The following is a 57671-nucleotide window of genomic DNA, read 5'->3' as shown; positions in this document are numbered from 1 at the left end:
TGTCCACCAACTCTTCGCTCCACGTAAGGCCCAATGCGGCAGTGACCCGGCCGACGGCGTCGCGCGCGTCCTCGCACAGGTGGCAGTTCGCTTTGGTGACCAGGACAACATGGGGTGTGGGCATGCTTTAACGGTAGCGCCGTTGAAGCATGCCCACACCACGCCCGGCATGCCGACCGCGGCCGACCGGTGGATTGACTAGACTCAAGTCCATGCCCGAGGAGAAATACGTCGCAGTTGTGACCCGGCCGGTCGCTGCGCCGCAGCCGGGCGAGGCGGCGTTTTTCGATGTGGACAACACCCTCATGCGCGGCGCCAGCCTGTTCCATGTTGCCCGGAAGATGCACCAGCGGGGGGCGTTCACGCTGGCCGAGGCAGCCGGCTTCGCCTGGAAGCAGTTCAAGTTCGTGGCCCGCGGCGAGAATATCGACGACGTCCACGCTGTCCGTGATTCCGCGCTCACCCTCGCTGCAGGCATCGCCGTGGACGACATCAAGGCGCTGGGCGAAGAGGTCTACGACGAGATGATCGCCTCGCGGATCTGGCCCGGGGCCAAGGCACTGGCCGAACAGCACCTTAGGGTGGGCCGCCGCGTCTGGCTGGTTACCGCCACCCCCATTGAAGTTGCCACCGTCATCTCAACACGGCTGGGCCTGACCGGCGCGCTGGGAACGGTGGGCGAGGTCTCTGACGGGATGTATACCGGCAGGCTGGTGGGAGATATCCTGCACGGCTCCGCCAAAGCGGTGGCGGTGCAGGGCATCGCCGACGCCGAGGACCTGGACCTCAAGCGCTGCTGGGCCTACAGCGACTCCTATAACGACATTCCGCTGCTGTCCCTGGTGGGCCATCCGGTGGCCATCAATCCGGACGCCAAGCTGCGCCGCCACGCGCGCGACAACAACTGGCCGGTGTACGACTTCCGCGCCGGCCGCCGGGCTGCAACGTTCGGCCTCAAGGCCGCAACCATGGGCGGCGCCGTGTACGGCCTCTGGAAGGGCTTCGCGAGGATCCGCGGCCCCCGGGCGTAAGGCAGGCACCTCTGTAGGCAAAAGAAATGCCCGCCACCTCGGAAGGCGGCGGGCATTTCCACGCTGTTCGAAGTATCTCTACTTCTTATTGCGGCGCTGGTGACGGGTCTTGCGAAGCAGCTTGCGGTGCTTCTTCTTGGCCATACGCTTGCGACGCTTCTTGATAACTGAACCCACGAAAGTTCCTTACAAACTAGATGCAGTACCTGTCTGATGGAAATGGTCCGCGGACAAAGCTACGAACTGAACAACTGACAGATTCTTACAATGACGTAAAACGTTCCTTAACAGGGTACCGCTTCCGGGAGGCCGCTTCTAACCGGCACGGCGTTCACCCGGCACGAATACCGGATTTGCGGCGGGACTGGCTCAGGCGGTGCCTGCGTGCCCGTCCACCACGGCGCCCCTGAGGTACTGGTCCACAGCAGTCTCGGGCACGCGGTAGGAGCGGCCAAAGCGGACTGCCGGCATTTCACCGGAGTGCACCAGGCGGTAGACGGTCATTTTGGAGACGCGCATGACCTCGGCAACTTCTGCCACGGTCAGGAACTTCGCGTTCGAGAAGTTCTGTTCTGCGGACATTTCCCTATTTTCCTTTGCTGACGGATGGACACAGTGGACCCCAGGTTCGTACCAAATGCGGTGTTCCGATGCTGAGCCATCCACCAACCACCTATCCAGATACTCTAGATGTTCCTGTGGCAGAAGTGAAAGTAGTAGGGTCCCCCTATTTGCCCGGCGTACCACCCTTCCCGTGGGCCTCGTCAGCCGCGGCGCTTGCGGGCCGAGGCGGCCAGCTGTTCCAGCACCGATGCCGAGACGTCCCACTCCATGCACGCATCCGTGACACTCTGCCCGTAGACCAGCTCATCCCGGCCCGCAGCGTGCTCCACGACATCCAGGTTCTGGGCGCCTCCCACCAGGAAGCTTTCGAGCATGACGCCGGCGATCGCGTGCGCGGCGGGGCCGCCCTCTTCGAGCTGCGCGCCGATTTCCAGTGCCACCTCCGCCTGGCGGTGGTGGCTCTTGCCGCTGTTGGCGTGGCTGGCGTCCACGATCAGGCGCGGATTCAGTCCCTTGCCGGCCAGGGTGGCGGAGGCGGCTTCGACGTCGGCCGTCGAGTAGTTGGGGCCCTTGCGTCCGCCGCGGAGGATGACGTGCGTGTCCGGGTTGCCGGCAGTGGCCACCAGCGCGGCCCGGCCGTCGCCGTCGATCCCCAGGAACGCCTGGGCTGCCGCAGCGGCACCGCAGGCGTCGATGGCAACCTGCAGGCCGCCGTCGGTCCCGTTCTTGAACCCGATGGGCATGGACAGGCCGGATGCGAGCTGGCGGTGGATCTGGCTCTCGGTGGTGCGGGCCCCGATGGCGCCCCAGGAGATGAGGTCGGCCATGTACTGCGGGCTGATCGGTTCCAGGAACTCGGTGGCGGTGGGCAGTCCAAGGGCGGTGACCTGCTGCAGGAAGTGGCGTGCGGTGCGCAGGCCGGTGACCATGTCGTGGCTGCCGTCCAGCCGTGGATCGTTGATCAGGCCCTTCCAGCCCACCGTGGTGCGCGGCTTCTCGAAGTAGGTCCGCATGACGATCAGCAGGTCTTCCTTGTGCTTCTCAGCCTGGCTGACCAGCCGGCGGGCGTATTCCAGCCCGGCCTTGGGGTCGTGGATGGAGCACGGGCCCACGATCACCAGCAGGCGGTCGTCCACGCCGTCCATGACGGCGCGGACTTCATCGCGGCCGCGTTCGACGACGGCGGCCACCTGCGCGTCGAGGGGCAGGTCCGCGATCAGTTCGGAAGGGGTGGGCAGCGGGGTGAATTCGCTGACGCGCAGGTTCGAGGTGGATGGTGCTGCTGCGGCTGTTGCGGTGCTCATGTTCGGGTCCTGTTCCAGATGGGAAGCGGGCCCGGATTTCAGAACCCGCCGGAGAAACGGCGAAGGGCAGAGAATGATCTCTGCCCTGTTGGCTCTGAAGGAAAGTTGGATGCGTGTCAGTTAGACGCGGGCCCCTCCAGAGCCAACGAAAAATACGCATACCAACGGTTAGTCATGGGAAGACCATAGCCCCGGAATTGCTCCGGCCGCAAAACGTTACGCAGGATCACGCGCCAGTTCGGCCACCAGCTCGGCATGCCGGCGGTCCGTAAGGCGGTACCAGGACATGGTGACGACGGCGGCCAGCACCAGGATGGCCGGCAGCAGTCCCGCCGAAGCACGGATGGCCAGGAGGGCACCCTCCGCCTGTTCCCGGAGGCCGCCGTCGTAGGCTCCCCAGGCAAGGGCGTACGCCACCAGTCCCCCGCCGAAGCCCATGCCCAGCTTTCTGGTGGCCGCGAGGAGGGCATAGTTGATGCCCTGGACCCGCACGCCGGTCTTCCACTCGCCATACTCCACGGTGTCCGCGATGAGTGCCCAGGTGAGGATTCCCACGGTGGCGGAGGAGAGCTGGGCCAGGACGATGCCGCCCACCGCCAATGCCGGCAGGCTGGCAGGAGCCAGGAAGACCACCACCCCACCCACCACACCCAGGACGCACCCTGCCGTGAACACTGCCTTCTTGCCCCACCGTGCCACGGGCCTGGGGATCATGACCGCCAGGGTCAGGGTGATGACCACCTGGGTGGCGGCCATGACCGGAAACAGGTCCACGCGGGCCAGCACATCGCGCAGGTAGAAGAATTGGGCGGCGCCGGTGGCGGAGTTTCCGGTCACGAAGAGCACGGAACTGACGCAGAGCACCAGCAGCGGCGAATTGGACTTCAGGGCGTCGATACTTTGGCGCAGCGTGATCCGGGGAATGCTTGCCCCCGACTGTTCGCGGCAGGCACTGCCGGTGAATACGTAGAGAACCGAGCCGACCCCCACGAACACGAGGGTGAGGATGGTGAAGATCTGCTGCATGTCCCCGCCGGCGCCGAGCAGGGGTGCGATGACGAATCCCAGGACCGCCCCGGTGGAGAGGCCGCCGATGGTCCGGGCACCGGCCAGCCGTGCACGTTGCCGCGGGTCACGGGTCATGGCCCCCACCAGGCAGCCATACGGAACGTTGACCAGGCTGTACGCCAGGCACACCAGCCCGTAGGTGCAGTAGGCGTAGAGGAGTTTCAGGCCGGGATCCACGTCCGGGACGTGGAACACCGCTGCGCTGAGCACCAGTGGCACGAAGCCGAACATGAGGAAGGGCCGGAACTTGCCCCACCGTTTCCCCTGCACACGGTCCACGAGGCGGCCCGCGGCGATATCCGTGACGGCGTTGAACACGCGGGCCACCACCAGCAGGGTGCCCGCGGCGGCGGCAGCGATGCCGGCAACGTCGGTGTAGTACACCAGCAGGAACATGTTTGCGGTGCTGATGATCATGCTGTTGGCGGCATCGCCGGCGCCGTACGCGACGATGCTGCGCCTGGTGAGCTTCTTCATTTCTCCCTCGCTGCAGGCTTAGAAACCGCTTTCTCAGCCTGCAGGAAGGAAGTTACCCCAAAATCTTGCGCAGAAACAACAGCTGCCTGATCCACTGGTGTTCCTGGCCGCCTTCGTGGTTGTTGAACCGGTAGACCTCGATCTCCTTGGCCGCCCCGGTTCCGGAAGAACCGGCGTCACCCGCGCCGTAGGCGTTGAAGCTGGCGAAGACCGTGGACGGTGGGCAGATGTCATCCATTTGCGCCACCGAGTAGAGCGCCGGCACGGTTGCCCAGCGGGCCAGGTTCACGCCGTCGAAATACCGCAGGACTTCGAGGATGGAGTCGTAGCGGTCGCGGTGGCGGCCAAGGAACTGGGCGATTTCCGGGTAGGGGCCGCGGGGTGTGATGTCGATGGCGCGCGGGAAGTCCTGCAGGAAGGGGACGTCGGGCAGCGCGGCGATGACGCCGTCGAGCCTTCCGGCCGCAAGGCCTGCCGTGGCCACCACAATGCCGCCGCCCTGGCTGACGCCGGCCAGCACCACCTTGCGGGGGTCGACGCCGGGATGGGACTGCGCGGCCTCCACGGCCCGGAAGGCGTCCACGTAGACGCGCCGGTAGTAGTAGTCCTCCCTGCTTCCGGCACCCCGGGTCATGAGGCCCGCGTGGGCTACGTCCCCCGCGGAGGGGTGCGGGTCCGGCGTATCGCCGATGAGGCCGCCGTAACCCTGTCCGCGGGTGTCCATGATGAAGTGCGCGTAGCCTGCCTGGGCCCAGCGGGTGTCCTGGTTGACCAGGCCGCGGCCACCGGAGTATCCGGCATACTGGACCACCACGGGCAGGCGTGCACCCGGTTCGCGGTTGGCCGGCAGGTGCAGCCAGCCTTTGATGGGCGCCCCGCCGTACCCGGCAAATGTGGCGTCGAACGTGTCGATGAGGGTGAGGTAGTTCTCGACAGGTTCGAAGGTGGCTTCCAGCGGAAAGGCCCGCGCCTCTTCGATGGTCGTGTCCCAAAACGCTGCAAGGTCGTTGGGCGGTGTCACGTCGGAGGTATAGCCGCGGAGCTGGGCCAGGGGAAGGTCAAAGAGGGGCATGGCTAGATCCTATGACGCGGGAAGGTTCCCGGACTGCTTGATGATGATGACGTCCAGCCGGCGTGGCCCGTGGACGCCTTCGACGCGTTCGAGTTCGATGTCCGAGGTGGCGCTGGGGCCGCTGATCATGGTGAGCGGGCGGGTGCCGTCCAGGCGGCGGAGGGCTTCGGGGAGGATCTGGGTGATGTCGCGGCTGTGGACCACGCAGATGTGGTGGTCCGGGATCAGCGAGATGGCGCGGCGGCCCTGGTCGGGGCTGCCGTCCAGGATGATGGTCCCGGATTCGGCGACGGTCACCGCGCTGGAGGTCACGACGGCGTCGGTTGCGTCGAGTTCGGTGACGGACCGCGCGCCGTGCCCGCCGCCGTCGTACTTCACCCTGGAAGGTTCGGTTTCCCACGCGAGCCAGGCCGGGTCCAGCCCGGCGGGCACCACGTAGGAGCCCGCGCCGGCGAGGAGGCCCTGGATGGTGGCCGGAACGGCGGATCCGTCCACCACCGTCACACCCGCTTTATAGTCCTCCAGCCGGTCCACCAGCACGTCGATGCGTTCCTGCGCGTTGAGGTCCCCCTCCAGCCGGTAGTCCCGCGGGATGTCCGGGACGGCGGGAGCGTCCTGCAGCGCGGTGCGGACGGCGGCGAGGATGTGTTCGCGGGTGCTCATGATTCCTTGTGCTCCTTGGCCCACCAGTCGCGGAAGGACCGGGACGGGGGCGCGGGGATGTCGCGGCTCTGGGTCCAGCCGGCGGCGATCCCCGGCAGTTTCTTGATCTTCTTGTCCTTGCCGGCGGCGGCGCGGCCCAGGGGCAGGAGCTTTTCAACGGCGCCCAGCCGGCGTCCGTCGGACAGCGCCCAGGAGGCTGCCTTGAGCCCGACGTCCATTTGGGACGGGAGTCCGCCGCGGTGGGCGTCCACGTCCTTTCCGCGGAGGTGGACCAGGATGTCAGGGATGTTGATCTTGACCGGGCAGGCGTCGTAGCAGGCCCCGCAGAGTGAGGACGCGTACGGCAGTGAACCGTTCTCCTCGGCTTCGACGCCGGTCATCAGCGGCGACAGGATGGCGCCGATGGGGCCCGGGTACGTTGAGCCGTAGGCGTGGCCACCGGTGCGTTCGTAGACGGGGCAGACGTTGATGCAGGCGCTGCAGCGGATGCAGTGGAGGGCCGAGCGGCCCATCTCATCGGCCAGGGCGTTGGTCCGTCCGTTGTCCAGCAGGATGACGTGGAAGGTGGAAGGCCCGTCCCCTTCGGTGACCCCGGTCCAGAGGGAGGTGTAGGGGTTCATCCGCTCGCCGGTGGAGGAGCGCGGAAGGAGCTGCAGGAACACCTCAAGGTCGGAAAAGGTGGGCAGCAGTTTCTCGATGCCCATGACCGTGATGAGGGTATCGGGGAGTGTGAGGCACATGCGGCCGTTGCCTTCGGACTCCACGACGCTGAGGGTCCCGGAGTCTGCGATGCCGAAGTTCGCGCCGGAGATCGCCACTTTGGCGGTGAGGAACTTGGCGCGCAGGTGGGCGCGGGCGGCCATGGCGAGGCGGCGCGGTTCGTCCGTGAGATCCGGATCGACGCCGGGCATTTCCTTCAGGAAGATGTCGCGGACTTCGGTGCGGTTCTTGTGGATCGCCGGGACCAGGATGTGGCTGGGCTTGTCGTGGTCCAGCTGGACGATGAGTTCGGCCAGGTCCGTCTCGTAGGCGGCGATGCCGTGGTCTTCGAGGTATTCGTTCATGCCGATTTCCTGGGTGGCCATCGACTTGACCTTGACAACCTCGTCCACGCCCTCGGCTTTCACCAGGTCGTGGATGATGCGGTTGGCCTCGCCGGCGTCCTGGGCCCAGTGCACCGTGCCGCCGCGGGCGGTGACGTTGGCCTCGAAGGCTTCCAGCAGCTCCGGGAGTCGTGCCATGACGGAGGTCTTCAGGGCGCTGCCGGCCTCGCGCAGCTCCTCCCAGTCCGGCAGTTCCCCTGTGACGTTGAGGCGTTTGGTGCGGATGGTGGAGGTGGCGTGCTTCAGGTTGCGGCGGAGCTGGCTGTTTCCCAGCTCCCGCCGGGCCGCCGAGGGGAACTTTTCCTCAGCGAAGAGGTTCCCTGAGCCGGGCCGCAGGCCGGGCATTCCAAGTGCGGTGCGGGACATTATTTGACCACTACTTTCACGGTTTGCCCGGCGGGTCCTGGAACGGTGACGGGTTCGGCTTCGGTGCTGGCGAGGATCTCGGCCAGGTGGAGGGTAGCCACACCTGAGTCCTCCCGGGAGAGGCCGCCGCCGATGTGCATCAGGCAGGAGTAGTCCCCGCCCGCGCACACGGACGCCCCGGTGCTGCGGATGTTCGCCGTCTTGTCCGCCAGCATCGCCGAGGAAACGTCGGCGTTCTTCACGGAGAACGTGCCGCCGAACCCGCAGCACTGGTCCGCCTCGGGCAGGTCCAGCAGCTCCAGGCCCTTCACGCCGCGGAGCAGGCCGGCCTGCCGGTCACCGAGCTTGAGCAGGCGCATGCCGTGGCAGGAGGGGTGGTAGGTCACCGTGTGCGGGAAGTAGGAGCCCAGCTGTCCGGCGGGATCGGTGACGCCCAGGACGTCCACCAGCAGTTCGGACAGCTCGTAGGTTTTCTTCCCGACGGCGGTTGCCCGCTCCTCGAGCCCGGCATCACCTGCGCGGCGGGCCACCATGGGGTGCTGGTGCTTCACCGACGCCACACAGGACCCTGACGGCGCCACGGCGACGTCGTAGTCCTCCGATTCGAAGGCCCGGACGTGGTTGGCCACCACGGGCACGGCTTCCTTGAAGTAGCCGCTGTTGACGTGCATCTGCCCGCAGCAGGCCTGGCCCTTGGGGAAGACCACCTGGTGGCCCAGCCGTTCCAGGACCGCCACCGTTGCCTGGGCGGCACGCGGATACATGCCGTCCACGATGCAGGTGGCGAAGAGTGCGATTTTCATGGGTTCAATTCCGGGAGGCGGTAACGGGGAGGTCGAGGGGCTCGTAGCGGTGCAGGCTGGCTCCGGCGGCAATGATCCTGCGGAGTTCGGGCAAACCGCCTGCCACGGCGCCTGCCGCCCGGGCCTGCACGAGCACGTTGCCCAGGGCTGTCGCTTCCACGGGCCCGGCGATGACCGGGCGCCGGGTGGCATCGGCCGTGAGCTGGCAGAGGAGCGCATTCTGTGATCCGCCGCCCACCACGTGCACCACGCCCGCCGAGCGGTCCGCCAGGCGTTCGGCGTCCGCCAGTGTCCGGGCGTATCCGGCAGCGAGGCTGTCCATGATGCACCGGGTGATGGCTGCGGGATCGTTTGGCAGCAGTTCGCCGGTGCGCCGGACTGCCGCACGGATGCGTTCGGGCATGTTGTCCGGGGCGATGAAGTATGGATCATCAGCGTTGATCTGCGGTCCGCCGGCGGGTAGTGCTGCGGCCGCGGCCAGCAGGGCAGTCAGGTCCGGTTGGAAGCCTTCCGATGCCCAGGTGCGCTGGCATTCGCTGAGCAGCCAGAGCCCGCCGATGTTGCGCAGGTAGCGGATGGTGCCGTCCACGCCGCGTTCGTTGGTGAAGTTCGCCTCCCGGCTGGCTTCGGTGAGGACCGGGTGCGGCAGTTCCAGGCCCACCAGGGACCAGGTGCCGGAGGAGACGTAGGCGAAGTCCCCGCCGTCGGCGTCCGTATCAGCGGGAACGGCGGCAACGGCGGACGCGGTGTCGTGCGAGCCCACGGCCACCACGGGGGTGCTGGAGGGCAGGCCCACCTCCTCGGCAATGGCCGGGAGGAGGGTGCCGAACGTTTCGCCGGGCTGGACCAGCGGCGGGAACAGGTCCTTCCGCAGTCCCAGGGCCGCCAGGAACTCGGTGGCCCACTCCCCTGCCACGGCGTCGAACAGGCCGGTGGTGGAGGCGTTGGTGGCTTCGGTACGGCGGGCGCCCGTGAGCAGGAATGCGATGAGGTCCGGGATCAGGAGGGCCTGCAGCCCGTCGAGGTCCTTCTCGGTGGCCAGCTGGTAGATCGTGTTGAACTGCAGGAACTGCAGGCCGGTGGTGGCGTAGAGCCGCTCGGGGTCCAGTTTCCGGTGGACGGGCTCCACGGCGGCCCGGCTGCGGTCATCGCGGTAGCTGAACGGCTGGGCCACGAGGTTCCCGCCGGCGTCCACCAGGCCGTAGTCCACGGCCCAGGTGTCGATGCCAATGCTGGCGATCCGTTCGCCCTGCCCGGCGGCCACAGTGGCGGCCGTGCGGAGGCCTGCAAGCACCTCCGCGAAGAGGGCGTCGAAGTTCCAGCGGAGGCCGCCGTCGATCTCCACCACGCCGTTGGGGAAGCGGTGCACGGTTTCCAGCGACACCCCGGACTCCGGTGAAACACGGCCGAGCATGACGCGGCCGGACGAGGCCCCGATATCGACGGCGGCGAACACACTGCCGGCGAACAGGCCAAGGGCGGTGTCCGCGCCGTCGATATCGTGTGACAACGTGCTCACCGGAGGAATGCTGCGGCTACTCCGGCGTCCACGGGGATGTGCAGGCCGGTGGTGTGGGACAGCTCGTTGCTGGTGAGGACGGCGGCAGCGTTGGCCACGTGCTCGGGGAGGACTTCGCGCTTGAGCAGGGTGCGCTGGGCGTAGTACTCGCCCAGTTTCTCTTCGTCCACGCCGTAGACCGCGGCGCGCTTGGCGCCCCAGCCGCCGGCGAAGATCCCGGAGCCGCGGACCACGCCGTCGGGGTTGATGCCGTTGACGCGGATGCCGTGCTCGCCCAATTCGGCGGCGAGCAGGCGCACCTGGTGGGCCTGGTCGGCCTTGGTGGCGGAGTAGGCGATGTTGTTGGGGCCGGCGAACACGGAGTTCTTGGAGGAGATGTAGATGATGTCTCCGCCCAGGCCCTGGGCGATCATGACCTTCGCAGCGGCCTTGGCCACCAGGAAGGAGCCCTTGGCCATCACGTTGTGCTGCAGGTCCCAGTCCTTTTCGGTGGTTTCCAGCAGCGGCTTGGAGATGGACAGGCCGGCGTTGTTGACCACCAGGTCCACGCCGCCGAACGCGAGCACCGCGGCGTCAATCGCTGCTGCGACCTGCGCTTCGTCCGTCACGTCGGCCTGGACGCCGACGGCGACATCCGCGCCGCCGAGTTCCTCGGCCACCTTCTGCGCGTTCTCGAGGTTCAGGTCGGCAATGACCACGCAGGCGCCTTCCGCGGCGAGGCGGGTGGCGATGGCCTTGCCGATGCCGGACGCCGCACCGGTCACCAGGGCGATGCGGGTGGCGTGCGACTTCGGCTTGGGCATCCGGGCCAGTTTGGCTTCCTCCAGGGCCCAGTATTCGATGCGGAACTTCTCGGATTCCTCGATGGGGGCGTAGGTGGAGATCGCTTCGGCGCCGCGCATCACGTTGATGGCGTTGATGTAGAACTCACCGGCCACCCGGGCGGTCTGCTTGTTCGCCCCGAAGGAGAACATGCCCACGCCGGGAACCAGCACGATGGCCGGGTCCGCGCCGCGCAGCGCCGGGCTGTCCGCGTCCTTGTGCCGGTCGTAGTAGGCCTGGTAGTCCTCGCGGTAGTCGGCGTGCAGCTCATGCAACCGGGCGATCGAGTCTTCGATGGAGGCGTCGGCGGGCAGGTCCAGGATCAGCGGCTTGACCTTGGTGCGCAGGAAGTGGTCAGGGCAGGAGGTGCCCAGCGCGCCCAGCCGCGGGTGCTCGGCGGCTTCGAGGAAGTCGAGGACCACGGCGTCATCGCTGAAGTGCCCCAGCTGCGGTTTATCCGTTGAGGCAAGGCCGCGGATCACCGGTGCCAGGGCGGCGGCCTTCGCACGCCGCTCCGCCTCGGGCAGGGCTGCGTAGCCCGGCAGCTTGGCACCGAAAGGTTCGGCCGCGCCGTTCTCGGCGATGTACTGCTCGGCCTGGTCGATGATCCACAGCGAGTTGGCCTCGGCCTCGTCGCTGGTGGCGCCCCAGGCGGTGATGCCGTGGCCGCCCAGGATGGTGCCGATGGCCTGCGGGTTGGCTTCCTTGATCGCGGCGATGTCCAGGCCCAGCTGGAAACCGGGGCGGCGCCACGGAACCCAGACCACCTTGTCGCCGAAGACCTTTGACGTCAGCGCTTCGCCGTCCACCGCCGTCGCGATAGCGATGCCGGAGTCCGGGTGCAAGTGGTCCACGTGCGCGGCGTCCACCAGTCCGTGCATGGCGGTGTCGATCGACGGCGCTGCGCCGCCCTTGCCGTGCAGGCAGTAATCGAAGGCGGCCACCATTTCGTCTTCACGGTCGACGCCCGGGTAGACGTTCTTCAGCGCGTTCAGCCGGTCCAGCCGCAGCACGGCAAGGTTCTGGGCCTTCAGCGTGCCCAGGTCACCGCCGGAACCCTTCACCCACAGGAGTTCAACGTCCTCACCGGTGACCGGGTCCTTCTCGGTGCCCTTGGCGGAGGTGTTGCCGCCGGCGAAGTTGGTGTTCCGCTTGTCCGCGCCGAGGCGGTTGGAACGCGAAATCAGGTCTTCAACAGTCTTGTTGCTCATAGGAATTAAGCGCCCCATCCGGCTTGCTGGCCGCCTGCGCGGTCCTCGTTGATCTGTTTCTGGTAGCCGCTGGCCTTGTAGGCGGCCATCGGGTCCGCGGGCAGGCCGCGGGATTCACGCCACTCGGCCAGGGCGGGACGGACGTCCGTGTAGAAGGCGTCGTTGAAGATGCCGTTGGCGGCCAGGACGTCCCCGGCGCGCTGGGCCTCGGTCAGGGCAGCGGTGTCGATCAGCAGGGCGCGGGCCGTCATTTCCTGGACGTTCAGCACGGACCGGATCTGGCCCGGGATCTTCTCTTCCAGGTTGTGGCACTGGTCCAGCATCAGCGCGACGCCGGAGTCCTTGCCGAAGCCTCCGCCGCGGATAACCTCGTGCATGATGCGGAAGAGCTGGAACGGATCGGCGGCACCCACAATGAGGTCGTCGTCGGCGTAGAAGCGCGAGTTGAAGTCGAACGACCCCAGCTTGCCCAGGCGCAGCAGCTGCATCACGATGAATTCGATGTTGGTGCCCGGGGCGTGGTGGCCGGTGTCCAGGCAGACGAACGCCTTCTCGCCCAGCGCCAGGGTCTGGGCATAGGACGTGCCCCAGTCCGGAACATCGGTGTGATAGAACGCCGGCTCGAAGAACTTGTACTCCAGGACCAGGCGCTGCTCGTCCCCCAGGGCCGCGTAGATCTCCTGCAGGGACTCGGCCAGGCGGTCCTGGCGGCCGCGGAGATCATCCTGGCCCGGGTAGTTGGTGCCGTCCGCCAGCCAGATCTTCAGGTCGCGGGAGCCCGTGGCGTGCATGATGTCGATGCAGTCCAGGTGGTGTTCGATGGCGCGGCGGCGCACGCCCTCGTTGGAGGACGTCAGGGAGCCGAACTTGTACTCGTCGTCCTGGAAGGTGTTGGAGTTGATGGTGCCCAGGCCAACACCCAGGCCCGCGGCGTACTCCTTCAGGGCGGAGTAGTCGTCCACCTTGTCCCACGGAATATGCAGGGCGACCGTGGGCGCGAGGCCGGTCAGCTCATGGACCTTGGCGGCGTCGGCCAGCTTCTCCTGGACCGTCCGCGGCGTGCCGGGCGTGCCGAACACCTTGAACCGCGTGCCTGAATTTCCATAGGCCCACGAAGGGACCTCGATGGCAAGCTCTCCGAGCCTGCCCAGCGCCTTTGCTACGTCATTCATGATGGTTCTTTCCGGTGTCTCGTGCTGCTGTGGTCTGTTGGGTAATGCCCCGCTGCAGGAGCTGGGCTTGGCTTTAGTTACTGGGGCATGGAACTACTGGGTTGTGGAGCCTGCGCCCGCAAGCTGGCCGTCAAGGTTGAACACCTCTTCCAGGACCTGGAACCCCTCGTCGGGCGCCTGGCCGGTGTCCTCAAAAAGCGTGGCCATCTCGGCCTGCCAGCGCGCGTTGACGTCGGTCAGGGCCATGCGGGCACGAACGGCGTCGAAGTCGTCGCATTCGACGTAGCCCACCAGGAGCCCGTCCTCCGCCAGGAACAGGGAGTAGTTGTTCCAGCCCGCTTCCTTCAGGGCAAGAAGCATCTCCGGCCACACCGCGGCGTGGCGCCGCTTGTACTCGTCGATCAGCGCCGGCTGGATCGAGGACCGGAAGCACACCCTCATCTGGAACTCTCCTGAACTCGCGGATATTTGAATCGTTTCATTGGTACGATTCAAAGTACTCTTGAACCTGAGTAGGTGTCAAGCATTTCCACCCGGCCCCAGCAAATGGCCCGTGGAAGTCAGGGCATCCGGACCAGCAGCTCGGAGAATCATGAACCGCACCGCCAGTATCAAGGACGTTGCCAACCACGCCAGCGTTGCCGTGGGCACCGTCTCCAACGTGCTGAATTACCCGGACAGGGTGTCCCAGCGCACCAAGGAACGCGTCCTGAAGGCCATCGACGAACTGGGGTTTGTCCGCAACGACGCCGCCCGGCAGCTCCGCGCCGGCCACAGCCGCACCGTGGGACTGATTGTCCTGGACGTGGGCAACCCGTTCTTCACCTCGGTGGTGCGGGCAGCTGAGGATGCCGCCAGCGTCCACGGCAGCGCCGTCCTGCTGGGCGACAGCGGCCACGACGCCGGCCGCGAAGCCAATTACATCGATCTCTTCCAGGAGCAGCGGGTCCAGGGCCTCCTCATTTCCCCCGTTGGCGACGTCACCGAGCGGCTGGACCTCCTCCGCGAGCGCGGCGTACCCACGGTCCTGGTGGACCGCCTGGCGGACGAGTCCAGGTTCAGTTCGGTTTCCGTGGACGACGACGCCGGCGGGTACCTGGCCGCGCGGCACCTGCTGGACACCGGCCGCCGCCGGCTCGCGTTCGTGGGCGGCCCCACGTCCATCCGGCAGGTATCGGACCGCCTGCAGGGTGCACAGCGCGCCGTCAAGGAGGAGCCCGACGCAACACTGGAAGTGCTGGCGTCGGAGGGGATGACCGTCCTGGCCGGCCGCAGCGTGGGAAACATGCTGGTGGAACGCAGCCCGGAGGAGTTGCCCGATGGCGTTTTCTGCGCCAACGACCTCCTGGCCCTCGGCGTCATGCAGTCCCTCACCATGACCCATACCTTCCGCATCCCAGAAGATGTGGCACTGATCGGCTACGACGACATCGACTTTGCCGTCTCGGCAGTGGTTCCGCTGTCCTCCATCCGACAGCCCACAGAGGCGCTGGGCCGCACCGCCATCGAGCTCCTCACCGAGGAAGTGGAGTCCCAGAACGCCACGCACCGCGCGGTGGTGTTCACGCCGGAGCTCGTGGTCCGGCAGAGCACCGGCAAGGCGTAGGACGCGTCAGCGCAGCTTCTCCACCACCAGGTTCCGGTAGGCGGCCCGCAGCGGGGCCATCTGCCGGAACCCGATGTGGCCGCCGCCGAGGACCTTGCCCGAGGAGTCTGTCCACTCGAACAGGGTCAACCCGTTGATGGCAAAGGACACCAGCGGGCCGTCCTTCACCACTTCCAGGCGGTAGAAGTCCACCGCGTCTTCAGTGGGCGGCAGCGGGTCAGCGCCCTGCGCCACCAGTTCGAAGCCTGCACTCTTGCGGAGGTTGCACGTCCGGAAGGCCCGCTCTGATTCGTACTTGTGCCGGAAATACGAGACGTGCAGGGCATCGATGTCCCCCGAATGGTACTGCGGATAGAACCCGGTCCGCGGGGCCAGGTCCGGGCTGAAGAGGTCCAGGCCGCCCTGGCCGGCGGCTGCGAAGAACAGCATGGCCAGGCCCGGCTCTTCGAGCGGCCGGAACTCCCAGCTGATGCGGATTCCGTCCGGAAACTCCTCCGGGCACCAGAACGTCCAGTGCGCGTGGTCGCCGAATTCGGCGTCGTCCAGTGCACCGGACAGCTCCAGCGCCCCGGAGTGGGTGCCAAGGTTCAGCGGCCCTTCGGCCACCCAGTCCGCGACGTCCGCCGGACCGCCCAGCGCATTGCTGTACAGCACCCCGGCACCCCCTGTGGCGGTGCCCACTCAGGCGCGTCCCGCCGTCGTACCCGCAAAAGCCGGGGCGGCGAGCCCCAGCTCCGCAAGCCCGGCTGCCACGTGCTCCGCAACCACTGCGGCACCTTCCTGGGAGAAATGCGTGTTGTCCGCCAGCCCGTCCGGCCAGTAGGCGTGCTCCCCCGGCGCGAAATGGCAGAACAGCGCCACGGATCCCTCCCGGCCCAGACGGACGTAAAGCTCCCGGGTCCAGGCATTGAGGTCGATCACGGGGACGCCGAGCTCCAGCCCCAGTTCGCGCACCACCTCGGGGTAGTCCTCCAGGCTTTCCTCCAGTACGTCGCCCATGCCGGCGGACGACGACGGCGCGTCCCGGAAGTGCCGCCGTTCCACGGAGGTGCAGAGCACCGGAGCCGCGCCCAGGGCACGCACCTCCCCCACCATGGTGCGCAGGTTGGCCGCGTAGCCGGTGCGGGCTGCCAGGTGCTGCTTCTTCTGGTCGTTGTGGCCGAACTGGATGAGGACAAGGTCGCCTTCGCCGGCCTCTGCCAGCAGTGCCGTCCACAGCCCTTCGCCGCGGTAGGACTCGGTACTGGCCCCGCCCTTGGCGAAGTTGTGGACCGCTGCCCGCCGGTAAACGTGCGGGGCCAGCTGCGCGCCCCACCCGCTCATGGGGTACTCGTGCGTGAGACAGTTGGCGACGGTGGAATCACCGGCGAGCAGGATCTTCATGGTCTTCTTTCTGTGAGTGGGGGTTTCTAGCCCTTGACGGAGCCGATGAGCATGCCCTTGGCGAAGTGCTTCTGCAGGAAGGGGTAGAAGATCAGGATGGGCAGGGTGGCCACCACGATCACGGCGAACTTGATGCCCTGTTCCGGCGGAATGTAGTTGGGGTCCACGTTGCCGGTTCCCAGCAGGTCCGAGGCCGCAGTGACCTGGCGGAGGTACATCTGCAGGGTCCACTTGGAGTTGTCGCTGAGGTAGAGCAGGGGCGACATGAAGTCGTTCCAGATTCCCACGGCATAGAACAGGGCGAACGTGGCCAGGACCGGCTTGGACAGCGGCAGCAGGATCCGCCAAAGGATGCCGATCTCCGTGGCGCCGTCCATCTTGGCCGATTCCTCCAGCTCCGCCGGGAGCTCCTGGAAGAAGTTCTTGATGATGATCAGGCTGAACGGGTTGATCGCCGCAGGCAGGATCAGGGCCCAGTAGGAGTTGAGCAGGCCGAGGTCCTTGACCAGGAGGAAGGTGGGGATCATGCCGCCGGAGAAGACCATGGCGAAGACCACCAGGGACAGGATGAGCTTGCGTCCCCGGAGGGTCTTCTTGGCCAGCGGGTAGGCCATGGTCACCGTGAACGCCAGCTGGACCACCGTGCCGACGGCGGTGACCAGGATGGTGGTGATGAGCGCCCTGGTGAAAGCCGGCGTCGAGAAGATGTACTCGTAGGAGCCCAGGCTGAACTGCTCGGGCCAGACGAAGAACGCCCGCCGGGTGATTTCCGCTTCGGTGGCGAACGAGCCCGCGAAGACGTAGACGAACGGCAGCAGGGTAAGGATGCCCACCAGGGACAGGAAGAGGTAGTTGGCGGCGTCGAACACCCGGCCGCCGGTGGTGTTGTGGATCTTCATTAGAACAGTCCGCTCTGGTTGAACCGCTTGGCCAGCCAGTTGGTGCCGAAGATCAGCACCAGGCCCACCAGGGATTTGAACAGGCCCACCGCGGTGGAGTAGGAGTAGGCGCCCTGGGTGATGCCCACGAAGTACACGTAGGTGTCAAAGACATCCGCGACGTCCCGGTTCAGGGCGTTGGTCATCAGGTAGATCTGTTCGAATCCGGTGTTGAGCATCTGCCCGATCGCCAGGATCAGCATCACGATGATGGTGGACCGGATCCCGGGCAGGGTGATGTGCCAGACACGCCGGAACCGTCCGGCGCCGTCGATGATCGCGGCCTCGTACTGGTCCTGGTCCACCGTGGACAGGGCGGCGAGGAAGATGATGGTTCCCCAGCCGGTGTTCTTCCAGATCTCCTGCAGCACGATCAGCGGCCTGAACCAGGCGGGATCGGACAGGAAGTCGATGTTGGTGCCCATCACGTTGTTCAGGAACTGGAACATCGGGCCGATGTCCAGCGCGAACAGCAGGAAGCTCAGCGACGCCACGATGGTCCAGGACAGGAAGTGCGGGATGTACACCAAGGTCTGGACCGTGCGCTTGAGGACGGAGAGGCGGACCTCGTTCAGCAGCAGGGCCAGCACGATGGTCAGCGGGAATGCGATGCCCAGGTTCAGGAACGCCAGGATCAGCGTGTTGCCCAGCAGGCGCGGGAAATCCGGGTTGGAGAAAAAGTCCTCGAAGTGCTGGGTCCCCACCCACCGGCTGCCGTTGACGCCGAGGAACGGGACGTAGTCCTTGAAGGCGATGGACACGCCATACATGGGGCCGTAGCGGAACACCGCAAAATACAGCACGCCCGGCAACAGCAGCAGGTACAGCCACTTGTAATGCGCGAAGTGGACGGAGAACTTGGCGTTCTTCCGCTCCCGGGCGGGCGGCCGGCTGGCCGCCCGCCCTGAGGCCTCAGCCTCGACGACGGGGGCTGCCATTTACTTGTTGTCCTGCCAAAGCTTGTTGATCTCTTCTTTGACCTTGTTGCCGCCGCTGGTGTCCCAGAGCTTGATGGCGTCCTTCAGGCCCTGCTCATCGATCTGTCCGGCGAGGTACTTGATCCGGGCGTCCGCCACGATGTTGTCCAGCTGTGCGCCCTTGGCCACGTAGGTGGCGGAGACGTACGGGGCGGCGGGGTTGTACACGGCGCTCTTGAGGTCCTCGGCCATGACTTCGGTGCGCTTGTCGAAGACCTGCTGCTCGTAGTCGCTGGCCTGCTTGACCGGGTAGAAGTTGTTGCCGGCCACGTTCATGCCCAGCTGTGCGTAGCTCTTGATGTCGGTGCTGACGGCCTTGCCCTCGGGGGTTTCGGGCTTGATGGTGGCGGCCTTACCGTCCTCCACGGTGAAGTTGACGCCTTCGATGCCGTTGTTCAGGAGGGTGGCCACTTCCTTGCCGTTCAGGGTGTTCAGGACCTCAAGGACCTTGTCCAGCTCGGCCTCGGTGCGGACGCTGGACTTGGGGACGGCCAGGAAGCCGGAGTAGCCGTCGGTGGGGTGGGCGTGGAGTTCGCCGTCGGGGCCTTCGAGGTTGCCCACGAAGCCCACCTTGTTCTGGAAGTTGTTGGGATCGGCCTGCTTGAAGAGGTTGACCAGGACGCTGACGCGGGAATCGACGTCCACAATGATGCCGCCCTTGCCGTTGAAGAACGGCTCGTTCCACTTGGTGCCGTCGAACGTGGCAAAGTCCGGGTTGATGAGCTTCCCGTCCACCATCTTCTTCACGAACCGGTTGGCCTCAAGGAACTCGTCGGTCTCGAAGCTGGGGATCAGTTTCCCGTCCTTCTCGGTCCACCGGTTGCCGGCGCCGTACCATTCCTCGATCAGGTCGTAGGGGCTGTTGGTGCCCAGGGCTCCCCACTTGGGGATGGTGATGCCCCACGTGTCATTCTGGCCGTTGCCGTCCGGGTCCTGCTCGGTGAACGCCTTGGCCACCTTGTAGAGGTCCTCGGTGGTCTTGGGCGGCTGGAGGCCCAGCTTGTCCAACCAGTCCTGGCGGAACATCACCGCAGCACGCATGGGCGCACGGCCACGGTAGACGCCGTAGACCTTGCCGTTGATGCTGGCGTTCTCCTGGATATCGGGGAACGTGGTCTTGAGGTTCGGATACTTGTCGAGCTTATCCGTCAGGTCCCAGAAGGCGCCCGCTTCGGCGTTCTTGACGAAGCCGGGGGTCTTGCCCTGGATGACCATGATCTGCGGGATGTCGGAGCCTGCCAGCGTGATGTTGGTCTTGTCCTCGTACGAGGAGTTGGGCGTCCAGTTGATGTTGATGTCCTTGCCGGTGAGTTCTTCCAGCTTCTTCTGGACGGCGCCGTCCGCGCTGGGCGGCTGGGCCTCGAGGAACGGGGCCATGATGGACACGCTGGTGAGGTCCGCGGCGGGTTCATTGCCGCCGCCGCTGCAGGCGGTGAGAGATATGGCGGAGATGGTGACGACGGCGGCCGCCAGGGTGAGTTTCCTACGGATCATGGCTTTTCCTTTTCCACTTCTTCGGGGTTTCGTTGGTCATTCAGACGGGGTTGATACGTTTCATTTGTGGACGTGCGGGCAGGACGAGGGTGCGGGGTGGTGCTGGTCAATGGGACGGGCGCTCCGGGGGGCCCACCGACGTGGGGCTGGGCCGGGAGACGCGCCGCCGGTCAGGCGGTCAGCCGGTCAAGCCGTGGATACGGCGGCGGGCACGGGTGCGGCGCCGGCAGTTGCCGGTTCGGCATCGGCGGCAACCGACTCGTCATTGGCGGTGAAGAACCGGTCGCAGAGCCAGCCCGTGGTGTAGAGCCACGCGCCGATGCTGAAGAACGGAATGAGTCCGGGGACGGTGGTGCTGGCATACACCACGGCCGCCGAGACGAACAGGAGGATGACCGTCCCAGCCAGGTGCCGCATGGCAAAGCGGGACGAGAGCATCAGGTACTGCCCCAGGGGCAGTTCGTAGCGGGCATACATCGGGAACACGTAGCAGGCCGCCCCCGCCAGGAAGATGGCCGCCACAAAAATTCCGGCCGCCATCAGCTGCGGGAAGAGGTCCCGCCCGCCGGAGAAGAAGTTCCAGTTCATTGCCAGCGCCACTGCCACTGCCAGCAGCGGCAGGGCAAGGACGTTGGCGCGGCCGAAGTTCCGGAAATACTCCGCCGCGAACCCGCGCAGCAGTGGCGCCGCTTCCCCCCGGGCCCGCTTGCGCACCAGGATCTGCGCCGCCGCAGTGGCAGGTCCGATCCCGCCTACGCCCAGCCCGAGGAGGGTGAACACCAGCCACAACAGGTTGAGGCATGCGATCCACAGAAGGGTGTCAAAGAACGAATAGGCCCGAGCGGCGAAGGTTCCGGACAGCATGGCACTTCCCTTCCGTTTCTCCATCGTTGCAGAGGCGAGGGCGCGAGTGGTCCGCGTCACGCCGGTAATCGGTTTCTCGAAAATCTAGACCCAACCCGAGTGTGGGGTCAAGCCATTTTTTGAATCGTTACATAACTGGACTCTGCTGCCAGGGGTGGCGCACACTAATGGTTGGAAAGCGCTTGCTGCTAAGCCAGCGCGCCTGTAAGCGTGCCCTCGAGGGCAGAATGGAGAACCCATGGGAACGCCCGCTGGCACCCACCTTCCCAACGTTTCCGCCGGTAACGCTTTTACCGGTGAGGCGGCCGAACCGGCAGGTGTCCGGACCATCCCGCTGGGCTCCGGCCCGGCAGCCCGGATCGCGCTGGTAGGCGTGCACGGCTTCGGCACCCACCATCTCCGGAACCTTGCGCGCCTGCAGGCAGCCGGCGCCGTCGAACTGGCGGCCGTCGCGGATCCGCAGCCACCGGCACCCGGCTCCGTGCCGCCGTCGGCCGCGGTGTACCAGGGACTCGAGGACCTGCTGGCCGCAACGGAGAACCTGGACGTCGTCATTGTGGCAACCCCCATCCAGACGCACGCTCCCCTGGCGCTGGCCGCCCTGGCCACGGATGCCGAGCTCTACCTGGAGAAGCCGCCCGTGGCCTCGTTGGCGGACTACAACCGGCTGTGCGACGCCGCGGCAGCGTCCGGGCACGGCGTCCAAATTGGTTTCCAAAGCCTGGGCTCGCATGCGCTGACGGCCATCGCGGAACTCCTGGGCGCCGGCACCATCGGCAACCTGGAAGGCATCTCCGCCACTGGACGCTGGGTCCGTGACCGGGCGTATTACGAACGGTCGCGCTGGGCAGGCAAGCGCAACATCAACGGCGTGGACGTGGTGGACGGCGTGGCCACCAACCCGCTCGCGCACGCCGTGGCAACGGCGCTGCGGATCGCCGGCGCCCGCACCGTTGCCGATGTCGCGTCCGTGGAAACCGAGCTGTACCGGGCCAATGACATCGAGTCTGACGACACCTCGGTGATCCGCATCCGCACCACGGCCGGACTGCCCATCACCTGCGCCCTGACCATCTGCGCCACCGAATCCGTTGAGCCGTACGTGACCCTCCACGGCTCCGCCGGCACTGCAGTCTTCCACTACACCGAGGACCGGCTGGTGGTGGAAACAGCCTCCGGCACCACCGAGCAGACCTACGGCCGGGACGACCTCACCGAGAACCTGCTCAAGCACCGCAGCGCCGGCACCCCGTTGCTGAGCTCCCTCCTGGACAGCGGGGCGTTCATGCTGGTGCTCGAGGCAGTCCGGACCGCGCCGCTGCCAGCGCCGATCGATCCCACCTACGTGCAGTGGGAGGGTGAAGGCGAATCCGCCCACGCCGTGGTGGCCAACATCGAGGACGCGCTGGAGCGTGCCGGGCGCGAACATTCAACATTCAGCGAGCTGGGGCTCCCCTGGGCCACGTCCACGCCGGTCTCCTTCCCGGTGCCGTCCGCCTGATGTCCCCTTCAGGCGGCGCAGCGCCCACCACAGCGGACACACCACAGGAAGCTGCCGGGGCTCTGCTCGCCACGGGTCTACTGACCGACGGCCTGGCCGAGTGCCTCACGGCGTCCGGGCAGCCCACGTTCAGCTGGCAACTGGCCCAGCCGGACGGCGCCGACCCCTCCCGGGCCAGCCAGGCGGCGTACGAAGTCTCCGTGCAGGACGCCGGCGGCCACCAGGTGTGGAGCTCCGGGGGCGTGCCCTCAGCTTCGCAGCGCGGTACCTATGGCGGGCCCGTGCTCGACGACGACGCGGACTATTCCTGGCGGGTGCGCCTTCGCGACGCAGCCGGCGTCCAGGGCAGGTGGTCTGCCTGGCGCACCTTCGGCACCGGGCTTTCCGACTCCGCCTGGGAGGCCGACTGGATCAGGCGCGCCCCGGGCGGCCGCGCTCCGCTGGAGATCCTGGACAACGCCCTCCGGGTGGCGGGATCCCCCGGGCTGCCACTGCCGTGCCCTCCGGTCCGCGACTTCCGGCTGGAGGCGCGGGTGCGGCCCGTGATGGGCTGGGCCGGCCTGATCCTCCGCAGCACCGGCCCCGGAACGGGGCTGCTGCTCGAACTCAACACGGCCGGCGAACTACTGCTGCGGCAGGTGCCGCAGTGGGACATTCCCGCCGCCTCCACGCCGGACACCCCCGTCCTGGCCAAGGCCAGCGCAGACCGCACCCACACAGTCCGGCAGGAACGGCTCCCGGGCAAGGACCTGGTTCCGGGGACGTGGCAGGACCTCACCGTCACCGATGACGGGCACACCATCCGCGCCTCCCTGGACGGCGACGAACTGCTGGTGTTCGAGGAGCCGCTCCCGGCAGGCACTTCGGGCAGGCTGGCCCTCCACCAGGGTCCCCGGAGCCAGGCCGAGTACGCGCGCCTCCGGGTTTCGGAGGCGGGCACCGACGAAGAGACCGGCGCCGTCCTGTTGGACCACCGGTTCGATGCCGGCGAACACCACGCACACGCTGCCCTGGCGCACTGGCCACGCACCACAGCACACCGCCAGCCAGACGAATGGACCCTGTTCCGCACCTCGATCCGGCTCAGCGGCACCGTCCGGCGGGCACGGCTCTACGCCGCCGCCCGGCACCATGCCCAGCTGTCCCTCGCAGGCACACCCTGCCTCACCACCACGTCCTTCGGCTACCCCGGCGAGGGCTACTACGATGCCGCGGACGTGACGGAACTGCTGGCATCCCGGCAGTCAGGCGGGGACGCACCAAACGGCACGGACATTCCGCTGGTGGCCCTGCTGCACTGGTACGGCCCGGGACAGGGACGGGCCGCGGGCCTTCCCGGCCTGCTGGTCCGGCTCAGCGTGGACTATGCGGACGGCCGCCGCGACGTGTTCGGTTCGGGTCCGGGCTGGCACGCCGCCGAGGGCCCGTACGGCCAGGCCGGGTACCGGAACGACGAAGGCGACCCCGTTGAACACCTGGACGGACACGCTGCCGCGGCACTGGCCGCCACCCCCCTGCAGGACCTGCCGCCCGCCGTCGGTTGCGGGAGCCACCCCACCCCCGAAAGCCCCGCGCTTCATCCGCGCCGGACGTCCATGTCGGAGGAATTCGTTGCGCCCCGCGCCTTCCTGACGGCCGACGACGGCACGCTGGTGGCGGACTTCGGCCAGGTGCTTCCCGGCCGGCCCGAGGTGGATTTCCTCGACGGCGTGGCCGGCCGCACGGTGATGATCCGGGCCGGCTACAACCTCCGGGGCAACGGCCGGGTGGACACCGGCAAGACACCCACCCAGAACACCGATATGTCCTTCCCGTACACCCAGGCCGCCGGGCCGCAGCAGTACCGGGCCACCGTGCACCTTGGCTTCCGCTACCTGGAGCTTCCCGGTGTGGACGCCGCGGACGTGTCCCGGCTCGGCGCCGTCGTGGTTCACGGCAGGCACCCCGCCGAAGGCAGCTTCAGCAGCTCGGACCCCACACTGGACGCCGTCTTCGGCCTCCTGCGCGACTCGGCGCTGTACGGCGTGCAGGAGCAGTTCGTGGACACCCCCACCCGGGAAAAGGGCCAGTTCCTGGCGGACGCCGTGAACATCTCCTACGCCACCATGTCGCTTTTCGGCGAGCACGCCTACACGGCCCAGGCGCTGCGGGAGTTCGGCTGGTCGGCGGGCAGGTACTGGACCGCGGGCGGGGACAGGGGCCGCTACAACGCGGTCTATCCCAACGGTGACGGCAAACGCGACATCCCGGATTTTTCGCTGATGCTGCCGGAGTGGGCCGAGGAATACCACCACCGCACCGGCGATCTCGCCCTGGTTCGGGAGCTGCTGCCGCACCTCTGCGATACGGCCGACTACGCGCTGCGGTACATTCCGGCGGAAGGCCCGACGGCGGGGCTGGTCACCAGGCTGGGCGGCGGGTCCGGCCCCTACCTGCACGGCATCGTGGACTGGCCGGCACCGGGGCGATTCGGTTACGACATGGAGTGCGCCGCCAAGACCACCGTCAACGTCCAGGCCTACTCCGCACTGTTGTCCACCGCCCGGCTCTGCGGCGTTGCGGGCCAGCACGAAACCGCCGCCCGCTACGCCGAGGCTGCCCGCACGCTGGCGGCGGCCATCCGTACCCGGCTCCGGGTGGACGGCATGATGGTGGACGGACTCCACGGCGACGGCTCCCCCAGCGCCCATGCTTCACAGCATGCGGCATCGTTCCCCCTGTCCCTGGGCATCACGGACGCCAGGTTCGCTGAGGCCGACTCCCGGCGGATAGCGGACATGGGGATGCGGCAGGGGCCACTGACGGTCCACCGCCTGGTCCGGGCGCTGCTGGCACAGGGCCTGACTGACGCGGTCCTGGACCTTCTGACCTCACGCGACCAGCCCGGCTGGGCGCGGCTCCTGGAACGGGGCGCCACCTTCACCTGGGAGGCCTGGGACCTGGAGCCCGGCACCGACTACAGCCAATCCCACGCCTGGTCCGCCTCGGTGGTCAAGGAAATCCTCGAGCACCTGCTGGGCATCCGCTTCCAGTCCCCCGGTGGCAGTGAACTGCTCATCCAGCCGCCATTGTGCCGGTTGGAGCACGCCCGCGGAAGCATCCCGGTGGCCAACGGCTACGCGGAGACCAGCTGGCGGCGCAGGGGCGGCCTGGTGGAGCTGGAATGCACCGTCCCCGCCGGCGTCACAGCGGTTGTCCGTTTGCCCGCCGGCACTTACGGAATTAAGGGACCGACGCCGGATGCCGCCGTCGTGCGTTCCCTCCCGGACGGCGCGAACACCGCCGCGACGCGCGACTTCCGCGTGCACACCGGCACCTGGAGGTTCGAACCGCAGGCCTAGCCGAAACCGGTCAGAGCAGCGCGCTCTTCGCTTCGTCCAGGGCCTTCTTCGCTGCCTCCTGCGGGGAGAGCCTGTTGAAGTGCACTTCCAGGGAGTAGCGGGTCAGTGCCTCCACCGCGGCGCTTCCTCCGGCCGGCGGAACCGGAACGGCGCCGCCCAGTTCGCTGGAGATCTCGTCGATGAACTTCGCCGTCTTGGCATCGGCCGGGGTCAGCTTGGACACCACCGCCGCACGGATATCCGAGTTTGCGGGAATGCCGCGGTCTGCCAGGCCGATCTCGCCCGCCTTGGCGTTGTTGGTCACGAAGTCAATGAACTTCTGCGCCTCAGCGGGGTGCTTGGTCCGTGAGCTGGCAGACCAGAACATGGACGACTTATAGAACTGCTGGGCATCCGCCGCCTTGCCGTCCACGCTCGGCGGCCGGCGGATTTCCAGGTCCTGCCCGGAGGCCTTGCTGAGGGCGCCCAGCTGGTTGGACCAGTACATGTTCATGGCGAACTTGCCCGTGGACAGACCCTGCTGGTCAATCGAGGCGGTGGCGTCTTCGGTGATGACCGAGGCCGGCGGGACGGCCTTGGAATCACGCATCTTGGCCTGGTATTCGTACCATTCGGCCAGGTCCGACTCATCGAACCCGAGCTTGCCGTCGCCGGTGAAGAGTGATTTGCCGTGCTGCCGGAACCACAGGTTGGCCGCGGCGTCGGAATTGACCTGGCCCGTGCCGTACACCTTCCCGCCACTGGCCTGGGTGATCGCCGCAGCCGTGCTGTCCAGCTGGTCCCAGGTCCAGGTCTTGTCATCGGGAAGTGCCACGCCGCTGGCAGACACCAGGGCCGGGTTCGCCATCACCACCATGGCGTTGACGCCGCTGGTCACGGCGTACTGCTTGCCCTCCACCTTGCCGGAATCGGCCACAGGCTGGTCAAACTTGGAAAGGTCAACGTCCTTAAGCTCCAGCAGTGCGCCCCGCCCGGAGTACTCGCCGAGGTACGCGGCGTCCATCTGGATGATGTCCGGGGCATCCTGCGATGCCACCTGGGTGGCCAGCTTGTCCCAATAGCCGCTCCAGTCGCCGTATTCCCCCTTGACCTTGATGTTGGGGTTCTCGGCCTCGAACGCCTCGATCAGCTTTTCGGTCATCTTGTGCCGGGTATCCGAGCCCCACCAGCTGAAGCGCAGGGTCACCGGGCCGTCCGAAGCCTGCGGCGAGCCTCCGCAGCCCGTCAGCGTCAGCGCGAGGACGGCCGCTGCGGCAGCAGCTTTGGGCAGCAGGGGCTTTCGGGCGCGAAACATCATCGTCTGTCCTTTGGCGTCGGGATGCTGGTACCAGATAGAAACCGGTTTCCCACAGCGTAGGTGTGATCCAGCGCACGCGTCAAGGACTGCTCAGGACTCCGTCAACCCGGCTTCCCGGGCCTTCGCAGCCCTGCCGTGCCGCCATAGCAGGAAGCCGATGGCAGCTGCGGACAGCATGCACAGGCCGCCCGTAACCACCAGTCCGGTGCGGACGCCAAACTGTTCGGTGAGCCACCCGGCCAGAAGGCCGCCCAGGGCGTGCCCTCCCAGCAACAGCGGCAGGTACAGGGCCATCACCCGGCCGCGGATGGCGGGGCCGGCTTCGAGCTGGACGGCTGTGGCGGCGCTCGTCAGGAACAGGAGCGTCATGAGTCCCACCACCACCAGCATGGCGATGAACAGCGGGAGCGTGGGCATGAGGGCTGCCACCAGTTGGGACAGTCCGAACAGGCCGGCCGCGGCCACAATCCCGCGCCTGCCCATGTTCCGGAGCCGGGCCGCGAGCAGGGCACCGGCAAGCGCGCCTACGGCACTGACGGTGTTGAAAAGGCCGAAGCCTTCCACGCCGTTGTGCCACACCCGTTCCGCGAAGGCTGCCAGGACTACCGGCCCGTTCATGCCGAAGGCACCCAGCAGGCCCGCGAGCAGGATGAGGAGCAACAGCCGGGGCCGCTCCCGCACATACGCGAAGCCGGCCAGCAGCTGTCCGCGGCCCCTGGCAGCGGGAATGCCGGGAAACAGCTCAGCGGTACGGATGGCGGCGATCAGGCCGAGGACCAGCACACCAATGGCAGCGTTCGCGGCGAAGGCCGCGGCGGGGCCGGCCTGGGCGATCAGCACCCCGCTGAGGGCGGGACCTGCCATGGCACCGAGCTGGCTGAGGGCATTGTTGAGGCCGATGGCTGGCCGCAGGGCGGCGTCACCCACCACTTCGTTGACGAACACCTGGCGGGCGGGGCCATCGATGGCTGACGTAACGCCCAAGGCGACGCAGCTCGCGTACACGGCCCAGACGGTGATGGTTCCGCTGGCCACCCACGCGGCAAGGCCCAGGGCAAGGACCACGATCACGGACTGGCACACCATCATGATCCGGCGCTTGGGAAACAGGTCCACCACCAGCCCGGACAACGGCCCCACAATCAGCATGGGGAGGAACTGGAGGGCGACCGCGACGCCCACGGCCGCGGGACTGCCTGTGAGCTGCAGGACCATCCAGTCCTGGGCGAGGCGCTGCATCCAGACGCCTACGCTGCCCGCTACCTGCATGCCCAGAAAGAGCCTGTAGTTGTGCCTGGTCAGCGGCTGGTACCACCGCGGCTGGCTGTCGTGGGAAAGATGGACGGACTGCTCGGAATTCGGGCGGTCGGAAGGCACGTCTGACTCAACTCGGTTATGGGGCGGAAGGTGTGGTGGTGCGGTTGCGCCGGGGGCGGGTCAGGTGTGGCGGGCGGAGCGGATCTTGACGGCCGCCGAGGCGAGGATCAGGGTGCCCGGAACCACCACGAAGAGCGCCACGAGCATCCAGACGAACACTGCGGCGCCGAACACTGCGGCGGCGAGCAGGGCCGAGCCGGACCAGTCCCTGAGGAACAACGCGCGGCCCGTTTCCAGCGCGGACGTCCACCGCTCCTTCGCCTGCGAGCGGTCACCCGGGAAATCGGACCACGCCGCGGCAGTACGCAGCAGCAGGATGGCGCCGCCGGCCGCCAGGACCAGGGTGGCAGGGAGCACCACTTCGCGGCCGGGCAGCTGGCCCACCCATGCCAGCAGCAGGTTCATGACGATGACGACGGCGGCTCCGGCCGTCAGCCCGCCAAGTTTCCAGCTGCCGGGCAGGGCAGCCTTGAAAGTCCCCCACAGGCTGCGGACGGAATCGTCGCGGCCGTCGAGGTGCCGCTCCAGGTGGGCGATCCCCGCCGCGTAGGCCGCGGGGATCGTCACCAGGGGCACGGACAGCACCAGCACCAGTACCCCTGCCAGGAGGGTTTCGGAGAACAGGGCGAACCGGTTCACCGGAATGGGTTCGTGGTGGTTCGATGCGGGTGTGGTGCGGTCCATGATGCTCATTTCCTTCGTGCTCCCTTGTCCCGTTAGCCCTTGAGGCCCTGGGTGGAGACGCCTTCAACAATGTAGCGCTGGAAGATCAGGAAGAAGATCAGCACGGGGAGCAGGGCCAGGACTGACATGGCGATCATGGCGCCGTAGTCAGAGGACTGGGTCTGGTCCTGGAAGAGCCGCAGCGCGAGGGGCAGCGGGTATTTTTCCGGAGTGTTGAGGTAGAGCAGCGGGCCGAGGAAGTCGTTCCAGCTCCAGATGAAGGAGAAGATCGAGGTGGAGATCAGGGCCGGTTTCATCAGTGGCAGCATGATGGAGCCAAAGATCCGCACGTGTCCGGCGCCGTCGATCCGTGCCGCTTCGTCAAGCTCTGCGGGCAGGCCGCGCATGAACTGGACCATGAGGAACACAAAGAACGCGTCGGCGGCGAGGAACTTGCCGATCAGCAGCGGGATGTACGTATCCACCAGGCCCAGCTGCTGGAAGATGATGTACTGCGGAATGATGACCACATGGAAGGGCAGCAGGAGCGTGGCGATCATCATGCCGAAGAACACGCTCCGGCCCGGGAACTTGATCCGGGCGAACGCGTAGGCCGAGACGGACGCGGAGAGGATGGTGCCCACCACCGCACCGAGGGCCAGGATCAGCGAGTTGGTGAAGAACTGCATCGTGGACACCCCGCCGATGCCGTCCAGAGCGGTGACGAAGTTATCGAAGCTGAAGTTCTCTGACCACAGCGAGGTGTTTCCGCCGCCGATTTCGGAGTTCGGCTTGAACGCCGAGGCGATCATCCACAACCCCGGGTACAGCACGATGCCGGTCAGGATGAGGGCAACGATGTGGAAGACGGTGCTCTTGGCCCGCTTGGCGCCGACGGACTCGGATTTCGGGTTGTACACCGGCGTGCCGGCGTCCGGTGCGGACTTGGTAGGCGTTGCCATGGTTGTCATTTCGAATCACCGCTGTAGTGGACCCAGGACTTGGACGTTTTGAAGAAGATCAGGGTAATGATGCCCACCACGATCACCAGCAGCCAGGCCATTGCCGAGGCATAGCCCATCCGGAAATCGCTGAAGCCGCGCAGGTACAGGTAGAGGGTGTAGAAGAGGGTGGAACCGGCCGGGCCGCCTTCACCGTTGGAGATGATGAACGCCGAAGCGAAGATCTGGAAGGCGTGGATGGTTTCCATCAGCAGGTTGAAGAAGATCACCGGGGAGAGCATGGGCCAGGTGATGTTGAAGAACTTCCGTACCGGCCCGGCACCATCCATCGACGCTGCCTCGTAGAGTTCGTTCGGGATCTGCTTGAGCCCGGCGAGGAAGATGACCATGGGTGCACCGAACTGCCACACCGTGAGCAGGATAAACATCGGCATGGTCATGGTGGGGTTGCCCACCCAGCCGCCGAGGTTGATCCCGAAGAAGGACAGGCCCTGGTCCACCGGGCCCGAATCGCCGAACATCGCTTTCCACACGATCGCGATCGATACCGAAGCGCCGATCAGCGAGGGGGCGTAGAACGCGGAGCGGTAGAAGCCCTGGCCACGGCGCTTGCTGTTGAGCAGCATCGCTACCGCCAGCGCGGCGGCGAGCTTGAGCGGAGTACCGAAGACCACGTAGCCCACGGTCACGCCGACGGACTGCAGAAACCGTTCGTCCTGGAACAGGGTGATGTAGTTATCCAGCCCGATCCACTTGGGCGGTTCGAAGAGGTTGTAGTTGGTGAAGGACAGGTAGAGCGAGGAAATCATCGGCCCAACAGTGAGCGCGATGAATCCCAGCAGCCAGGGCAGCAGGAAAGTGTAGCCGGCGCGGGCATCCACCCCGCCCCGCCTCGACTTGCGAAGCGGGGCAGGACCGGATGGCGTCGAACGCCTGCTCAGGGTTGGGCTTTGAGTCACGAGTTCAGTCCGTCAGTTGTGAAGCCTGTATCAGGCGTTCTGCTTGATAAGGTCTTCGGCTTCCTTGAACCAGGCATCGGTGGCACCGTTGATGTCCAGCTTGCCGTAGTTCAGGTCCGAGGCGATGCGCTTGAAGGAAGTCTCCAGCGTGCCAAAGCCGACGATGGGCGGCTCGGGAGCGTCCTTGAGGTACTGCGAGATGGACGTTTCGTAGTCGACGACGACCTTGTCCGTACCTTCGAAGGTGGTGCCGTCACGCTGCGTCTTGGATGCAGGCACGCCGCGGGAGGTCTTGAAGATCTGGCCCACCTCGGGGTCATTGACCATGAAGTCGATGAAGCGGGCGGCGGCGTCCTTGAACTTGGTCTTGGCGCTGGCCACCATCAGCATGGAGGGCTTCAGGAACAGGCCCAGGTTGTCCGCATCGTCCGACGGGACGGGAACAAGCTTGAGTTCCTTCGCACCGCTGTCGCCGAGGTAGCCGGCCATGAAGTTGTCCCAGGTGACTTCGGTGGCGGTGACATTGGAGCCGAACGGCGACTTCGGGGCCAGCTGCGTGACGCGCTCTTCGGAGACGATCGCCGGGGTGCCGCGAAGATCAGCGGTGAGGTTCCACCACTTCTTCAGGTCGTCCTTGCTGAAGCCGAGCTTGCCGTCGGCGGTGAAGGCCTCGATGTTGTTCTGCCGCAGCCAGACGTTGAACATCCACCAGACGCCCGTGTAGTCGGTGCCGCCGAAGAGGGCGCCCTTGCTCTTGCTGCCCACCTCGGTGAGGAAGGTGTTGAATTCCTTGTAGGTCCAGCTTCCGTCCGGTTCAGCGATGCCCAGGGAGGCCAGCTTGGCGGGATCGTAGTAGACGGCGAAGGCATTGGTGCTGGTGGGGATGCCGTAGGTCTTGCCCTTGATCTGGCCGGAAGGCAGCAGGGACTTTTCGAAGGCATCGGTGTTGATCTTGACCGTGCCCAGGTCCAGCAGCTGGTTGCGCTGGCCGTAGTCGCGCAGGTAGGAAAGGTCCCACTGCATGACGTCGGGCAGGCCGCCGCCGGCAGCTTCCGTGGCACGCTTCTGCCAGTAGCCGGCGAAGTCGGTGAAGTTGCCGTTGACCTTGATGTCCGGGTTCTTCGATTCGAACAGGGCAATGGCCTTGCGGGTGCGCTCGGCACGGTCGTCGTTGCCCCACCAGGTGTAGTTGATGGTAACGGGGTTGTCCGCCGAACCGGTCTGTCCTGAGGTGCTGGATCCGGTTCCGCACGCCGCCAGTACGCCGGCAGATGCGGTGCCGACGGCTACGGTTGTAAGGAAATGCCTTCTGTTGATCACGGGAGCCTCCTTGCTCAATGTGTGCAATCCCTGATCTCATCTACAACGTAAGTAGTGAGCTGGCTTACACGGCTTCTGAAACGATACAATATCGGCATTCCGGGAATTGGGCAAGCGTTTTCCAATCCACAGGTTTTCCCATCCCGTTCCACTGGTTCAGCAGACATAGGAGTCCCATGGCAACGCAGGAAATTAACGGTCCGGCAAGTGTTTGGAGCAACGTCGAAGGCCTTGGATTCGGCGGCGACTACAACCCCGAGCAGTGGCCCGTGAGCGTCCGGCTGGAGGACCTCGAGCTGATACAGGAAGCCGGAGTGAACTTCCTGAGCGTGGGGATCTTCTCCTGGGCGCTGCTGGAACCGGTTGAGGGCCAGTACGACTTCGGCTGGCTTGATGAGGTGCTGGACAACCTTGCGGGCATCGGCGTCAAGGTTGCCCTCGCCACCGCAACCGCCGCTCCCCCGGCGTGGCTGGTCCGCAAGCATCCGGAAATCCTGCCCGTCACGGCTGACGGAACCGTGCTGGGACCGGGCTCACGGCGGCACTACACGCCGTCGTCGGCCGCCTACCGGCGCTACGCCACGGGCATCACGCGGGTCCTCGCCGAACGCTACAAGGACCATCCGGCGCTGGCTCTCTGGCATGTGGACAACGAGCTGGGTTGCCATATTTCCGAATTCTACGGCGCAGAGGACGCAGCCGCGTTCCGAAGCTGGTTGGAACGGCGCTACGGCACCATCGGCGCGCTCAACGCGTCCTGGGGCACCGCATTCTGGAGCCAGAACTACGCGTCGTTCGAAGAGATCCGGCCGCCATCGGTTGCCCCCAGCACGCTGAACCCCGGGCAGCAGCTGGACTTCCAGCGTTTCAATTCCTGGGCGCTGATGGACTACTACCGCGAGCTCGTGGCCGTGCTCCGCGAGGTGACCCCGGGCGTTCCCTGCACCACCAACCTCATGGCCTCCAGCGCCACGAAGTCCATGGACTACTTCAGCTGGGCCAAGGACCTGGACGTCATCGCCAACGACCACTACCTCGTGGCCGCCGACCCCGAACGGCACATTGAACTCGCGTTCAGCGCGGACCTGACCCGGGGAATTGCGGGCGGTGACCCGTGGATCCTGATGGAACACTCGACGTCAGCCGTCAACTGGCAGCCCCGCAACCAGCCGAAGATGCCCGGCGAAATGCTCCGGAACTCGCTGGCGCACGTGGGCCGCGGCGCGGACGCCGTGATGTTCTTCCAGTGGCGGCAGAGCTTCGCGGGGTCCGAAAAGTTCCACTCCGCGATGGTGCCGCACGGCGGCCGCGACACCCGTGTATGGCGCGAGGTGGTGGACCTGGGTGCGGCGCTGAAGCTGCTCGAACCGGTCCGCGGTTCCCGGGTGGAGTCCCGGGCTGCCATCGTGTTCGACTACGAGGCCTGGTGGGCCAGCGAGATCGATTCGAAGCCGAGCATCGACGTGAAGTACCTGGACCTGCTGCGGGCGTTCCACCGTTCGCTGTTCCTGAAGGGCGTCTCCGTGGACATCGTCCACCCGTCGGCGCCGCTGGAGGGCTACGACCTGGTGCTCGTCTGCACGCTTTACGCAGTGTCCGACGCCGATGCCGCCAACATCGCCGCGGCAGCTTCTGCGGGTGCCACCGTCCTGGTCAGCTACTTCAGCGGGATCGCGGATCCGCAGGACCACATCCGGCTGGGCGGGTATCCGGGAGCTTTCCGGGACCTCCTGGGCGTGCGGGTGGAGGAGTTCCATCCGCTGCTGGCCGGGTCGCAGCTGAAGCTCGACGACGGCACTGTCTCTTCGGTGTGGAGCGAACACGTGCACCTGGCCGGCGCCGAAGCGGTTCAGGCTTTCACGGAGTTTCCGCTGGAGGGCGTCCCGGCCCTGACCCGCCGGTCCGTGGGCAGCGGTGCCGCCTGGTACCTTGCCACGTTCCCCGACCGCGACGGCATCGATGCACTGGTGGACAGGCTGCTGGCCGAATCGGGCGTCTCCCCTCTTGCCTCAGCTGACGCCGGCGTTGAGCTGGTCCGTCGGCGCTCGGACGACGGGCAGGGCTTCCTGTTCGCCATCAACCACACCCGCTCCTCCGCCGCCGTTTTCGCCACCGGCACCGATTTGCTGACCGGGGAGCCCTTTGGCGGCTCCGTTCCGGCGGGCAGCATCGCGGTGATCAGGGAGGGCTAGGCGCGTTCGCTTTACATACGTACGACGGCGGCGCCTCCTTGGGCGCCGCCGTTTTGCTTTCGTGAGGGTCAGGGACGCAGCTCTGGACGCTACCGACTCTTGGCAGCGTTCTCTTCCAGCCGTACCGTGGCGGCATGTCGATGTTCCTGGATGCGGTCGGGGCTGTCATTCAAGCCCTCGCAGAAGCGGTCGCCGAGCTTCTCTGGCCGGGCGGCGAAGAAAGGCAGCAGGACGACGACGTCCCGGACCCTTAGCCACTCCGGTGCCGGTTTGTAGCACCTGCTGGACGGCCCTGTTGCCTCTACTTCGGGCTGCAAAGTCTTGTTTCGGGTTTTATCCACATAGGGCTTTGGGGGCGCCGGAAATGTCGGTGGGTGCTGGAAGACTTTGGTCATGGAGACGGTTGGCGTGGCAGCAGCGGAGGCGGGGCATGCAGCTGCCGCGCCTTCTGCTTTCCAGGCCACCTCCGCGCCTGACTCAGGTGTCCATGGTCCTTCTCTTGCCGGTCCCGCGGGTGTTGCTGCCCCGAGCGTGGTTGATGCGTTGAGGATTTTGGCGGTGGTGCCGGTTGCTGGTGATGGTGCGGGGATGATTGATCAGCTCCGGCTGCTGGAGGATGTGAAGGTTGTTGCGGCGGCGAGGCAGGCCGAGATCACTGTGGCTTTTGACCTGGCCCAGCGGCGGGAGCATGCTGCTGCCGGTGTCCCGGCCGACGAACAGGGCGCCGGGGTCGGGGCGCAGGTGGCGCTGGCGCGCCGGGAATCCCCGTCCCGGGGCGGCCGGCTGCTGGGGCTGGCCAGGGCCCTGACCGGGATGCCCCACACTTTCGCGGCGTTCCGTTCCGGGCGGTTGAGTGAGTGGCGCACCACCTTGGTCGTGAAGGAAACCATCTGCCTCTCACCCGAGGACCGGGCGAGGGTGGATGAGGAACTCGCCGCCGACACCGGAGCCTTTGATGGTGTCGGGGACCGGACCATCGTCTCCGCGGTCAAGGCCGCCGCGTACCGGCGGGATCCTGCTTCCGTGGCCAGGCGGGCCGCCAAAGCCGTGGGTGCAAGGACTGTGAGCCTTCGCCCGGCGCCGGACACGATGGCCCGCCTGACCGCGCTGCTGCCGGTCGCCGAGGGCGTAGCGGTCTTCGCGGCGCTCACCAGGGAAGCCGGCACCCTCCGTGCCTCCGGGGACGGCCGGTCCACGGGCCAGGCCATGGCCGACACCCTCGTCGAACGGATCACCGGGACCCCGGGCGGGATCAGCGGGGTCGAGGTCCAGCTCGTCATGACCGACCGCACCCTCCTCCAGGCCGACTCCGAACCTGCCCGACTCGCCGGTTACGGCATCGTCCCCGCCCAATGGGCCCGCGAACTGGCCACCGGACACCACCCCGACTCCGCGATGGCTGTGTGGGTCCGGCGGCTCTACACCGCCCCCGGCAGCGGTGACCTCATCGGGATGGACTCCAAAGCCCGGCTCTTCCCGGCCGGACTCAAACGCTTCCTCCAAACCCGCGACGACACCTGCCGCACCCCGTACTGTGACGCACCTATCCGCCACCACGACCACATCAACCCCTGGCACACGGAGGAGACACCACCGCCGCCAACGGCCAAGGACTCTGCGAGGCCTGCAACCACACCAAAGAAAGCCCCGGCTGGAGTTCAACACCCGTCCCAGTGCCCGAAACCGCGCAGCTTCCTTGCCCCGCACTTTTTCCCGACGGACCCCGAGATCAGGCAAGTCGCGCGCCACACCGTGAAGCTCCGGACCCCCACCGGCCACATCTATCACTCCACCGCACCGCCACTGCCCGGGACAGCCTTCACCCACGCCAGCAGCCCGGGCAAACATGCAGGGGCAGCCCGAGCCGCGGCGCGGGCAGCGGGCAGGGAGCCATCACCAAGACCATCCGTCCAAGTCCTGGGCCGCGTCATCCAAGCAGCCCCGGCTTAAACAGCTCCGTCCCGGGAGGAACCAAAGGATCCTCCCGGGACGGAGCTGCCACCCGCCGTCGGACGCCTGGCCGGAGGAGGCTTCCTGCCAGGCTGTCCAGAGCCGTGTTGGCGGCGTGAAATCTGGTTGCTGCGGGATTAGCTGCTGATGGCCGACTTCATTTCGTCGACGGCCTTCTTGCCTGCTTCATCCGTGGACAGCCGTTCGAAGAGCACCTCGGAGGTGTACCGCTTGATGATCTCCTGGATGGCACCTGCACCCTTCGGCGGCGGGGCCGGAGCCTCACCGAGTTCGTCCTTGATCTGGTCAATGAACTTGACCACCTTCACGTCCGCCGGGGTCAGCTTGGATTCGATCGCAGCACGGACTTCCGAGTTGGGGTAGACGCCACGGTCTGCCAGGAGGGTCTCGCCGGCCTTGACGTTGTTGGCCAGGAAGTTGATGAACTTGGCAGTTTCCTCAGGGTGCTTGGTCCGGGAAGATGCGGACCAGAACTGGGATGCCTTGTACCAAAGCCCGGCGTCGGCCGAGGATCCGGTCTTGGAGGGGAACCGCAGGATCTTCAGGTCCGCACCGGATGCCTTTTCAAGGGCGGGTGCCTGGTTGGACCACCAGAATGCCAGCCCGTTCTTGCCCGTGGCCAGGCCGCTCTGGTCCAGCGGTGCTGCCTCGGCCTCAACCACCTCGGATGCCGACGGCACTGCCTTGTTTTTGCTGAGGTCCTTCAGGAATGCCCACCATTCGCTGATGTCGCTTGGCTCGAAGCCGAGCTTGCCGTCGGAGGTGTACAGGGACTTGCCGTTCTGGCGGAGCCAAACACCCAGGGAAGCCTCGTCAGTGCCGTAGGCGGCAGCTCCGTAGGTGCCCTTGGGCGACTTCTCAGTCACCTCGGCGGCGATGCGGCCAAAGTCTTCCCAGGTCCACTTGGAGTCGTCCGGCAGCGGAACACCGGCAGCTTCGAACACCTTGGGGTTGGCCAGGATGGTGGCGGCGTTGATGCCGGCAGGAATGCCGGTCAGTCCGTCGTCGCCCTTACCGGCGTTGAGGGCGGCTTCGTCCAGCTTGGACGTGTCGATGTCGTACTTGGAGAGGTCCAGCAGCGCACCGCGGCTGGAGTATTCGGTGATGTACTTTTCGTCCATCTGGATGATGTCCGGTGCGTCGTTGGCGGCAACCTGGGTGGCCAGCTTGTCCCAGTATCCGCTCCAGTCGCCGAACTCCGGCTTGATCTTGATCTTGGGGTTCTCTGCTTCGAACTGCTTGATGGCTTCCTGAGTCAGCTGGGCGCGCTTGTCGCCGCCCCACCAGGAGAACCGGAGCTCGACCGTTCCGTCGGCACTCTGCGGGGCGGATCCCCCGCCGCAGGCGCTGAGGGCCATGACGACGGCGGCTGCCGCTGCGACGGCGCCCGTCTTGCGGAAACGGCGGGCCGGGCGGGAGGAAGGGGTCTCTGCAGGCTGCCGGGCAGCTGCAGGACGGGGAAATAGCGGCACTGGGTACTCCGATCTTCGTTGATCTGTGGTGCTGGGGATGATGCTCGTAGGTGCTGTGATGCGAGCGGAAGGGCGCCTCCGGGAAGCCTGGAATCAGATCCGGGAAAACGCTTTCTAGATGCAATGCTACAAGTGCCGAACTTGTAGTACAAGATGTCCGGGCAAGAACTTTTGTCTCAATTTGATAGAGGGTTGCCCCGGCAATGGGGAACGGCCCGCCGCAGGGGACGGGCCGTTCCAGGGTAGTGCGTGAAGCGTGTGCGGTTATTTGATGCCGGTGGTGGCGATGCCTTTGATGAGGAATCGTTGGCCGAAGAGGAAGACCAGGAACACCGGGAGCAGGGACACGATGGACATGGCGAACAGTGAGCCCCAGCTGGTGGCGGACTGGGAGTCCACGAAGGCGCGCAGGGCCACGGGGACGGTGAACATGTCCGGGTCCGTGAGGTAGATCAGGGCGCCGAAGAAGTCGTTCCAGGTCCAGATGAACGTGAAGATGGTGGTGGTGGCCAGGGCCGGGACCATCAGCGGCAGGATGACGCGCAGGAAGATGCGCGGGTGGCCGGCGCCGTCGATGCGGGCTGCCTCGTCCAGGTCCTTGGGGATGCCGCGGATGAACTGGACCATGAGGAACACGAAGAACGCGTCCGTTGCGAGGAGTTTGGGGACCAGCAGCGGCCAGAAGGTGTTCACCCAGCCGATCTGTGAGAACAGGATGTACTGCGGGACGATGACCACGTGGAACGGGAGCATGATGGTCAGCAGCATGATGCCGAAGAACAGCTTCTTGCCGGTGAACTGCAGCCGTGCGAACGCGTAGGCGGCCATGGAGCACGAGATCAGGTTGCCCAGGATGGAGCCGATCACCACGATGGCCGAGTTGAGCATGTAGTGGCCGAACGGGTGGGTCAGCGCGGACCAGCCGGAGGTGTAGTTGCTCATCTCGAGGCTGTTCAGCCACAGCCCGGGTTCGCGGAAGATCAGTTCGTTGGGCCGCAGGGACGAGACGACCATCCACAACAGCGGGTAGATCATCAGGCCGCCGGCGAGGATGAGGACGGCGTGCTTCATCAGTGACTTGGTCCGCTGCGCCCGGCTGAAGGCCAGGGTGCCGCGGGACTCGCGGGGCTTGCGGTGGTTCGTAGGCTTACCGGATCCTGCGGACTTCTTGTCCGAGGCGGGCAGCGTCTCCAGGTTAGTCGTCATAGAAAACCCAATACTTAGAAGCGATGAAGTTGATGGCGGTGAAGACACCGATGATGAGCAGCAGGACCCACGCCATGGCGGATGCGTAGCCCATGTCGAACTGGCCGAAGCCCTTCTGGTACAGGTACAGCGTGAAGAACATCGTCGAATCCGACGGGCCGCCGTTGCCGCCCGAGACGATGAACGCCTGCGTGAACGACTGGAACGAACCGATGATCTGCAGGACAAGGTTGAAGAAGATGATCGGGCTCAGCATCGGCATCGTGATCCGCCAGAACTGCTGAAGCGTCGAAGCACCATCCACCCTGGCCGCCTCGTAATACATCACCGGGATCTGCCGCAGGCCCGCCAGGAAAATGATCATCGGGGCACCGAACGTCCACACGTGCAACAGGATGATCGACCCCAGCGCGGTACCGGGATCAGAGATCCAGCCCGGACCCTGAATACCGAACATCGCCAAAACCTGGTTCACCAGGCCGGTAGTGCCGAAGATCTGCTTCCAGAGAATCGCCACCGCCACCGAACCACCCAGCAGGGACGGCAAATAGAACACCGAACGATAAAACGGCAAACCACGCAGGCCCTTATCGAGCACCAGCGCGATCAGGAGCGCCACCGCCAACTGCAGCGGAACACCCACGAACACGTACGTGAACGTCACCCGCAACGAGTTATGCAACCGCGCATCGGAAAGCATCCGGATGAAGTTATCCGCCCCGGTCCATTCCGGCGGCTGGAGCAGGTTGTAATCAGTGAAGGACAGATACAACGACATCAACATCGGGCCGATAGTGATGGCAACCAGGCCCACCAACCACGGCAACAGGAAAATATAGGCGGCCTTGTTATCCCGGCCGTTGGCCTTCTTCTCCTCGGCAGTGGCCTTGCCCTTCCGCCGGCTGATGGAACTCAGTTCGCTAATAGCGCTCACTGCTGCTCCCCCGCTCCGGGCGTCAGGCCCGCCGCACCCGGCATTCCTGCCGGGCACAGTGCCCTGGGTATGTGCTTTACGGCCATGTGGTCTCCTTTGGTCATCGTGGCCTCCACGGTGTGGTCATCGCCTGGGCGATGAGTGTCAGCTCCCCGCGCCGTCCCGGCGCCGGCTTGGAAATCGGCTGGGACCGGCCGCAGGTGGTGCTGAATGAAAAAGCGGCTCCGTACCAAAGTAAACGGTTTCTTGACTCCTGTATAGCCCTTTGTTAGTTTTTGAGAAAGCGTTTTCTGTAATGGGCATCACTCAACTGTAGAACACCACCTGAGGGGCAGGACAATGAGGTTTCGTCGGAAGAAGACAGTAATGGGGGTTGCTGCGGCAACGGCGGTCCTGGCCTTGGCGCTGACGGGCTGCGGCAGCAGTCCGCAGGCCGCAAAGGTGGGTACGGCGGAGGATCCGGTGACCATCCGCTTCGCCTGGTGGGGCAACGATTCCCGCGCGAAGACCACCCTTGAAGTCATCAAGGACTTCGAAGCGGCCAACCCCACCATCAAGGTGCAGGGCGAGAACACCGAGTTCAGCTCCTACTGGGACAAGATGGCCACCCAGATTGCCGGCGGCACCACCCCGGACGTCTTTGCCATGAGCGGTTCCTACCCGAGCGAGTACGCGTCCCGCGGAGTGCTGCTGGACCTCGACAAGGTCAAGGACCAGATCGACACGTCGAAGTTTGCCGACGGCACCGTGGAACTAGGCCAGCTCGATGGCAAGCAGTACACCATCACCGCAGGCGTGAACGCCATGTCCATGGTCCTGGATCCCACGGTGTTCGAAGCCGCAGGCGTACCGCTGCCGGACGACGAGACTTGGACTTGGGACGACTACGTCGATATCGCTGCCAAAATCAGCAAGAACTCGCCGGCCGGCACCTTCGGCACCACGCCGATGTCCAACGATTCGTTCGTAGCAGTATGGGCACGCCAAAGCGGCGAAGAGCTGTACACGGATGACGGCAAGAAGATGGGCATCAGCGAGGGCACCCTCGCCAAGTGGTTCGAGTTCAACAAGAAACTCATGGAAACCGGCGGCGCACCTTCGGCTTCGCAGACCGTCGAGGACGGCTCCGCACAGCCGGAACTGACGCTTATGGGCCAAGGCAAGCAGGCCATGAAAGTCTCGTGGAGCAACCAGATGACCTCATACTCGGGTGCTCCCCTGACCATGGTGAAGCTGCCCGGCGAGAGCAAGCAGCCGGGCACCTGGCTGCGGTCCTCCATGGAATACGCCATCTCGGCCAAGTCGGCCCAGTCCAAGGAAGCTGCGCTGTTCATCAACTACCTGGTGAACAACATGGACGCCGCCAGCAAGATCAAGAGCGACCGCGGCATGCCGGCCAACACCGAACTGAAGGCCGGCATCACTCCCCTGCTGAAGGAAACCCAGCAAAAGGAAGCCGCGTACCTGGACCGGGTTGCCGAGCTGAACGTTCAGCCGCCCAAGCCGTTCCCGGCAGGTTCCTCTTCCACGCTGGAAGTTTTGAACCGATACAACACCGATGTACTCTTCGGAAAGATTTCACCGCAGGATGCGGCGAAGGGCGTCATCAGCGAGGTCAACTCGAACCTGGGCTAAGCCCGGTACCGGCCGCGGTCAGCCCGACCGCGGCCGGTTCTTCTTCACCCCACGGCATTTCAGCAGACAGGAGGCAGGCCAGTGGCAGCCGATACAAAGGAATCCAGGCCCAGCGCCATTGCCGGCCATGAGGACTGGCCTGCCTATGTCCGCAATCATCCGCGGTACACCGCCGCCACTCCCGCCGCGCAGGGCCTGGCAGACGCGCTGGGCGTCCCCGGCGCATCCGGCCGGCCGGACGTCACGGTGCACTGGGAGGTAACGCACGACGACGTCACCACCTCCCAGCTCAGCTGGCAGTTGGGCTTCGGCCCGCGGACCACTGGCTGGCTGGCACGTCCGGCCGGAAGTACGGAGACCCTGCCGGGCGTCCTGGCCCTGCACTGCCACGGCGGCAACAAGTTCGGCGGGGCGGACCGGCTGATGGACCTTCCTGACAGCCACCCGTCCGCTGCTGCAGCCCGCGCGGGCCACTACGACGGCCGGTCACTTGCCTCCGAGACCGCCCGCCAGGGTTTCGCCGTGCTGGCCCATGACTCCTTTGCCTGGGGCAGCCGCCGCTTCGACCTCTCAACCCCGCCGTGGCGCACCGCCTCCGCACTGGAGGCGCGGCAAGCGCAATGGCGGCAGGACGGCGTCGTACCTTCCGAAGCGGACCACTACAACGCGGCAGCCGGGTTCCACGAGGACACCGTGGCCAAGACCGCCGGACTGCTGGGCACCAGCCTGGCCGGCATGGTGGCCCACGACGACCTTGCCGCCCTGGACATCCTCGCCCACCTGCCCGGCGTCGACGCGGACCGCCTGGGCTGCGTAGGCTTCTCCGGCGGCGGCGGCCGGTCCCTGGCCCTCGCCGCCCTGAGTCCCCGCATCCGCGCCTCGGTGGTGACCTGCATGATGACCACCTTCGAATCCCTGCTGCCCGCCTACCTGGACGCCCACTCCTGGCTGCTGCAGACTCCGGGCCTGTGGAAGCTGGGCGACTGGCCGGAACTCACGGGCGGCTCCGCCGCCCGGTTCCTGGTGCAGTACGCGCTGGCCGACGAACTCTTCCCTGAGGACGGCATGCGCCAGGCCCACCGAACCCTTGAAGCACTGAACGGCGGCGGCCGCTACACCGGAAGTTTCTGGCCCGGCGGGCACGTCTTCACTGCGGCCATGCAGGATGAAGCCATCGGATTCCTGGCCGCGTCCCTTGCCCTTGCAGCGTCACCCGCCTCCTGACCACCCCAACCCCACAAGGACCCTTTGATGATTTCGCACTCCGCCACCGCGGAACCGGGCAGCCGCCCCGAGGACCGTGCCGCTGCCGGCACCGCAGTCCCCCGCATTGCCCTGGTGGGCGTCCACGGCTTCGGCGAACGCCACCTTGCCAACCTGGCCCGGCTGGAAGAGGCAGGGGCACTGGAGCTCGTGGCCGTCGCCGATCCCAACCCGCCGGCGCCCGGCCGGCTCAAGGACACGGTGGCCGTCTTCCCGGACCTCAACAGCCTCCTCGCAGCGCAGACAACTGCCGAAGCGCGCGCAGACATTGTCATCCTCGCCACCCCTATCCAGACCCACGCGCCGCTGGCCACCGCCGCCCTCGCAGCCGGGCTGGATGTGTACGTGGAGAAGCCTCCCGTAGCGTCAATGGCCCAGTTCAATGACGTTCTGGCCGCGGCAGAGTCCTCGGGCCGGCTGGTCCAGGTGGGCTTCCAGAGCCTGGGGTCGCATGCCCTCCCGGCCATCAGGAACCTCGTGGAGTCCGGCGGCATCGGGGAGGTGCTGGGCCTCAGCGCCAGCGGCCAGTGGGTGCGGACCAAGGCCTACTTCAAGCGGTCCCGGTGGGCCGGCAAACGCAGCCTGGACGGCATCGACGTGGTGGACGGTGTAGCCACCAACGCGCTGGCCCACGCCGTAGCCACCGCCCTGCACATGGCCGGGGCGCACACGCTGGCCGATGTGGCCTCCGTGGAAACAGACCTCTACCGCGCGCATGACACCGAGAGCGACGATACGTCGGTGATCCGGGTCCGAACCGCCCACGGCACCACGCTGCTGTGCACCCTCACCCTGTGCGCTCCGGAGCAGGTAAACCCGTCCGTCTCCGTCCACGGTACCCGCGGCGAGATCACGTTCTTCTACACCGAGGACGAGGTAGTGGTCAGCACGCCCGACGGCGAGCGCCGGGAGAAGTACGGCCGCACCGACCTGTTGGAAAACCTGCTCGAGGCCCGCTCAACCGGAGCCCCGCTCCTGTCCGCGGTGGCGGACACGGGCGCCTTCACCTCGGTCCTCGAAGCCATCCGCACGTCGCCGGCGCCGGAGCCGATTGATTCCGCGCACATCACCTGGGAGGGCGAAGGCGACGACGCCCACCCCGTGGTGCACGGCGTCGTGGACCTCTTCGACCGCGCCGCCAAGGCTCAGGCCACGTTCGCCGAACTCGGCGTTCCCTGGGCGCGGCAGCTTCCGCCCGTCCGGACGCTGACGGTGGACGGGCACCCCGTGGCCGACTACCAGGACGGCAGCCACATCCGCGCCGTCTCCTCGCCGCGCCCCTACCTGCACCCCGTCCGCACCCTGGCCGGGACCGTGGTCACGGACCACCAGCCGTTGGACCACGTGTGGCACCTTGGCGCCGGCGTGGCCCTGCAGGATGTGGACGGCATCAACTTCTGGGGCGGCCGCACCTACACCCGTGAAGCCGGGCAGTACGTTTGGCGGCCAGACCACGGCAGCATCGCCGTCACCGGCACTGATGCCGGGCAGGATGGCCGCCTTGAGGAACTACTGACCTGGAACGGGCCCGACGGCGGCCCGATCCTCGTGGAGGAACGCCGCTGGAGCTGGTCCGGCGTCAACGCGTCGGCCTGGCGCCTGACCCTCGACTTCGCCCTCTCCCCCGCCGGAGACCAGCCGGTCAGCCTGGGCAGCCCGGGTTCCAACGGCCGCTTCGAGGGCGGGTACGGCGGATTCTTCTGGCGGCTCCCGGAATGCGGTGGCGCAAAGGTCTGGTCACCGGCCGGGACCGGTGAAGCAGGGGTCCACGGCACGGTGTCCCGGTGGCTTGCCTGGACGGGATCCTTCGGTGCAGGAACGGAGCGGGCCAGCGACGCCACGCTCGTGTTCTTTGCCCCGGAATCCTCCACCGACCCCTGGTTTGTCCGGGTGGACGGCTACCCCGGAGTGGGCCAGTCCCTCGCCTGGGACTCGCCTGTTATCGCAGAACCCGGCAGCCCCGTGCGCCGGAGCATTTCCGTCCTGGTGGCCGACGGCATCCTGGGCACAAACGACATCGAAGCACTGATCACTCAACAGGGGGACCTCTCATGACCCAGACAACAGCTGCACCGCCGCAGGCTGTCCGCATCGCCCCGGCCTCGGTCCGGGACCGCGCGGTGAAGCGCCGGCGGGTGCTGGACATCCTGGACGCCTCGGGCAAGGACGCCCTGCTCCTCACCACTCACACCGCCCTGACCTGGTACCTGGACGGCAGCCGCGTCCACATCAGCCTCGCCGGCGATCCCATCGCCGCGCTGCTGGTGGACCGCTCCGGCGACCACCTCGTGACCTTCAACAACGAAGCCGGACGCATCGCCGCAGAAGAACTGCCCGAAGGCGTGGCCCTCCACAGCGTGCCCTGGTACGGAAACCTCCACCAGGCCGCGGCCGCCGTCGGAAGCGTCCCCGGCGGATCCCTCCTGGCCGAAGCCGACGCCGCCACCGAGCTGCGGGCGGCGCGCCAGCAGTTGCTCCCGGCCGAGAGCGCCCGCTACGCCCGGCTGAGCGCCGACGTCGCCGCCATCATGACCGATGTGCTGTCCTCGGCACGGCCGGAGACCACGGAGTTCGAGCTGGCGTCGGCGCTGGCGGCCCGGGTGGTTTCCGTGGGCGCTGAGCCCCTGGTGCTGCTGTGCAACGGCAGCGGCCGCAGCGAGTTCCGGCACCCGCTGGCCACGCACGCGCCGCTGGGCCGCCGTGCCATGGCGGTCATTTGCGCCCGCCGCGACGGCCTGGTTGCCAACATCACCCGCTGGGTAAGATTCGACGCCGGAACACCGGAAGAGCGCGACGCCGAGTCCCGCATCGCGGCAGTTGAAGCCGACATTTTCGACGCGACGGTTCCCGGCGCCCGGCTGGACCGCATCTTCACCGAGATCCAGGCCGCCTACACCCGGCACGGCTTCGGCGCCGACCAGTGGGAACAGCACCACCAGGGCGGCCCGGCCGGCTACGCAGGCCGCGATCCCCGGGTCACCGCCGCAGCCACGGACACTGTGGTTCCCGGCCAGGCCTTCACGTGGAACCCTTCCGGCCCGGGCGTCAAGATCGAGGACACTGTGCAGCTCACCGAGAACGGGCTCCAGGTCCTGACTGTCGATCCCCGCTGGCCCGCCACCACCGTGAACGGGCTGGACCGGCCCGCGACACTGCAGCTGTAAGGGCAGACGCGCGCTCACATCATGCGCTTAAACCCCAAACGCCCGCTCACTAGTGGCCGCTAAGACGGCCCCCGGTGAGCGGGCGTTTCGGTTATACCGCCATCAAGTGAGCGGGCGTTTCAGGGACACACCTGCGTCCCGTTAACCCTGCAGCTCTAAGGGCAGACGCGCGCTCACATCCTGCGCTTAAACCCCCAACGCCCGCTCACTAGAGGCCGCTAAGACGGCCCCCAGTGAGCGGGCGTTTCGGTTATACCGCCATCAAGTGAGCGGGCGTTTCAGGGAAGCACCAGTTCGCCGTCCACGCGGCGCGGAATGCCCAGCGGGTTGTCCTCGCGCAAGGCGGGGTGGAGCACCGTTTCCGGGGCGTCCTGGTAGGCGACGGGCCGCTGGAAGCGGCGGACCGCCGTCGCGCCCACCGAGGTGAACAGGGACGTGGTGGCCGGGTACGGGCCGCCGTGCTGCTGCGCCCAGTTCACGGCAACGCCGGTGGGCCAGCCTTCGAACAGGACCCGGCCCGCGAGACCGGACAGCTGCTCCACGAGCGCACCGATCTCCTCACCGGGCTGGGCGTGGAGTGTGGCGGTCAGGCTGCCCGGTACCTTGGCCAGGACCGCTGACAGTTCTTCCTGGTCCGTGTACTCGATGAGCATGGTGGTGGGGCCGAAGCACTCCTCCAGCAGCTGCTCCGGGCGTTCCAGCACCTTCGCGGCAGTGGTGGAGAAGACCACCGGCGCCGCACCGTTGGCCGCAGCGTCCTGGTCCACGGTGCCGCCCACCACGTCCACGCCGTCCACCGACGCAAAGCTGCGCAGGCCATCGGGGTAGGCCTCGGCGATGCGGCTGGTGAGCATGCCGTGGGCCGGCTTGTCCTTGCTGGCCTCGGCCACGTCCGCGGCGAAGGACGTCCCGGCCGGGATGAACACCAGGCCCGGCTTGGTGCAGAACTGTCCGGCGCCCAGGGTGAAGGAACCTGCCAGCCCGGTGGCGAGTTCGCCGGAGCGTTCCTTCAGTGCGGCGGCCGTGATGACCACCGGGTTGAGGCTGCCCAGCTCGCCGTAGAACGGAATGGGCTCCGGGCGGGACGTGGCGAGGTCGAACAGTGCCCGGCCGCCGGGGATGGAGCCCGTGAAACCGACCGCCTTGATGGCGGGGTCCTGCACCAGTGCCGTCCCCGCTTCGCGGCCGCTGACCAGGGCGAAGAGGCCTTCCGGTGCGCCGGCGCCACGGAGCGCGTCAGCGACAATTTCCGCCGTCCGCTCCGAAAGCCGCACGTGGCCGGAGTGGGCCTTGACGATGACGGAGCAGCCAACAGCCAGGGCCGAGGCTGTGTCGCCGCCGGCAACGGAGAAGGCGAACGGGAAATTCGATGCCGAGAACACGGCCACCGGGCCAATGGGCTTCAGGATGCGGCGCAGGTCGGGCTTTGGCGGGGTGGAGGACGGGTCCGCGTGGTCGATGATCGCTTCGAGGTAGGAACCCTCGGTGATGACGCGCGCAAACAGGCGCAGCTGGCCGGTGGTGCGGGCCACCTCCCCGGTCAGCCGGGGAGCGCCCAGGCTTGTCTCGGAATCGGCGATCTCCACCAGTTCCGCGGCGTTCGCGTCCAGGGCGTCGGCCACTGCATTCAGCCAGCCCGCCCTCTCGGCGTCGGAAGCCGCTGCCGACGTGCGGGCGGCGTCGGTAGCCGCCGCGGTCAGTTCGGACAGGGAAAGCGTTGCAGTTGTCACGTCAGGTACCTGTTCTGTTTATGTACGTTCTTCGTTACAGTGCGTGGTTGCCGTGTGCTCACACAACATCCCGGAAACGGAAGCCCAGTCCGGGCCGGTCCGCCAGCGTCACCCTGCTGTTGCTGAACCGGACCGGCGACGGCCCGTCCAGGATGCCCAGCTGTTCGAATGACGCCTCTTCAACGTCCTCCACCAGCGTGGGCTCCGCCAGGGTCAGCGCCAGCTGCCCGGACAGCTCCGGCAGCAGGTGCGGCATCACCTTGATGCTGTTGGTCCGTGCCAACTCCACGATCCGCCGGAACGGGGTGATCCCGCCAACCCGGATGATGTTGGGCTGGATGATGTCCACCGCCTCCGCCTCAATGAAATCGCGGAACCGGTAGATCGTGTGCAGGTTTTCGCCGAGGGCGATGGGCACCGGTGAGTGCTTCCGCAGCCGGCGGTAGGCCCAGAGGTCGTCCGCGCGGAGGGGTTCCTCCAGCCAGTCCAGCCCGTATTCGGAGAGCACCTCCAGTGCCCGGAAGGTGGTGGGCAGGTCCCACCGCTGGTTGGCGTCGATCATGAGCCGGCGGTCCGGTCCCAGGACGGAACGGACGGCGGCCACGCGCTCAGCATCTTCGCGGAGGTCCGGTTTGCCCACTTTGATCTTCACCGCCTGGTGGCCGGCGGCCACCCAGCGTTCGGTCTGGGCCACCAGTTCGTCCAGGGTGTAGTGCAGGTTCACCCCTGATCCGTAGACCTCGGCGGACTCCTGCCGCTGGCCGATCAGGCCGGTCACCGAGGTGCCGGCCTTGCGCGCCTGCAGGTCCCACAGGGCAAGGTCAAGCCCGGCCATCGCAATGGTGGTCAGTCCCCCGCCGCCGGCCTCATGCAGCCGCTTCCACACCGCGTCCCACACCGTTTCCGGTTTGGCCGGAAGGCCGGTGACGAACGGTGCGATGTCGTAGTCCAGCAGCGCCTTGACCGCCTGCGGGCCAATGGTGGGGGTCCAGGAAAAACCGAGCCCCGCGCCGCCGTCGTCCGTGTGGATCTCCGTGGCGATCACGTGGTTCTCCGGCGCCTCCGCACCCCAGTGCCGGCGGAGCGGGACGGTCAGGAGCCGGGTGGTCAGCCCGGTGATCCGGGGAACGGTGCGGACGGCAACGGCTGCGGGGGCACTCATCAGCCGGCCAGCTCGTAGCCCCTGGCCAGGATGGCCTTGAGCTCCACCAGCTGTTCCTCGGTGGGATCCACCAGCGGCGGACGGACCGGGCCCACGGGCAGGCCGCCCAGGCGCAGGCCCGCCTTGATCAGCGAGACGCCGAAGCCCGGGGTCTGGTCGCGCAGGCGGACCAAGGGAGCGTAGAAGCCTTCGAGCAGTGCATTGCGCCGGTCCTCGTCACCGGAGACGTAGGCGTCGTAGTAGGCCTTGGCGATCTCCGGTGCCATGGCGAACGCCGCCGAGGAGTAGAGCGGAATGCCCAGGCCGCGGTAGGCGCCCTGTGTGAGCTCGGCGGTGAGCAGGCCGTTGAAGAAGGCGAAGTCCTCGCGTCCGGTGGCCCTGACGGCGGAGACGATCTCCTGCGCCAGGCCCACATCGCCCAGTCCGTCCTTGAAGCCGACCACCTTGGGGTTGGCGGCCAGGCGCACCATGGAGGCGGCCGTGAACTTGGCGTTGCCACGGTGGTAGACGATCACCGGCAGGCTGCTCGCGTCGGCAACGGCTTCAATGTAGGCCACCAGGCCGTCGGTGGGGCCGGTGACGAGGTAGGGCGGCAGGACCAGGAGGGCGTCGGCCCCTGCTTCCTCGGCTGCCCTGGCGGCGGCGAGGGCGTGGCCCAGCGGCCCGCCGGCACCGGCAACCACGGGAACCTTGCCTGCCACGACCTCGACGGCGGCCGTCACCACGGTGCGGACCTCCTCGATGCTGAGGGCGTGGAATTCGCCGGTGCCGCAGGCGGGGAAGACGCCCCCGGGGCCGAACGGGAGCCGTGAAGCTATGTGCTCCTTGAGCAGGTCCACGTCAACGGCGCCTTCGGCCGTGAACGGTGTGACGGGGAAGAAGAGTACGCCGTCGAATTTCATGATGTCTCCTTGGTTCCGCTGCCGGCGGTCACCAGCGCGGAGGTCTCGTCGTTGAGGGTTTGGTGGGACTTGAGTTCAGTGCGCCAGCTGCGCTTGGGCTGCCAGCCCAGCAGTTCCTGCGCCTTGGCGATGGAGAAGGCGGGGCTGGTGCCGGTGAGGCCGCCGCTGATGGCGTCGCTGCCGGGCAGGAACCGGGGCATGAGTTCTGCCAGGGGCGCGGTGGCCAGGGCATCGGCTGCGCCCACGAAGAAGGTCTCGCCGTTCGGGATGGACTCCATCCTGTCCAGCAGCAGGTCCAGGAACTCCGCCACATCACGTGCGTCCACGTAGTTGAACAGGGCCGGCGCGGACAGTGCGGGATCGGCAAGCCGCTCGGCAAGGGTGTGGCCCTGCTGGGTGGGAGCGCCTTCCCATTCCTCAGGGGAAATCACGAAGCACGGGCGGAACGCCGCGTAACGGATCCTGTCCCCTTGGGCTGCGGCGAACATCTGGACTGTCTGCTCCGCGATGAGTTTGGACAGGGCATAGGCGTTCCACGGCTTGGCAGGCGTGCGCTCATCCAGCGGGAACGACGGCGGGAGCCAGCCCGCGGGCGACCCGTAGCCGAGCACCGTGGGGCTGCTGGCGGTGATGATCTTCGGCACGCCCAGCTCCGTCGCCGCGCTGACGACGGCGAAGGCGAGCCGCGTGTTCGTGGCAAAAATGACGTCCTCGGGTGCGCTGAAAGGCACGGCGATCGCGGCGAGGTGGATGACGGCGTCGGGCCTGGCGTCCCGGAGGAGGCGAAGAGCCTCCCCCGGTGCCAGCAGGTCAGCGGTTGCCTGTTCTACGCCAGCCGGCAGCAGCTCGGCCGGCAGGGCGTCGCGGTCCACCGAGATGACGTGGTGGCCGGCTTCGGCGAGCCCCGCCACCACACTGCGTCCCAGCCGGCCGGAGCCGCCGGTGACAAAGATCCTGCTCATGGTTGTTCCTTAGGGTCCGGTGATCGTGGGTGCGGGCATCAGGGGGCGCGCCGGAGGTCGACGCCGAGGTCCAGGTCCTCGATGCGCACGGGCAGGGATGATTCGAGCGAACGGTTGCCGGCGATGCCGACGGAAACCGAGCGGAGGCCGTCCAGGTAGCCGGAGGGCCGGCCCAGCGGGTCCTCGCCGGGGCCGTTGAAGAGGTCGGAGAGCAGGAGGGCGTCGCCGCCGCCGTGGCCGCCTTCGCCGTTGACGATGGGCACCTCGTAGGCAGGCTCCCAGTGGCGCTGGACCACCAGGCGCTCACCGTTGCGGCGGACGGCGTCCTCTTCCTCGACAGGTGTGGCGCTGGGATCAACAACGGTCTTCTTGTCCGTGCTGTGCAGGACGGCGGCGCGTTCCACCACCTCGAGTTCGGCCCGGCCTTCGGTGCCGTTGACCGCCACGCGGTAGCCCTCCCAGGGGCTGTGGGCGTTCATGGAGTAGCTCAGGCGGGGACCGCCCTGGTACTCCACCACCAGTGCCAGGTTGTCCTCGATGGTGATGCCGCCGGTGAAGACGTCCTGGTCGCGGCGGTAGCCGTCGTAGTGCTCGTTGTCCAGGAAGAGGGCCTTGAGCCGCTCATCATCACGCAGGTCGAGGGCGAACGGATCCCGTTCGCCGGCAGGGGTGTCCGCAGCCGGGGTGCCGCGTTCGGGACGGGCGCCGAGTCCCCGTTCAGCGGCATTCGTGTCACCGTAGAACTTCAGGCCGCCGGACGCGAAGACACGCTCCGGGACGTCGTCGATCCACCAGTTGACCAGGTCGAAGTGGTGGGAAGCCTTGTGGATGAGCAGGCCGCCCGAGTTCTTCTTTTCCCGGTGCCAGCGGCGGAAGTAGTCGGCGCCGTGGACGGTGTCCAGGACCCAGCTGAAGTCAATGGAGGTGACCTTGCCGATCACGCCGCTCTGGATGATTTCCTTGAGGGCGCTGTTGCGCGGCGAGTAGCGGTAATTGAAGGTGACCACCACGTTGCGCCCGGTCTCCTGCACGGCCTGGGTGATGCGGCGGCAGCCTTCGGCGTCGATGGTGAGCGGCTTTTCGACGACGACGTCGGCGCCGGCGCGCAGCCCCTCGACAATGAAGTCGGCGTGCGTGTAGTCCGGCGTGGTGACCACGACGCGGTCAATGTTGTTGGCCTGGACGAACGCCGTCAGGTCCTTGGGGTCGAACGAGGCGATGGGCCCCGGGGCGCCGAGTTCCTGGATCAGCTTCTGGTAGAACTCCACCCGGCCGGGGTTGACGTCGGAGAAGGCCACGAGTTCCGCGGTGTCGGCGTGCTTGCCGAAGATGGCGCGGATGTACATCTCGGAGCGTCCGCCGGTACCGATCAGGGCGAAGCGGGCCTTGCCGCCGTTTCCGGGGTGGGCTCCGGTGGCCACTGCTGGACTCGATTCGGCTGTGTTGACCATGGGGTCCCTTTCAAAGACTGGTGCCCGGCCTGCTAGGTGATCCGGGGAGGTGGCGCCGGCGCACTGCAGCACCGTTGAGAAAGCGTTTTCTCGGTTCGCTATATGATTTGTATCAACAGCACCATGCTTCCGTCAACCATTATGGGCATTGGGAGAAAGCGTTTTCTACCCTCGGCACGTCCATGGGTTCACGGAAAAGCGGGAAAAGCGTGGGAAAACACGGGAAAACAATAGAAATCGCTTTCCCATCGCGTTATATGCTGTCTCTCAACACACCGCCATTAGGCGGCCGGAAGCTGCTGCAGCGCCGGCAATCCGGCCGGGGACCCGAAGTCCGTGGCGCTAGGAAAGGTTCCCTATGGTCAGGAAATCGGCAACCGGCCGAATCGGCATCGCAGATGTCGCCGTGAAGGCGGGCGTCTCGCACGCCACGGTTTCCCGCGTCATGAACGGCAACTACACGGTGGACCCGGAGATCGCCTCCCGCGTCCGCGCGGCGGCGGCCGAGTTGAAGTACCAGCCCAACCCCGTCGGGCGCAGCCTGGCGCTGGGCAAGACGGACACCATCGGGATTGTGGTGCCGGACCTGGCCAACCCCACTTTCCAGGCGATCCTGCGCGGGCTGAGCCGCGCCGCTGCCCAGGATGGTTACCGCGTTTTGATCGCCGACTCCTTCGAGGTCTCCAGTGAGGAGGCCATCCTCGCCGGTGAGGCACGCCGCCGCTGCGACGGCCTCGTCCTGTGCGCACCCCGCATGACGGATGCCGAGCTGGAAGAAATCGCGCCGTCCCTGCACCCGCTCGTGCTGATCAACCGCACCACCGCCACCACTGGCGTGCCCAGCCTGGTGGTGGACTACGGGCAGGGCGTCCAGGACCTCGCCGAACACCTGGTGGAGCTGGGCCACACCAGGCTGGCGTTCCTGGCAGGGCCGCCGCGGAGTGCCTCCAACGGCATGCGCCTGCAGGGCCTGGAAACGTTCAAGACGGCCCACCCCCACGTGGATGTCACCATGCTTGAAGGCGGCTCGGACTTCGATACCGGCCACGAGGCCGTGGACGCGGTCCTGGAATCAGGCGCCACAGGCATTCTGGCCTTCAACGACCTCGTGGCCATGGGGCTCATGAGCGGCCTGCATGAACGCGGGATCAACGTCCCGGGCGACATGTCCGTCACCGGCTTTGATGACATTCCTTTTGCCAAGTACACGACGCCGGCCCTCACCACCGCGGCTGTGCCCATCACCGAGCTGGGCGAGCAAGCCTGGCGCCAGCTCCGGGCCCTCATCCGCAAAGAGGAGAACGACGCCCCGGGCAGCAGGTACCAGCCGCGGCTTGAGGTGCGTTCCAGCAGCGGCCCCGCCAGGGCAGCGCGGACTGCTGTCCACGGCTGAGCGGGGTCAGCGGCCCGGGGCCAGCCCGGCTTCCTGGTAGAAACCCTCGATGTGGGCAGCAACCAGCAGTGCCGCGGTCCCGCCGTCGCCCGCCCTGATGGCGGCAAGGATGTCCCGGTGCTCCGTGCGCAGCCGGCATGACGTGGCTTCCCAGTCCGGCAGGTTGGCGGTGAGATCAGCCGCGTAACCCTGGATCGATTCCCGCAGCGAACCCATCATGGCGCTGACCACCGCATTTCCCGCGGCATCGGCAAGCGCCAGATGGAACCGCACGTCGAGGGCCAGGAAGTCGTTGGCGGGGAGGCTTTCCGCCGCCATGGCCTCCAGCAGCGCCGCAGCCTCATCCAGCACCGGCGCGTCCGGGAGCGCTTTGGCAGCTGCCCAGGACTCCAGCAGCACGCGGGTCTCCACGATGTCCGCCACCGGCAGGTGCCGGGTTGCCACATGCAGCCGCAGCGCGGAGCCGAGGGCCGCGGCGGGGTCCGAAATCACCACCGTGCCTGCCTCCGGCCCCGATCCCACGCCGGCCCGCACCACCCCCATGGCTTCCAGGACCCGGATGGCTTCACGCACCGACGTCCGCGAGACCTTCAGCAGCTCGGCGAGGCTGCGCTCGGCCGGCAGCCTGCCGCCCACGGCCAGCCTGCCGGCTGAGAGTTCGTTCTCGATCCAGTGCAGGACCAACTGGTGGGTGCGCATGGATGAATAGTACTTGATGTGGTTGGACCACAGAGTCTAGAGTGTGGTTAGACCACAGGAGGACGACATGACCCACACCATCCAACCCAACAATCCGGACGCCACCCCCGGCCCGGAGGCCACGGACATTCCCGCAGCCCAGGCACCTGCCGGGGCTCCGCCGTCGTCCGCCCCTGCCGGTTCCGCCGCCGCTGCCCTGCCTGCGGCGCTGCGCCGCCGTGTCCCCAAGTACTCGGACCTGGCACCGCTCATGCAGTTCAAGAAGCCGGACTTCAGCAGGGACGCCCGGCTCAAGCGGGCCAGCACCATCTGGGAACTCCGGGACATCGCCAAGCGCCGCACCCCGCAGGCGCCCTTCGACTACACCGACGGCGCAGCCGAAGGGGAAATCACCCTCCGCCGCGCGCGCCAGGCTTTCCTGGACATCGAATTCCGGCCGGGCATCCTCCGGAACGTGTCCGCCATCGACCTCAGCACGGACATCCTGGGCAAGCCCTCCCGCCTCCCGGTGGGCATCGCGCCCACCGGCTTCACGCGGATGATGCAGTCCGAGGGTGAGTACGCCGGTTCCCAGGCGGCCGAGGCTGCGGGCATCCCCTACACGCTGTCCACCATGGGCACGGCCTCCATCGAGGACGTGGCCGCTGCAGCGCCGAACGGCCGCAACTGGTTCCAGCTCTACCTGTGGACGGACCGGGACCGGTCGCTGGAACTCATCGAACGCGCTGCGAAGGCCGGCAATGACACCCTCATGGTCACCGTGGACACCGCCGTGGCCGGCGCCCGCCTGCGGGACGTCCGCAACGGCATGACCATCCCGCCGGCGCTGACCCTCAAGACCGTCCTGGATGCCTCGTACCGGCCCGCCTGGTGGTTCAACTTCCTCACGCACGAGCCGCTGACCTTCGCCTCACTCTCCCGCTACACCGGCACCGTGGCAGACCTCATCAACTCCATGTTCGACCCCACGCTCACGTTCGAGGACCTCGACTGGCTCAGGGAAACCTGGAAGGGCAAGTTGGTGGTCAAGGGCATCCAGACGGTGGAGGACGCCCGCCGCGTGGTGGACCACGGCGCCGACGGAGTGGTCCTGTCCAACCACGGCGGCCGGCAACTGGACCGGGCACCCATCCCCTTCCACCTGCTCCCAGAAGTCCGGCAGGCCTTCACCGCGGACAACACTGACGCGGCCATCATGCTGGACACGGGAATCATGAGCGGCGCGGACATTGTGGCGGCGCTGGCACTGGGCGCCGACTTCACGCTGATCGGCCGGGCCTACCTCTACGGTCTGATGGCTGGCGGCCGCACTGGCGTGGACCGCACCCTGCAGATCCTGGAAAAGGACATGGCCCGCACCATGGCGCTGCTCGGCGTGAGCCGGATCGCCGACCTGACGCCGGAGCACGTCCGGCTGCTGGGGAGGTAGGCCCTACTTCTTGCGCCCGAACTTCGGCAGGTTGGGGAGGTTGGCCAGCAGGTCGGCGGCCCGGGTGGCGGCACGCCCCACCGACCTGCCGATCTGCTGCGGAACGCTGTCATCGCTGAGCGGCGCCGAAGTGCCGCCCGGAATGACGACGGCGGGACTCAATTCTGCGCCGTCCCGCACCAGGACGTCAGCGGACACAGCGCCGGCGGGGACCGCTTCGGGCATCCGCTCGCCGACGCTGGCTCGTTCGGTGGCAGCGGATTCGGCGTCGGCGGTTTCGGCGTCGGCGGATTCGGCCGGAGCAGATTTAGCCGGGGCAGATTGAGCGGCGGCAGGTTCCGGGGCAGCAGTGGCCGCGGCCGGCTTCTGTGCGGCGGATCCGGCGGGCATCGTGCTGGCTGTAGCTTCGGTCGCGGCGGCGGCTTCAGGCACCGTGGCGGGAGCGCCGACGTCGAACATCCCCAGCCAGCTGGCCACGCCCTCAAGGGGCTTCCGGTTCAGCGCGTAGTAGCGTTTTTGGCCCTGCGCGCGCATGCTCACCAGCTGCGCCTCGCGGAGGACTTTCAGGTGCTTGGAAATGGTGGGCTGGCTTGCTGCCAGTTCCTCCACCAGTTCGCCCACGGCTTTGTCCCCGTTGCACAGCGAAACCAGGATGTCCCGCCGGGTTGATTCCGCAATGACGGCAAATACGTCGTCTGTCACCATGACTCCCACCCTAACGACATATACGCCGAAAGGCATCAACTATTTCGGGGTCTGGAGGGAATGGGACGGAGGCCACGTCAGTCGAACCAGGGGTCCAGTCCATGCAGCGGAAAAACGGCCTTGCGGGTGGCCATCACCGTGCGGTCCACGGCGTCGTTGGGGTCGAACCCGACCTCCCAGGAGCGCCACCACAACTCGACGTCGTCGCCCATCAGCTCCGGCGCGGTGGCACCGTATTTGGCTTCGACATAGTCGCGCCAGTCCTGCGGCACCGGGGTGCGGAGGGGCACCGGACGGCCCGCCGCGATGGCCACGAGGTGGCTCCAGGCGCGGGGCACCACGTCCACCACGTTGTATCCGCCGCCGCCGGTGGCGATCCACCGTCCGCCACAGAATTGCGCAGCGAGGTTAGCGACGGCGGACGCGGCCTCACGCTGGCCGTCCACGCTGAGGTTGAGGTGGGTCAGCGGATCCGTCCGGTGCGAATCGCAGCCGTGCTGGCTCACAATCACCTCCGGTGCAAAGGCGGCCACCACCTGGGGAACCACCGCATAAAACGCCCGCAGCCAGCCGGCATCCCCGGTTCCCGAGGGCAGGGCCACGTTTACTGCCGTCCCCTCGGCCTCCGGGCCGCCGATCTCGTTGGCGAAGCCTGTACCGGGGAAGAGGGTCATTCCCGATTCGTGCAGCGAGAGTGTCAGCACCCGGGGATCGTTCCAGAAGATGCTTTCCGTTCCATCGCCGTGGTGGGCATCGACGTCGATGTACGCCACCTTGCGGACGCCGCCGTCGAGCAGCTTCTGCACGGCCAGTGCGGCGTCGTTGTAGATGCAGAAGCCGCTGGCCCTTTCCCGGGCGGCGTGGTGCATGCCTCCACCGAAGTTGACGGCGTGCACGGCCGAGCCGTCCAGGATCCGGGAGGCCGCCAGCAGCGAGCCGCCGGCCAGCCGGGCGGCGGCCTCATGCATGCCGGCAAACGCGGGGTCGTCCTCGGTGCCCAGGCCCCTCGATTCATCGGGGGTGGACGGATCGGCGCTGACCTTCCGCACCGCTGCCACGTAGTCCGCCGAGTGGACTGCTTCGAGTTCACTGTCCGTTGCCACGCCCGGCGCTTCCACCGCCACATGGTCCAGGTGGAACAGGCCCAGGCTTTCCGCCAGGCGCGCTGTGAGCTCCATCCGCGCGGGCGCCATGGGGTGCCCGTGGCCAAAGTTGTACGCCGTCATGTCAGCGCCCCATGCCACCATCGTTGGCGGCGCGGGCTGGCGGAGGCCGGGCAGGTATGTCATCAATCACAGGCTACCTGAGCACAGCACCCTGCCGGCCCGGCCATGACGCGGCCTTTAGTGGTTTACTACTGGGGGAAGCAGATTCGACCGAGGAAAAGCCACACATGACGCAAAGCCAGTCGAGGCCCCGGACCCCGGCCAGCTGGCACCCCCCAGCGCAGGAGCGGGAGGGCCTCTGGATCTTTACCCGGTTGCGCGACTTCATCGACGACATCGCCAACACCTCCCCCGCCCGGCTCGCCCTCAGCGCATTCG

At 66.8% G+C, this 57671-nt stretch carries 49 protein-coding genes (2 of these 49 cut by a window edge); 13 read left to right on the top strand and 36 right to left on the bottom strand.

The window, feature by feature from the left end; translation table 11 throughout:
• Positions 1 to 124, bottom strand: the 5' portion of a protein-coding gene (locus tag AC1DBN_RS06140) for a glutaredoxin family protein (RefSeq protein ID WP_015938254.1). Its footprint begins 131 nt before the window's first position; 124 of the gene's 255 nt are visible here — the first part of the coding sequence; its start codon is at positions 122 to 124; its stop codon lies off the left edge, out of view.
• Positions 125 to 212: 88 nt separating this feature from the next.
• On the opposite strand from AC1DBN_RS06140, the gene AC1DBN_RS06135 reads away from it, so the two are divergent.
• Positions 213 to 1031, top strand: a complete 819-nt coding sequence (locus AC1DBN_RS06135; protein WP_091722788.1) for an HAD family hydrolase — start codon at positions 213 to 215, stop codon at positions 1029 to 1031.
• A gap of 78 nt (positions 1032 to 1109) precedes the next feature.
• Here AC1DBN_RS06135 and AC1DBN_RS06130 read toward each other — a convergent pair whose 3' ends face one another.
• From AC1DBN_RS06130 to AC1DBN_RS06075, 12 genes are all read right to left on the bottom strand, one after another.
• Positions 1110 to 1208 (bottom strand): 30S ribosomal protein bS22, encoded by a 99-nt coding sequence (locus AC1DBN_RS06130; protein WP_003792170.1) that lies wholly within the window; start codon positions 1206 to 1208, stop codon positions 1110 to 1112.
• A 192-nt stretch (positions 1209 to 1400) separates the two neighbouring features.
• Positions 1401 to 1613, bottom strand: a complete 213-nt coding sequence (locus AC1DBN_RS06125) for a helix-turn-helix domain-containing protein (protein WP_045729294.1) — start codon at positions 1611 to 1613, stop codon at positions 1401 to 1403.
• 182 nt (positions 1614 to 1795) lie between these two features.
• Positions 1796 to 2899 (bottom strand): 3-deoxy-7-phosphoheptulonate synthase, encoded by a 1104-nt coding sequence (locus AC1DBN_RS06120; RefSeq protein ID WP_091722790.1) that lies wholly within the window; start codon positions 2897 to 2899, stop codon positions 1796 to 1798.
• A gap of 216 nt (positions 2900 to 3115) precedes the next feature.
• Positions 3116 to 4444 carry a glycoside-pentoside-hexuronide (GPH):cation symporter gene (locus tag AC1DBN_RS06115; protein ID WP_314214475.1) on the bottom strand — a complete coding sequence of 443 codons (1329 nt, stop codon included), beginning with the start codon at positions 4442 to 4444 and terminating at the stop codon, positions 3116 to 3118.
• Between the two features lie 52 nt (positions 4445 to 4496).
• A complete protein-coding gene (locus tag AC1DBN_RS06110) occupies positions 4497 to 5516 on the bottom strand; it encodes an acetylxylan esterase (protein WP_091722809.1) in 1020 nt (339 codons plus the stop codon).
• 9 nt (positions 5517 to 5525) lie between these two features.
• On the bottom strand, positions 5526 to 6179 hold the full coding sequence (locus tag AC1DBN_RS06105) for a LutC/YkgG family protein (protein ID WP_091722812.1): 654 nt from the start codon (positions 6177 to 6179) through the stop codon (positions 5526 to 5528).
• Entirely contained in the window at positions 6176 to 7648 is a 1473-nt protein-coding gene (locus AC1DBN_RS06100; protein ID WP_477722768.1) for a LutB/LldF family L-lactate oxidation iron-sulfur protein, read from the bottom strand. The genes AC1DBN_RS06105 and AC1DBN_RS06100 overlap by 4 nt, the downstream gene beginning before the upstream one ends.
• A complete protein-coding gene (locus AC1DBN_RS06095; RefSeq protein WP_314214481.1) occupies positions 7648 to 8451 on the bottom strand; it encodes a (Fe-S)-binding protein in 804 nt (267 codons plus the stop codon). The genes AC1DBN_RS06100 and AC1DBN_RS06095 overlap by 1 nt, the downstream gene beginning before the upstream one ends.
• 4 nt (positions 8452 to 8455) lie before the next feature.
• Complete coding sequence (locus tag AC1DBN_RS06090) at positions 8456 to 9970, bottom strand: rhamnulokinase (protein ID WP_477722767.1); 1515 nt, start codon at positions 9968 to 9970, stop codon at positions 8456 to 8458.
• Entirely contained in the window at positions 9967 to 12003 is a 2037-nt protein-coding gene (locus AC1DBN_RS06085) for a bifunctional aldolase/short-chain dehydrogenase (protein ID WP_477722766.1), read from the bottom strand. Before AC1DBN_RS06085 ends, AC1DBN_RS06090 begins: the two co-directional genes overlap by 4 nt.
• A gap of 5 nt (positions 12004 to 12008) precedes the next feature.
• Positions 12009 to 13175: an L-rhamnose isomerase gene (gene rhaI / locus AC1DBN_RS06080; RefSeq protein ID WP_477722765.1), complete on the bottom strand. Its 1167-nt coding sequence runs from the start codon at positions 13173 to 13175 to the stop codon at positions 12009 to 12011.
• Positions 13176 to 13268: 93 nt separating this feature from the next.
• On the bottom strand, positions 13269 to 13616 hold the full coding sequence (locus AC1DBN_RS06075) for an L-rhamnose mutarotase (RefSeq protein WP_314214486.1): 348 nt from the start codon (positions 13614 to 13616) through the stop codon (positions 13269 to 13271).
• Positions 13617 to 13767: 151 nt separating this feature from the next.
• Here AC1DBN_RS06075 and AC1DBN_RS06070 point away from each other — a divergent pair, with 151 nt between their 5' ends.
• Complete coding sequence (locus AC1DBN_RS06070) at positions 13768 to 14781, top strand: LacI family DNA-binding transcriptional regulator (RefSeq protein ID WP_314214488.1); 1014 nt, start codon at positions 13768 to 13770, stop codon at positions 14779 to 14781.
• Between the two features lie 6 nt (positions 14782 to 14787).
• Here the strand turns inward: AC1DBN_RS06070 and AC1DBN_RS06065 are convergent, their stop codons facing one another.
• From AC1DBN_RS06065 to AC1DBN_RS06040, 6 genes are all read right to left on the bottom strand, one after another.
• Positions 14788 to 15462, bottom strand: coding sequence for a DUF1961 family protein (locus AC1DBN_RS06065; RefSeq protein WP_314214490.1), 675 nt, complete (start codon positions 15460 to 15462; stop codon positions 14788 to 14790).
• Positions 15463 to 16164, bottom strand: coding sequence for a rhamnogalacturonan acetylesterase (locus AC1DBN_RS06060; protein WP_477722764.1), 702 nt, complete (start codon positions 16162 to 16164; stop codon positions 15463 to 15465).
• Positions 16165 to 16190: 26 nt separating this feature from the next.
• Complete coding sequence (locus AC1DBN_RS06055; RefSeq protein WP_314214494.1) at positions 16191 to 17063, bottom strand: carbohydrate ABC transporter permease; 873 nt, start codon at positions 17061 to 17063, stop codon at positions 16191 to 16193.
• Entirely contained in the window at positions 17063 to 18040 is a 978-nt protein-coding gene (locus tag AC1DBN_RS06050; RefSeq protein WP_314214496.1) for an ABC transporter permease, read from the bottom strand. The genes AC1DBN_RS06055 and AC1DBN_RS06050 overlap by 1 nt, the downstream gene beginning before the upstream one ends.
• Positions 18041 to 19573 (bottom strand): extracellular solute-binding protein, encoded by a 1533-nt coding sequence (locus AC1DBN_RS06045; RefSeq protein ID WP_477722763.1) that lies wholly within the window; start codon positions 19571 to 19573, stop codon positions 18041 to 18043.
• 186 nt (positions 19574 to 19759) lie between these two features.
• Positions 19760 to 20497, bottom strand: coding sequence for a YesL family protein (locus AC1DBN_RS06040; protein ID WP_477722762.1), 738 nt, complete (start codon positions 20495 to 20497; stop codon positions 19760 to 19762).
• Between the two features lie 178 nt (positions 20498 to 20675).
• On the opposite strand from AC1DBN_RS06040, the gene AC1DBN_RS06035 reads away from it, so the two are divergent.
• Complete coding sequence (locus AC1DBN_RS06035) at positions 20676 to 21938, top strand: Gfo/Idh/MocA family protein (protein ID WP_477722761.1); 1263 nt, start codon at positions 20676 to 20678, stop codon at positions 21936 to 21938.
• Complete coding sequence (locus AC1DBN_RS06030; protein ID WP_477722760.1) at positions 21938 to 25279, top strand: family 78 glycoside hydrolase catalytic domain; 3342 nt, start codon at positions 21938 to 21940, stop codon at positions 25277 to 25279. The genes AC1DBN_RS06035 and AC1DBN_RS06030 overlap by 1 nt, the downstream gene beginning before the upstream one ends.
• Before the next feature lie 10 nt (positions 25280 to 25289).
• On the opposite strand, the gene AC1DBN_RS06025 is transcribed toward AC1DBN_RS06030, so the two are convergent.
• The 6 genes from AC1DBN_RS06025 to AC1DBN_RS06000 all read right to left on the bottom strand — a co-directional run bounded on the left by AC1DBN_RS06025 (position 25290) and on the right by AC1DBN_RS06000 (position 31857).
• The gene (locus tag AC1DBN_RS06025; protein WP_477722759.1) at positions 25290 to 26576 is read right to left on the bottom strand and encodes an ABC transporter substrate-binding protein; all 1287 of its coding nucleotides are present in this window, start codon (positions 26574 to 26576) and stop codon (positions 25290 to 25292) included.
• 90 nt (positions 26577 to 26666) lie between these two features.
• On the bottom strand, positions 26667 to 27953 hold the full coding sequence (locus AC1DBN_RS06020) for an MFS transporter (RefSeq protein WP_314214505.1): 1287 nt from the start codon (positions 27951 to 27953) through the stop codon (positions 26667 to 26669).
• A gap of 60 nt (positions 27954 to 28013) precedes the next feature.
• Positions 28014 to 28646 (bottom strand): Poxvirus protein I5, encoded by a 633-nt coding sequence (locus AC1DBN_RS06015; RefSeq protein ID WP_477722758.1) that lies wholly within the window; start codon positions 28644 to 28646, stop codon positions 28014 to 28016.
• 23 nt (positions 28647 to 28669) lie between these two features.
• On the bottom strand, positions 28670 to 29587 hold the full coding sequence (locus AC1DBN_RS06010) for a carbohydrate ABC transporter permease (protein WP_091722858.1): 918 nt from the start codon (positions 29585 to 29587) through the stop codon (positions 28670 to 28672).
• On the bottom strand, positions 29584 to 30537 hold the full coding sequence (locus AC1DBN_RS06005; protein WP_091722860.1) for a carbohydrate ABC transporter permease: 954 nt from the start codon (positions 30535 to 30537) through the stop codon (positions 29584 to 29586). The genes AC1DBN_RS06010 and AC1DBN_RS06005 overlap by 4 nt, the downstream gene beginning before the upstream one ends.
• A gap of 30 nt (positions 30538 to 30567) precedes the next feature.
• Positions 30568 to 31857 carry an ABC transporter substrate-binding protein gene (locus AC1DBN_RS06000; RefSeq protein WP_091722863.1) on the bottom strand — a complete coding sequence of 430 codons (1290 nt, stop codon included), beginning with the start codon at positions 31855 to 31857 and terminating at the stop codon, positions 30568 to 30570.
• 176 nt (positions 31858 to 32033) lie between these two features.
• Between AC1DBN_RS06000 and AC1DBN_RS05995 the strand changes: the two genes are divergently transcribed.
• Together AC1DBN_RS05995 and AC1DBN_RS05990 are read left to right on the top strand one after the other, a co-directional pair.
• Positions 32034 to 34049, top strand: coding sequence for a beta-galactosidase (locus tag AC1DBN_RS05995; protein WP_477722757.1), 2016 nt, complete (start codon positions 32034 to 32036; stop codon positions 34047 to 34049).
• Positions 34050 to 34637: 588 nt separating this feature from the next.
• On the top strand, positions 34638 to 35999 hold the full coding sequence (locus AC1DBN_RS05990) for a 13E12 repeat family protein (RefSeq protein ID WP_477722756.1): 1362 nt from the start codon (positions 34638 to 34640) through the stop codon (positions 35997 to 35999).
• 137 nt (positions 36000 to 36136) lie between these two features.
• Here the strand turns inward: AC1DBN_RS05990 and AC1DBN_RS05985 are convergent, their stop codons facing one another.
• From AC1DBN_RS05985 to AC1DBN_RS05975, 3 genes are all read right to left on the bottom strand, one after another.
• Complete coding sequence (locus AC1DBN_RS05985) at positions 36137 to 37492, bottom strand: ABC transporter substrate-binding protein (protein ID WP_314215692.1); 1356 nt, start codon at positions 37490 to 37492, stop codon at positions 36137 to 36139.
• A 264-nt stretch (positions 37493 to 37756) separates the two neighbouring features.
• A complete protein-coding gene (locus AC1DBN_RS05980; protein ID WP_091722871.1) occupies positions 37757 to 38698 on the bottom strand; it encodes a carbohydrate ABC transporter permease in 942 nt (313 codons plus the stop codon).
• A complete protein-coding gene (locus AC1DBN_RS05975) occupies positions 38688 to 39632 on the bottom strand; it encodes a carbohydrate ABC transporter permease (protein WP_091722873.1) in 945 nt (314 codons plus the stop codon). The genes AC1DBN_RS05980 and AC1DBN_RS05975 overlap by 11 nt, the downstream gene beginning before the upstream one ends.
• Before the next feature lie 366 nt (positions 39633 to 39998).
• On the opposite strand from AC1DBN_RS05975, the gene AC1DBN_RS05970 reads away from it, so the two are divergent.
• The 4 genes from AC1DBN_RS05970 (at position 39999) to AC1DBN_RS05955 (ending at position 45694) form a co-directional block, all read left to right on the top strand.
• A complete protein-coding gene (locus AC1DBN_RS05970; RefSeq protein ID WP_091722878.1) occupies positions 39999 to 41267 on the top strand; it encodes an ABC transporter substrate-binding protein in 1269 nt (422 codons plus the stop codon).
• An 81-nt stretch (positions 41268 to 41348) separates the two neighbouring features.
• The gene (locus AC1DBN_RS05965) at positions 41349 to 42491 is read left to right on the top strand and encodes an acetylxylan esterase (protein ID WP_091722881.1); all 1143 of its coding nucleotides are present in this window, start codon (positions 41349 to 41351) and stop codon (positions 42489 to 42491) included.
• 27 nt (positions 42492 to 42518) lie between these two features.
• Positions 42519 to 44585, top strand: coding sequence for a DUF6807 family protein (locus AC1DBN_RS05960; protein ID WP_172830002.1), 2067 nt, complete (start codon positions 42519 to 42521; stop codon positions 44583 to 44585).
• Positions 44582 to 45694: a M24 family metallopeptidase gene (locus AC1DBN_RS05955; RefSeq protein WP_091722884.1), complete on the top strand. Its 1113-nt coding sequence runs from the start codon at positions 44582 to 44584 to the stop codon at positions 45692 to 45694. Before AC1DBN_RS05960 ends, AC1DBN_RS05955 begins: the two co-directional genes overlap by 4 nt.
• Positions 45695 to 45972: 278 nt before the next feature.
• Here the strand turns inward: AC1DBN_RS05955 and AC1DBN_RS05950 are convergent, their stop codons facing one another.
• Genes AC1DBN_RS05950 through AC1DBN_RS05930 form a run of 5 tightly spaced genes read right to left on the bottom strand, consistent with a single transcriptional unit; the run spans position 45973 to position 51901 of the window.
• Positions 45973 to 47424, bottom strand: a complete 1452-nt coding sequence (locus tag AC1DBN_RS05950; protein WP_477722755.1) for an aldehyde dehydrogenase (NADP(+)) — start codon at positions 47422 to 47424, stop codon at positions 45973 to 45975.
• 58 nt (positions 47425 to 47482) lie between these two features.
• A complete protein-coding gene (locus AC1DBN_RS05945; RefSeq protein ID WP_477722754.1) occupies positions 47483 to 48586 on the bottom strand; it encodes a mandelate racemase/muconate lactonizing enzyme family protein in 1104 nt (367 codons plus the stop codon).
• Complete coding sequence (locus AC1DBN_RS05940) at positions 48586 to 49488, bottom strand: 5-dehydro-4-deoxyglucarate dehydratase (RefSeq protein ID WP_477722753.1); 903 nt, start codon at positions 49486 to 49488, stop codon at positions 48586 to 48588. Before AC1DBN_RS05940 ends, AC1DBN_RS05945 begins: the two co-directional genes overlap by 1 nt.
• A complete protein-coding gene (locus AC1DBN_RS05935; RefSeq protein WP_091722895.1) occupies positions 49485 to 50450 on the bottom strand; it encodes an NAD-dependent epimerase/dehydratase family protein in 966 nt (321 codons plus the stop codon). The genes AC1DBN_RS05940 and AC1DBN_RS05935 overlap by 4 nt, the downstream gene beginning before the upstream one ends.
• Positions 50451 to 50488: 38 nt before the next feature.
• Positions 50489 to 51901 carry a Gfo/Idh/MocA family protein gene (locus tag AC1DBN_RS05930; protein ID WP_477722752.1) on the bottom strand — a complete coding sequence of 471 codons (1413 nt, stop codon included), beginning with the start codon at positions 51899 to 51901 and terminating at the stop codon, positions 50489 to 50491.
• A gap of 358 nt (positions 51902 to 52259) precedes the next feature.
• Between AC1DBN_RS05930 and AC1DBN_RS05925 the strand changes: the two genes are divergently transcribed.
• Complete coding sequence (locus AC1DBN_RS05925) at positions 52260 to 53294, top strand: LacI family DNA-binding transcriptional regulator (protein WP_091722901.1); 1035 nt, start codon at positions 52260 to 52262, stop codon at positions 53292 to 53294.
• A 6-nt stretch (positions 53295 to 53300) separates the two neighbouring features.
• Here the strand turns inward: AC1DBN_RS05925 and AC1DBN_RS05920 are convergent, their stop codons facing one another.
• Entirely contained in the window at positions 53301 to 53993 is a 693-nt protein-coding gene (locus tag AC1DBN_RS05920) for a FadR/GntR family transcriptional regulator (RefSeq protein WP_091722903.1), read from the bottom strand.
• A gap of 67 nt (positions 53994 to 54060) precedes the next feature.
• Here AC1DBN_RS05920 and AC1DBN_RS05915 point away from each other — a divergent pair, with 67 nt between their 5' ends.
• On the top strand, positions 54061 to 55422 hold the full coding sequence (locus tag AC1DBN_RS05915; RefSeq protein ID WP_091722906.1) for an alpha-hydroxy acid oxidase: 1362 nt from the start codon (positions 54061 to 54063) through the stop codon (positions 55420 to 55422).
• Positions 55423 to 55425: 3 nt separating this feature from the next.
• On the opposite strand, the gene AC1DBN_RS05910 is transcribed toward AC1DBN_RS05915, so the two are convergent.
• On the bottom strand, positions 55426 to 56127 hold the full coding sequence (locus AC1DBN_RS05910) for an ArsR/SmtB family transcription factor (protein WP_091722908.1): 702 nt from the start codon (positions 56125 to 56127) through the stop codon (positions 55426 to 55428).
• A gap of 77 nt (positions 56128 to 56204) precedes the next feature.
• Positions 56205 to 57416 (bottom strand): acetoin utilization protein AcuC, encoded by a 1212-nt coding sequence (locus AC1DBN_RS05905; protein WP_091722911.1) that lies wholly within the window; start codon positions 57414 to 57416, stop codon positions 56205 to 56207.
• A 104-nt stretch (positions 57417 to 57520) separates the two neighbouring features.
• Here AC1DBN_RS05905 and AC1DBN_RS05900 point away from each other — a divergent pair, with 104 nt between their 5' ends.
• A protein-coding gene (locus tag AC1DBN_RS05900) for a TrkH family potassium uptake protein (protein ID WP_091722913.1) crosses the window boundary here: on the top strand, positions 57521 to 57671 show its 5' portion. 1283 nt of this gene lie beyond the right edge of the window; only the first 151 of its 1434 coding nucleotides appear in the window; the start codon lies at positions 57521 to 57523; its stop codon lies off the right edge, out of view.

This window comes from Pseudarthrobacter sp. 10T415 (assembly GCF_056394175.1).
This window is presented reverse-complemented; position numbering and strand designations above follow the sequence as displayed.

Excerpts from the sequence above, each read along its gene's own strand:
- AC1DBN_RS06135 (WP_091722788.1), top strand. The coding sequence starts at position 213 with ATGCCCGAGGAGAAATACGTCGCAGTTGTGACCCGGCCGGTCGCTGCG.
- AC1DBN_RS06125 (WP_045729294.1), bottom strand. The coding sequence starts at position 1,613 with ATGTCCGCAGAACAGAACTTCTCGAACGCGAAGTTCCTGACCGTGGCA.
- AC1DBN_RS06120 (WP_091722790.1), bottom strand. The coding sequence starts at position 2,899 with ATGAGCACCGCAACAGCCGCAGCAGCACCATCCACCTCGAACCTGCGC.
- AC1DBN_RS06115 (WP_314214475.1), bottom strand. The coding sequence starts at position 4,444 with ATGAAGAAGCTCACCAGGCGCAGCATCGTCGCGTACGGCGCCGGCGAT.
- AC1DBN_RS06110 (WP_091722809.1), bottom strand. The coding sequence starts at position 5,516 with ATGCCCCTCTTTGACCTTCCCCTGGCCCAGCTCCGCGGCTATACCTCC.
- AC1DBN_RS06105 (WP_091722812.1), bottom strand. The coding sequence starts at position 6,179 with ATGAGCACCCGCGAACACATCCTCGCCGCCGTCCGCACCGCGCTGCAG.
- AC1DBN_RS06100 (WP_477722768.1), bottom strand. The coding sequence starts at position 7,648 with ATGTCCCGCACCGCACTTGGAATGCCCGGCCTGCGGCCCGGCTCAGGG.
- AC1DBN_RS06095 (WP_314214481.1), bottom strand. The coding sequence starts at position 8,451 with ATGAAAATCGCACTCTTCGCCACCTGCATCGTGGACGGCATGTATCCG.
- AC1DBN_RS06085 (WP_477722766.1), bottom strand. The coding sequence starts at position 12,003 with ATGAGCAACAAGACTGTTGAAGACCTGATTTCGCGTTCCAACCGCCTC.
- rhaI (WP_477722765.1), bottom strand. The coding sequence starts at position 13,175 with ATGAATGACGTAGCAAAGGCGCTGGGCAGGCTCGGAGAGCTTGCCATC.
- AC1DBN_RS06075 (WP_314214486.1), bottom strand. The coding sequence starts at position 13,616 with ATGAGGGTGTGCTTCCGGTCCTCGATCCAGCCGGCGCTGATCGACGAG.
- AC1DBN_RS06070 (WP_314214488.1), top strand. The coding sequence starts at position 13,768 with ATGAACCGCACCGCCAGTATCAAGGACGTTGCCAACCACGCCAGCGTT.
- AC1DBN_RS06060 (WP_477722764.1), bottom strand. The coding sequence starts at position 16,164 with ATGAAGATCCTGCTCGCCGGTGATTCCACCGTCGCCAACTGTCTCACG.
- AC1DBN_RS06055 (WP_314214494.1), bottom strand. The coding sequence starts at position 17,063 with ATGAAGATCCACAACACCACCGGCGGCCGGGTGTTCGACGCCGCCAAC.
- AC1DBN_RS06050 (WP_314214496.1), bottom strand. The coding sequence starts at position 18,040 with ATGGCAGCCCCCGTCGTCGAGGCTGAGGCCTCAGGGCGGGCGGCCAGC.
- AC1DBN_RS06045 (WP_477722763.1), bottom strand. The coding sequence starts at position 19,573 with ATGATCCGTAGGAAACTCACCCTGGCGGCCGCCGTCGTCACCATCTCC.
- AC1DBN_RS06035 (WP_477722761.1), top strand. The coding sequence starts at position 20,676 with ATGGGAACGCCCGCTGGCACCCACCTTCCCAACGTTTCCGCCGGTAAC.
- AC1DBN_RS06030 (WP_477722760.1), top strand. The coding sequence starts at position 21,938 with ATGTCCCCTTCAGGCGGCGCAGCGCCCACCACAGCGGACACACCACAG.
- AC1DBN_RS06025 (WP_477722759.1), bottom strand. The coding sequence starts at position 26,576 with ATGATGTTTCGCGCCCGAAAGCCCCTGCTGCCCAAAGCTGCTGCCGCA.
- AC1DBN_RS06015 (WP_477722758.1), bottom strand. The coding sequence starts at position 28,646 with ATGAGCATCATGGACCGCACCACACCCGCATCGAACCACCACGAACCC.
- AC1DBN_RS06010 (WP_091722858.1), bottom strand. The coding sequence starts at position 29,587 with ATGACAACCATGGCAACGCCTACCAAGTCCGCACCGGACGCCGGCACG.
- AC1DBN_RS05995 (WP_477722757.1), top strand. The coding sequence starts at position 32,034 with ATGGCAACGCAGGAAATTAACGGTCCGGCAAGTGTTTGGAGCAACGTC.
- AC1DBN_RS05990 (WP_477722756.1), top strand. The coding sequence starts at position 34,638 with ATGATTGATCAGCTCCGGCTGCTGGAGGATGTGAAGGTTGTTGCGGCG.
- AC1DBN_RS05980 (WP_091722871.1), bottom strand. The coding sequence starts at position 38,698 with ATGACGACTAACCTGGAGACGCTGCCCGCCTCGGACAAGAAGTCCGCA.
- AC1DBN_RS05970 (WP_091722878.1), top strand. The coding sequence starts at position 39,999 with ATGGGGGTTGCTGCGGCAACGGCGGTCCTGGCCTTGGCGCTGACGGGC.
- AC1DBN_RS05960 (WP_172830002.1), top strand. The coding sequence starts at position 42,519 with ATGATTTCGCACTCCGCCACCGCGGAACCGGGCAGCCGCCCCGAGGAC.
- AC1DBN_RS05955 (WP_091722884.1), top strand. The coding sequence starts at position 44,582 with ATGACCCAGACAACAGCTGCACCGCCGCAGGCTGTCCGCATCGCCCCG.
- AC1DBN_RS05945 (WP_477722754.1), bottom strand. The coding sequence starts at position 48,586 with ATGAGTGCCCCCGCAGCCGTTGCCGTCCGCACCGTTCCCCGGATCACC.
- AC1DBN_RS05940 (WP_477722753.1), bottom strand. The coding sequence starts at position 49,488 with ATGAAATTCGACGGCGTACTCTTCTTCCCCGTCACACCGTTCACGGCC.
- AC1DBN_RS05935 (WP_091722895.1), bottom strand. The coding sequence starts at position 50,450 with ATGAGCAGGATCTTTGTCACCGGCGGCTCCGGCCGGCTGGGACGCAGT.
- AC1DBN_RS05930 (WP_477722752.1), bottom strand. The coding sequence starts at position 51,901 with ATGGTCAACACAGCCGAATCGAGTCCAGCAGTGGCCACCGGAGCCCAC.
- AC1DBN_RS05925 (WP_091722901.1), top strand. The coding sequence starts at position 52,260 with ATGGTCAGGAAATCGGCAACCGGCCGAATCGGCATCGCAGATGTCGCC.
- AC1DBN_RS05920 (WP_091722903.1), bottom strand. The coding sequence starts at position 53,993 with ATGCGCACCCACCAGTTGGTCCTGCACTGGATCGAGAACGAACTCTCA.
- AC1DBN_RS05915 (WP_091722906.1), top strand. The coding sequence starts at position 54,061 with ATGACCCACACCATCCAACCCAACAATCCGGACGCCACCCCCGGCCCG.
- AC1DBN_RS05910 (WP_091722908.1), bottom strand. The coding sequence starts at position 56,127 with ATGGTGACAGACGACGTATTTGCCGTCATTGCGGAATCAACCCGGCGG.
- AC1DBN_RS05905 (WP_091722911.1), bottom strand. The coding sequence starts at position 57,416 with ATGACATACCTGCCCGGCCTCCGCCAGCCCGCGCCGCCAACGATGGTG.